The organism is Micromonospora sp. NPDC007271 (genome assembly GCF_040634005.1).
Lineage (GTDB): Bacteria > Actinomycetota > Actinomycetes > Mycobacteriales > Micromonosporaceae > Micromonospora.
This window is the reverse complement of sequence record NZ_JBEYER010000048.1, coordinates 1-56786: the sequence shown is the minus strand read 5'-3', so window position 1 is coordinate 56786 and position 56786 is coordinate 1. Positions and strand designations below refer to the sequence as shown.

46 protein-coding genes and 2 rRNA genes are annotated in these 56786 nt (G+C 72.4%); 34 read left to right on the top strand and 14 right to left on the bottom strand.

Features of this window, described 5'->3' with window-relative positions; genetic code table 11:
• Together ABZ570_RS18665 and rrf are read left to right on the top strand one after the other, a co-directional pair.
• A 23S ribosomal RNA gene (locus ABZ570_RS18665) occupies positions 1–3084 on the top strand; the annotation flags it as partial.
• A gap of 85 nt (positions 3085–3169) precedes the next feature.
• Positions 3170–3286, top strand: a 5S ribosomal RNA gene (gene rrf, locus ABZ570_RS18660).
• 99 nt (positions 3287–3385) lie between these two features.
• On the opposite strand, the gene ABZ570_RS18655 is transcribed toward rrf, so the two are convergent.
• On the bottom strand, positions 3386–4063 hold the full coding sequence (locus tag ABZ570_RS18655; RefSeq protein ID WP_358064653.1) for a hypothetical protein: 678 nt from the start codon (positions 4061–4063) through the stop codon (positions 3386–3388).
• Between the two features lie 71 nt (positions 4064–4134).
• On the opposite strand from ABZ570_RS18655, the gene ABZ570_RS18650 reads away from it, so the two are divergent.
• The 3 genes from ABZ570_RS18650 to ABZ570_RS18640 are packed head-to-tail and all read left to right on the top strand — an operon-like array spanning position 4135 to position 8473.
• A complete protein-coding gene (locus ABZ570_RS18650; protein WP_358064651.1) occupies positions 4135–6753 on the top strand; it encodes a valine--tRNA ligase in 2619 nt (872 codons plus the stop codon).
• The gene (locus ABZ570_RS18645; RefSeq protein ID WP_358064648.1) at positions 6750–8084 is read left to right on the top strand and encodes a folylpolyglutamate synthase/dihydrofolate synthase family protein; all 1335 of its coding nucleotides are present in this window, start codon (positions 6750–6752) and stop codon (positions 8082–8084) included. The genes ABZ570_RS18650 and ABZ570_RS18645 overlap by 4 nt, the downstream gene beginning before the upstream one ends.
• Positions 8081–8473: a DUF4233 domain-containing protein gene (locus ABZ570_RS18640; RefSeq protein ID WP_358064645.1), complete on the top strand. Its 393-nt coding sequence runs from the start codon at positions 8081–8083 to the stop codon at positions 8471–8473. Before ABZ570_RS18645 ends, ABZ570_RS18640 begins: the two co-directional genes overlap by 4 nt.
• An 86-nt stretch (positions 8474–8559) precedes the next feature.
• On the opposite strand, the gene ABZ570_RS18635 is transcribed toward ABZ570_RS18640, so the two are convergent.
• Positions 8560–9801, bottom strand: coding sequence for a VOC family protein (locus tag ABZ570_RS18635; RefSeq protein WP_358064642.1), 1242 nt, complete (start codon positions 9799–9801; stop codon positions 8560–8562).
• Positions 9802–9944: 143 nt separating this feature from the next.
• Between ABZ570_RS18635 and ndk the strand changes: the two genes are divergently transcribed.
• Positions 9945–10370 carry a nucleoside-diphosphate kinase gene (gene ndk / locus ABZ570_RS18630; protein WP_358064639.1) on the top strand — a complete coding sequence of 142 codons (426 nt, stop codon included), beginning with the start codon at positions 9945–9947 and terminating at the stop codon, positions 10368–10370.
• 54 nt (positions 10371–10424) lie between these two features.
• On the opposite strand, the gene sigJ is transcribed toward ndk, so the two are convergent.
• A complete protein-coding gene (gene sigJ, locus ABZ570_RS18625; RefSeq protein WP_358064636.1) occupies positions 10425–11312 on the bottom strand; it encodes an RNA polymerase sigma factor SigJ in 888 nt (295 codons plus the stop codon).
• Positions 11309–11749: a carboxymuconolactone decarboxylase family protein gene (locus ABZ570_RS18620; protein ID WP_358064633.1), complete on the bottom strand. Its 441-nt coding sequence runs from the start codon at positions 11747–11749 to the stop codon at positions 11309–11311. Before ABZ570_RS18620 ends, sigJ begins: the two co-directional genes overlap by 4 nt.
• A 224-nt stretch (positions 11750–11973) precedes the next feature.
• On the opposite strand from ABZ570_RS18620, the gene ABZ570_RS18615 reads away from it, so the two are divergent.
• The 3 genes from ABZ570_RS18615 to ABZ570_RS18605 all read left to right on the top strand — a co-directional run bounded on the left by ABZ570_RS18615 (position 11974) and on the right by ABZ570_RS18605 (position 17920).
• Positions 11974–13554: an alkaline phosphatase D family protein gene (locus ABZ570_RS18615; RefSeq protein WP_358064630.1), complete on the top strand. Its 1581-nt coding sequence runs from the start codon at positions 11974–11976 to the stop codon at positions 13552–13554.
• Positions 13555–13929: 375 nt separating this feature from the next.
• Positions 13930–17076 carry an isoleucine--tRNA ligase gene (gene ileS / locus ABZ570_RS18610; RefSeq protein ID WP_358064626.1) on the top strand — a complete coding sequence of 1049 codons (3147 nt, stop codon included), beginning with the start codon at positions 13930–13932 and terminating at the stop codon, positions 17074–17076.
• Positions 17077–17230: 154 nt separating this feature from the next.
• Positions 17231–17920 (top strand): lysophospholipid acyltransferase family protein, encoded by a 690-nt coding sequence (locus tag ABZ570_RS18605; protein ID WP_358064622.1) that lies wholly within the window; start codon positions 17231–17233, stop codon positions 17918–17920.
• A gap of 102 nt (positions 17921–18022) precedes the next feature.
• On the opposite strand, the gene ABZ570_RS18600 is transcribed toward ABZ570_RS18605, so the two are convergent.
• Entirely contained in the window at positions 18023–19786 is a 1764-nt protein-coding gene (locus ABZ570_RS18600) for a hypothetical protein (RefSeq protein ID WP_358064619.1), read from the bottom strand.
• 209 nt (positions 19787–19995) lie between these two features.
• Between ABZ570_RS18600 and ABZ570_RS18595 the strand changes: the two genes are divergently transcribed.
• The 8 genes from ABZ570_RS18595 to ABZ570_RS18560 all read left to right on the top strand — a co-directional run bounded on the left by ABZ570_RS18595 (position 19996) and on the right by ABZ570_RS18560 (position 30715).
• Complete coding sequence (locus tag ABZ570_RS18595) at positions 19996–21981, top strand: TIGR03960 family B12-binding radical SAM protein (protein ID WP_358064616.1); 1986 nt, start codon at positions 19996–19998, stop codon at positions 21979–21981.
• 174 nt (positions 21982–22155) lie between these two features.
• Positions 22156–23541, top strand: a complete 1386-nt coding sequence (gene mycP / locus ABZ570_RS18590; protein ID WP_358064613.1) for a type VII secretion-associated serine protease mycosin — start codon at positions 22156–22158, stop codon at positions 23539–23541.
• Between the two features lie 279 nt (positions 23542–23820).
• Positions 23821–24540, top strand: a complete 720-nt coding sequence (locus tag ABZ570_RS18585; RefSeq protein WP_358064656.1) for a TIGR03936 family radical SAM-associated protein — start codon at positions 23821–23823, stop codon at positions 24538–24540.
• A 131-nt stretch (positions 24541–24671) separates the two neighbouring features.
• The gene (locus ABZ570_RS18580) at positions 24672–27695 is read left to right on the top strand and encodes an Rne/Rng family ribonuclease (protein ID WP_358064610.1); all 3024 of its coding nucleotides are present in this window, start codon (positions 24672–24674) and stop codon (positions 27693–27695) included.
• Between the two features lie 357 nt (positions 27696–28052).
• Entirely contained in the window at positions 28053–28367 is a 315-nt protein-coding gene (gene rplU / locus ABZ570_RS18575; RefSeq protein ID WP_089005670.1) for a 50S ribosomal protein L21, read from the top strand.
• Between the two features lie 11 nt (positions 28368–28378).
• Complete coding sequence (gene rpmA / locus ABZ570_RS18570) at positions 28379–28633, top strand: 50S ribosomal protein L27 (protein ID WP_073838295.1); 255 nt, start codon at positions 28379–28381, stop codon at positions 28631–28633.
• Between the two features lie 89 nt (positions 28634–28722).
• Positions 28723–30195: a GTPase ObgE gene (gene obgE / locus ABZ570_RS18565; protein WP_358064605.1), complete on the top strand. Its 1473-nt coding sequence runs from the start codon at positions 28723–28725 to the stop codon at positions 30193–30195.
• A 70-nt stretch (positions 30196–30265) separates the two neighbouring features.
• Complete coding sequence (locus tag ABZ570_RS18560) at positions 30266–30715, top strand: GNAT family N-acetyltransferase (protein WP_358064602.1); 450 nt, start codon at positions 30266–30268, stop codon at positions 30713–30715.
• Positions 30716–30805: 90 nt separating this feature from the next.
• Here the strand turns inward: ABZ570_RS18560 and ABZ570_RS18555 are convergent, their stop codons facing one another.
• Positions 30806–31465, bottom strand: a complete 660-nt coding sequence (locus ABZ570_RS18555; RefSeq protein WP_358064599.1) for a DUF6766 family protein — start codon at positions 31463–31465, stop codon at positions 30806–30808.
• A gap of 128 nt (positions 31466–31593) precedes the next feature.
• Positions 31594–32064 carry a DUF4383 domain-containing protein gene (locus tag ABZ570_RS18550; protein WP_358064596.1) on the bottom strand — a complete coding sequence of 157 codons (471 nt, stop codon included), beginning with the start codon at positions 32062–32064 and terminating at the stop codon, positions 31594–31596.
• Positions 32065–32419: 355 nt separating this feature from the next.
• On the opposite strand from ABZ570_RS18550, the gene ABZ570_RS18545 reads away from it, so the two are divergent.
• Positions 32420–33058 carry a cyclase gene (locus tag ABZ570_RS18545; protein WP_358064593.1) on the top strand — a complete coding sequence of 213 codons (639 nt, stop codon included), beginning with the start codon at positions 32420–32422 and terminating at the stop codon, positions 33056–33058.
• A complete protein-coding gene (locus ABZ570_RS18540; protein ID WP_358064591.1) occupies positions 33055–34233 on the top strand; it encodes a zinc-dependent alcohol dehydrogenase in 1179 nt (392 codons plus the stop codon). Before ABZ570_RS18545 ends, ABZ570_RS18540 begins: the two co-directional genes overlap by 4 nt.
• 208 nt (positions 34234–34441) lie before the next feature.
• Here ABZ570_RS18540 and ABZ570_RS18535 read toward each other — a convergent pair whose 3' ends face one another.
• The gene (locus ABZ570_RS18535; protein ID WP_358064588.1) at positions 34442–35689 is read right to left on the bottom strand and encodes a cytochrome P450; all 1248 of its coding nucleotides are present in this window, start codon (positions 35687–35689) and stop codon (positions 34442–34444) included.
• A gap of 302 nt (positions 35690–35991) precedes the next feature.
• Between ABZ570_RS18535 and ABZ570_RS18530 the strand changes: the two genes are divergently transcribed.
• Positions 35992–36378 (top strand): hypothetical protein, encoded by a 387-nt coding sequence (locus ABZ570_RS18530; protein ID WP_358064585.1) that lies wholly within the window; start codon positions 35992–35994, stop codon positions 36376–36378.
• A gap of 10 nt (positions 36379–36388) precedes the next feature.
• Here ABZ570_RS18530 and ABZ570_RS18525 read toward each other — a convergent pair whose 3' ends face one another.
• The gene (locus ABZ570_RS18525) at positions 36389–36607 is read right to left on the bottom strand and encodes a DUF397 domain-containing protein (protein WP_358064583.1); all 219 of its coding nucleotides are present in this window, start codon (positions 36605–36607) and stop codon (positions 36389–36391) included.
• A 67-nt stretch (positions 36608–36674) separates the two neighbouring features.
• Between ABZ570_RS18525 and pepN the strand changes: the two genes are divergently transcribed.
• The gene (gene pepN / locus ABZ570_RS18520) at positions 36675–39191 is read left to right on the top strand and encodes an aminopeptidase N (RefSeq protein ID WP_358064580.1); all 2517 of its coding nucleotides are present in this window, start codon (positions 36675–36677) and stop codon (positions 39189–39191) included.
• A gap of 56 nt (positions 39192–39247) precedes the next feature.
• Here pepN and ABZ570_RS18515 read toward each other — a convergent pair whose 3' ends face one another.
• Together ABZ570_RS18515 and ABZ570_RS18510 are read right to left on the bottom strand one after the other, a co-directional pair.
• Positions 39248–40435 (bottom strand): NAD(P)/FAD-dependent oxidoreductase, encoded by a 1188-nt coding sequence (locus tag ABZ570_RS18515; RefSeq protein WP_358064577.1) that lies wholly within the window; start codon positions 40433–40435, stop codon positions 39248–39250.
• Positions 40436–40600: 165 nt separating this feature from the next.
• Complete coding sequence (locus tag ABZ570_RS18510) at positions 40601–41245, bottom strand: PadR family transcriptional regulator (protein WP_358064574.1); 645 nt, start codon at positions 41243–41245, stop codon at positions 40601–40603.
• 153 nt (positions 41246–41398) lie between these two features.
• Here ABZ570_RS18510 and nadD point away from each other — a divergent pair, with 153 nt between their 5' ends.
• The 4 genes from nadD (at position 41399) to ABZ570_RS18490 (ending at position 44075) form a co-directional block, all read left to right on the top strand.
• Positions 41399–41995 (top strand): nicotinate-nucleotide adenylyltransferase, encoded by a 597-nt coding sequence (nadD, locus tag ABZ570_RS18505; protein ID WP_358064571.1) that lies wholly within the window; start codon positions 41399–41401, stop codon positions 41993–41995.
• Positions 41996–42105: 110 nt separating this feature from the next.
• Positions 42106–42510, top strand: coding sequence for a ribosome silencing factor (rsfS, locus tag ABZ570_RS18500; protein WP_358064568.1), 405 nt, complete (start codon positions 42106–42108; stop codon positions 42508–42510).
• Positions 42507–43136: a histidine phosphatase family protein gene (locus ABZ570_RS18495; RefSeq protein ID WP_358064566.1), complete on the top strand. Its 630-nt coding sequence runs from the start codon at positions 42507–42509 to the stop codon at positions 43134–43136. Before rsfS ends, ABZ570_RS18495 begins: the two co-directional genes overlap by 4 nt.
• Before the next feature lie 48 nt (positions 43137–43184).
• Positions 43185–44075, top strand: a complete 891-nt coding sequence (locus ABZ570_RS18490; RefSeq protein WP_358064563.1) for a DegV family protein — start codon at positions 43185–43187, stop codon at positions 44073–44075.
• A gap of 57 nt (positions 44076–44132) precedes the next feature.
• Here the strand turns inward: ABZ570_RS18490 and ABZ570_RS18485 are convergent, their stop codons facing one another.
• Complete coding sequence (locus ABZ570_RS18485) at positions 44133–45266, bottom strand: citrate synthase (protein WP_358064560.1); 1134 nt, start codon at positions 45264–45266, stop codon at positions 44133–44135.
• 67 nt (positions 45267–45333) lie between these two features.
• Between ABZ570_RS18485 and ABZ570_RS18480 the strand changes: the two genes are divergently transcribed.
• The 5 genes from ABZ570_RS18480 to ABZ570_RS18460 all read left to right on the top strand — a co-directional run bounded on the left by ABZ570_RS18480 (position 45334) and on the right by ABZ570_RS18460 (position 51564).
• On the top strand, positions 45334–46533 hold the full coding sequence (locus tag ABZ570_RS18480; RefSeq protein ID WP_358064558.1) for a citrate synthase: 1200 nt from the start codon (positions 45334–45336) through the stop codon (positions 46531–46533).
• A gap of 168 nt (positions 46534–46701) precedes the next feature.
• Positions 46702–47670, top strand: a complete 969-nt coding sequence (locus ABZ570_RS18475; RefSeq protein WP_358064555.1) for a helix-hairpin-helix domain-containing protein — start codon at positions 46702–46704, stop codon at positions 47668–47670.
• Positions 47667–50051, top strand: coding sequence for a ComEC/Rec2 family competence protein (locus ABZ570_RS18470; RefSeq protein WP_358064552.1), 2385 nt, complete (start codon positions 47667–47669; stop codon positions 50049–50051). The genes ABZ570_RS18475 and ABZ570_RS18470 overlap by 4 nt, the downstream gene beginning before the upstream one ends.
• Before the next feature lie 149 nt (positions 50052–50200).
• Positions 50201–51181: a DNA polymerase III subunit delta gene (gene holA / locus ABZ570_RS18465; RefSeq protein WP_358064549.1), complete on the top strand. Its 981-nt coding sequence runs from the start codon at positions 50201–50203 to the stop codon at positions 51179–51181.
• Positions 51178–51564, top strand: a complete 387-nt coding sequence (locus ABZ570_RS18460) for a hypothetical protein (protein WP_358064546.1) — start codon at positions 51178–51180, stop codon at positions 51562–51564. Before holA ends, ABZ570_RS18460 begins: the two co-directional genes overlap by 4 nt.
• Before the next feature lie 66 nt (positions 51565–51630).
• On the opposite strand, the gene rpsT is transcribed toward ABZ570_RS18460, so the two are convergent.
• Both rpsT and ABZ570_RS18450 read right to left on the bottom strand, forming a co-directional pair.
• Positions 51631–51897, bottom strand: a complete 267-nt coding sequence (rpsT, locus tag ABZ570_RS18455; protein ID WP_358064543.1) for a 30S ribosomal protein S20 — start codon at positions 51895–51897, stop codon at positions 51631–51633.
• Between the two features lie 138 nt (positions 51898–52035).
• Positions 52036–53058, bottom strand: a complete 1023-nt coding sequence (locus tag ABZ570_RS18450; RefSeq protein WP_358064540.1) for an aminoglycoside phosphotransferase family protein — start codon at positions 53056–53058, stop codon at positions 52036–52038.
• Here ABZ570_RS18450 and ABZ570_RS18445 point away from each other — a divergent pair.
• From ABZ570_RS18445 to ABZ570_RS18430, 4 genes are all read left to right on the top strand, one after another.
• Positions 53036–53686, top strand: a complete 651-nt coding sequence (locus ABZ570_RS18445) for a DUF4240 domain-containing protein (protein WP_358064537.1) — start codon at positions 53036–53038, stop codon at positions 53684–53686. The genes ABZ570_RS18450 and ABZ570_RS18445 overlap by 23 nt on opposite strands.
• Positions 53683–54219: a DUF4240 domain-containing protein gene (locus ABZ570_RS18440; protein WP_358064534.1), complete on the top strand. Its 537-nt coding sequence runs from the start codon at positions 53683–53685 to the stop codon at positions 54217–54219. The genes ABZ570_RS18445 and ABZ570_RS18440 overlap by 4 nt, the downstream gene beginning before the upstream one ends.
• A gap of 93 nt (positions 54220–54312) precedes the next feature.
• On the top strand, positions 54313–56190 hold the full coding sequence (gene lepA, locus ABZ570_RS18435) for a translation elongation factor 4 (RefSeq protein ID WP_358064531.1): 1878 nt from the start codon (positions 54313–54315) through the stop codon (positions 56188–56190).
• A gap of 245 nt (positions 56191–56435) precedes the next feature.
• A complete protein-coding gene (locus tag ABZ570_RS18430) occupies positions 56436–56714 on the top strand; it encodes a GlsB/YeaQ/YmgE family stress response membrane protein (RefSeq protein WP_358064528.1) in 279 nt (92 codons plus the stop codon).
• The last annotated feature ends 72 nt before the right edge of the window (positions 56715–56786 follow it).

The following is a 56786-nucleotide window of genomic DNA, read 5'->3' as shown; positions in this document are numbered from 1 at the left end:
ATGCCTTGGCACCAGGAGCCGATGAAGGACGTGGGAGGCCGCGATAGGCCTGGGGGAGCTGTCAACCGAGCTGTGATCCCAGGGTGTCCGAATGGGGGAACCTGGCTGGAGTCATGTCCAGTCACCCACACCTGAACACATAGGGTGTGTGGGGGGAACGCGGGGAAGTGAAACATCTCAGTACCCGTAGGAAGAGAAAACAAATAGTGATTCCGTGAGTAGTGGCGAGCGAAAGCGGATTGAGGCTAAACCGGCTGCGTGTGATACCTGTCAGGGGTTGCGTGGTCGGGGTTGTGGGACCCTGCTGAGTGTGCTGACACGCGCTCGAGGAGTTACAAAGCCAGTTGCTAGCCGAACAGTCTGGAATGGCTGACCGTAGGCGGTGATAGTCCGGTAGGTGAAAGTGGCTGGTCTTCTGTGGGTGTTCCCGAGTAGCGGCGGACTCCTGTAATCTGCCGTGAATCTGCCAGGACCACCTGGTAAGCCTGAATACTTCCTGGTGACCGATAGCGGACGAGTACCGTGAGGGAATGGTGAAAAGTACCCCGGGAGGGGAGTGAAATAGTACCTGAAACCGTTCGCCTACAATCCGTCGGAGCCTTGCGGGGTGACGGCGTGCCTTTTGAAGAATGAGCCTGCGAGTTAGTGGCATGTGGCGAGGTTAACCCGTGTGGGGGAGCCGTAGCGAAAGCGAGTCTGAATAGGGCGTTTGAGTCGCATGCTCTAGACCCGAAGCGGAGTGATCTAGCCATGGGCAGGCTGAAGCGCGGGTAAGACCGCGTGGAGGGCCGAACCCACCAACGTTGAAAAGTTGGGGGATGACCTGTGGTTAGGGGTGAAAGGCCAATCAAACTCCGTGATAGCTGGTTCTCCCCGAAATGCATTTAGGTGCAGCGTCGCGTGTTTCTTGCCGGAGGTAGAGCACTGGATGGTCTAGGGGGCCTACAAGCTTACCGAAATCAGCCAAACTCCGAATGCCGGTAAGTGAGAGCGCGGCAGTGAGACTGCGGGGGATAAGCTTCGTAGTCGAGAGGGAAACAGCCCAGATCACCAGCTAAGGCCCCTAAGCGTGTGCTAAGTGGAAAAGGATGTGGGGTCGCATAGACAACCAGGAGGTTGGCTTAGAAGCAGCCACCCTTTAAAGAGTGCGTAATAGCTCACTGGTCAAGTGGTTCCGCGCCGACAATGTAGCGGGGCTCAAGCACACCGCCGAAGCTGTGGCACTCACACAATAACTTTGCGGAGACTTGATTTTCCGTGCAGGTGTGTGGGTGGGTAGGGGAGCGTCGTGCCGGGGGTGAAGCAGCGGGGTGACCTAGCTGTGGACGCGGCACGAGTGAGAATGCAGGCATGAGTAGCGAAAGAAGGGTGAGAAACCCTTCCGCCGGATGACCAAGGGTTCCAGGGCCAGGCTATTCCGCCCTGGGTGAGTCGGGACCTAAGGCGAGGCCGAGAGGCGTAGTCGATGGACAACGGGTTGATATTCCCGTACCCGCGAAGGAGCGACCCTGACGAACCTCGTTGTGCTAACCACCCAAACCATCCAAGACCTTCGGGTTGAGGGTGGGGAGCGTGGGAACCTGGCGGGTAGTAGTCAAGCGATGGGGTGACGCAGGAAGGTAGCTGAGCCCGGCCGGTGGTTGTGCCGGGGTAAGCGTGTAGGCCGTGCTGTAGGCAAATCCGCAGCACATGTAGGCTGAGACGTGATGCCGAGCCGATTCAGGTGAAGTCAGTGATCCTATGCTGCCGAGAAAAGCCTCTAGCGAGTTCCGAGCGGCCCGTACCCCAAACCGACACAGGTGGTCAGGTAGAGAATACCGAGGCGATCGGGCGAACTGTGGTTAAGGAACTCGGCAAATTGCCCCCGTAACTTAGGGAGAAGGGGGGCCGGAGACGTGAAGCCCCGCGCGGGTGGAGCGTTGTATGGCCGCAGAGAGCAGGGGGAAGCGACTGTTTACTAAAAACACAGGTCCATGCGAAGAAGTAATTCGATGTATATGGACTGACGCCTGCCCGGTGCTGGAACGTTAAGGGGACCTGTTAGCTCTTCGGGGCGAAGCGGAGAACTTAAGCGCCAGTAAACGGCGGTGGTAACTATAACCATCCTAAGGTAGCGAAATTCCTTGTCGGGTAAGTTCCGACCTGCACGAATGGCGTAACGACTTCCCCACTGTCTCAACCACAGGCCCGGCGAAATTGCATTACGAGTAAAGATGCTCGTTACGCGCGGCAGGACGGAAAGACCCCGGGACCTTTACTATAGCTTGACATTGGTATCCGAATTAGCTTGTGTAGGATAGGTGGGAGCCGGTGAAACTCGCACGCCAGTGCGGGTGGAGGCAATCTTGAAATACCACTCTGGTTGGTTTGGGTATCTAACTTCGGACCGTTATCCGGTTCAGGGACAGTGTCTGGTGGGTAGTTTAACTGGGGCGGTTGCCTCCTAAAGGGTAACGGAGGCGCCCAAAGGTTCCCTCAGCCTGGTTGGCAATCAGGTGTTGAGTGCAAGTGCACAAGGGAGCTTGACTGTGAGACTGACGGGTCGAGCAGGGACGAAAGTCGGGACTAGTGATCCGGCACTGGCATGTGGAAGCGGTGTCGCTCAACGGATAAAAGGTACCCCGGGGATAACAGGCTGATCTTCCCCAAGAGTCCATATCGACGGGATGGTTTGGCACCTCGATGTCGGCTCGTCGCATCCTGGGGCTGTAGCAGGTCCCAAGGGTTGGGCTGTTCGCCCATTAAAGCGGTACGCGAGCTGGGTTTAGAACGTCGTGAGACAGTTCGGTCCCTATCCGCCGTGCGCGTAGGATACTTGAGAAGGGCTGTCCCTAGTACGAGAGGACCGGGACGGACGAACCTCTGGTGTGCCAGTTGTCCCGCCAGGGGCACGGCTGGTTAGCTACGTTCGGAAGGGATAACCGCTGAAAGCATCTAAGCGGGAAGCTCGCTTCAAGATGAGGTATCCCACCACTCTTCGGGGTGGGTAAGGCCCCCAGCTAGACGACTGGGTTGATAGGCCGGAAATGTAAGCCCGGTAACGGGTTCAGTTGACCGGTACTAATAGGCCGAGGACTTGACTACTAAGCTGCTACGCGTCCACTGTGCAACTCCCGACAAACGAACAACACACACTGTGGTGTGGTGTTGTTTGACATGTCGATAGAGTTACGGCGGTCATGGCGGAGGGGAAACGCCCGGTAACATTCCGAACCCGGAAGCTAAGCCCTCCAGCGCCGATGGTACTGCACTCGGGAGGGTGTGGGAGAGTAGGACACCGCCGGACAATCTTCCAGTCAGGGTCACCCTTCGGGGTGACCCTGACTGCGTTTATACGAGCAATCTTCCGCGGGTGCCGCCGAGTGGCGGCGCCCCGTGGAGTGGCTCAGCGGCTCTGTATGGCCTCGCGCAGCTGGCGGAACAACGCGGCGGCGTCGTCGACCGAGCGACCCGGGAACATCGCCATCACCACGCTCCCGTGGTCGGCCCAGCCGCAGACCGCGAAGTCGCCACCGTCGCCGCTGGTCGTACCGCATTTCATGACGCCACCCAGGCGGCCGGCGCTCACGTCGCGCAGGCCGGTCACCTTCCCGGTCTCGTCGGCCATCAGCCCGAAGAGAGTGTCCAAATCCCGTTCCGGTCGCCACAGCAGGGTGGTGCCGCCGAAGACGAGGACCGCCCGCTTCGCGTCCGCCGAGTCGCTGTAGACGGTGCCGAAGCTCCGGTCCAGCTCGATGTCGGCCGCGAAGCCGTCGCGGAGATAGTCCGCGGTGGTGCGAGCCCGGTCGCTGTTGTCCCGGGTGAGCCCGGCGACCTTCGCCGGCGGGTCCAGCCGGGTGTCCTTCTGCTCCAGCACCCGCCAGGAGACCACCCCGAGCGACCCCAGGCCGGCCAGCCCCACCACCAGACCTGCGGCCAGCGCGATCCGTCGCCGGCGTGTGGGCCGGGGCCGCTCGGGTTGAAGAGCAGGGTCGCGGCGGCTCAGCTGGATCGGCTCGTCGGTCAGGTCGACCGGCTCGGGAGCGTCGCCGGCCGGACGCTCGGTGAGGTGCGCGTCGGACATGTCCGCCACCGTACGCGAACTTGGCGGTGGCGCATGTCGAGTCTCCGGAAGCGCTCCGTAGACTTTCTCGGGTGACCGAGAGACTGGATGCCCGACGCCCCGACGCCCCGACCCTTGCCGGCCAGTACCAGCCCGGCGAGGTAGAGCAGCGACGGTACGAGCAGTGGGTAGCCGCCGGCCACTTCCGGGCGTCGGCGGAGAGCGACAAGCCGCCGTTCACGATCGTCATCCCGCCGCCGAACGTCACCGGCTCGCTGCACATGGGGCACGCCTTCGAGCACACCCTGATGGACGCGCTGAACCGGCGTAAGCGGATGCAGGGCTACGAGGCGCTCTGGCTTCCCGGCATGGACCACGCCGGCATCGCCACCCAGAACCTGGTCGAGCGGCAACTCGCCGGTGAGGGGCTGTCCCGCCACGACCTGGGCCGAGAGAAGTTCGTCGAGCGGGTCTGGCAGTGGAAGGCCGAGTCCGGTGGCGCGATCCTGGGCCAGATGCGGCACCTCGGCGACGCCGTCGACTGGGACCGCGAGCGCTTCACCATGGACGAGGGCCTGTCCCGGGCCGTGCAGACCATGTTCAAGAAGCTCTTCGACGACGGGCTGATCTACCGGGCGAACCGGATCATCAACTGGTGCCCGCGCTGCCTCACCGCGCTCTCCGACATCGAGGTGGAGCACACCGACGACGAGGGTGAGCTGGTCTCGATCCGCTACAGCGACGACGTCGTGGTGGCCACCACGCGGGCCGAGACGATGCTCGGCGACACCGCGGTCGCGGTGCACCCGGACGACGAGCGGTACCGGCACCTGATCGGCACCGAGGTGGCCGTGCCGCTCACCAACCGGCGCATCCCGATCGTCGCCGACGAGCACGTCGACCCGAGCTTCGGCACCGGCATGGTCAAGGTGACCCCGGCGCACGACCCGAACGACTTCGAGATCGGGCAGCGGCACGACCTGCCGTCGCTGACGATCATGGACGAGCGGGGCGTCATCACCGCGCCCGGCCCGTTCGAGGGTCTGGACCGGTACGAAGCCCGCCCGGCCATCGTCGCCGCACTGCGCGAGCAGGGCCTGATCGTCGCCGAGAAGCGGCCGTACGTGCACGCGGTGGGGCACTGCTCGCGGTGCAAGACCACGGTCGAGCCGCGGCTGTCGCTGCAGTGGTTCGTCAACACCGCCCCGCTGGCCAAGGCCGCCGGTGACGCGGTCCGTGACGGCCGGGTGAAGATCGAGCCGGCCGAGCTGGCCAAGCGTTACTTCGCCTGGGTCGACAACATGCACGACTGGTGCATCTCCCGGCAGCTCTGGTGGGGCCACCGGATTCCCGTCTGGTACGGCCCGAACGGCGAGATCGTCTGCGTCGGCCCCGACGAGGAGCCGCCGACCGGCGAGGGTTGGCGCCAGGACGAGGACGTCCTCGACACCTGGTTCTCCAGCGGCCTGTGGCCGTTCTCCACGCTCGGCTGGCCGGAGCAGACCCCCGACCTGGCGAAGTTCTACCCGACCAGCGTGCTGGTCTGCGGCTACGACATCCTCTTCTTCTGGGTTGCCCGGATGATGATGTTCGGCCTGTACGCGATGGACGGCCGGCAGCCGTTCGACGTGGTGGCCCTGCACGGCCTGGTCCGTGACCAGCACGGCAAGAAGATGTCCAAGTCGTTCGGGAACGTGATCGACCCGCTGGACTGGATCTCCCGGTTCGGTGCCGACGCCACCCGGTTCACCCTGGCCCGGGGCGCCAACCCGGGCCAGGACGTGCCGGTCAGTGAGGAGTGGTGCCAGGGCTCCCGCAACTTCTGCAACAAGCTCTGGAACGCCACCCGGTTCGCGCTGCTGAACGGCGCGCACACGGAGGGTCCGCTGCCCGCTGCCGACCAGCTCTCCACGGTCGACCGGTGGATCCTGTCCCGGCTGGCGCACGTCACCGCCGAGGTGGACGAGCAGTTCGAGGCGTACGAGTTCGCCAAGGTCTGCGACCTGCTGTACCACTTCGCGTGGGACGACGTCTGCGACTGGTACGTGGAGCTGAGCAAGCCGGTGCTCGCCGAGGGCGGGGCGGCGGCGGAGGCGACCCGCCGGGTGCTCGGGCACGTGCTCGACCAGCTGCTGCGGCTGCTGCACCCGGTGATCCCGTTCGTGACCGACGAGCTGTGGACCGCGCTGACCGGCGGGGAGAGCGTGATGATCGCGGCCTGGCCGGTGGCCGACCGTACCGGAATCGACGACGCCGCGGAGGGCGAGGTCGGCACCCTCCAGCGGGTGGTGACCGAGATCCGGCGGTTCCGGTCGGACCAGGGACTGCGGCCGACGCAGCGGGTGGCGGCGCGGCTCGACGGCCTCGGGCCGGCGGGGATCGGGGCGCACGAGCCGCTGATCCGGTCGCTGGCCCGCCTCGACGCACCCGGGGACGACTTCCAGGCCAGCGCCACCCTCGCCATGCCCGGTGAGGTGAGCGTCGCGCTGGACACCCGGGGTTCGATCGACGTGGCCGCCGAGCGGGCCCGGCTCACCAAGGACCGGACGGCCGCCGAGAAGGAGGCCGCGCAGGCGCGGGCGAAGCTGGACAATCCGGCGTTCATCGGCAAGGCACCGGAGCACGTGGTCGCCAAGATCCGTGAGCGGCTCGCGGTGGCCGAGGCGGACCTGGTCCGGATCGACGCCGCGCTGGAGGCGCTGCCCTCGTGACCGACCGCACCGAATTCGCCGCGGTGGAGGCCGCGCTCGCCGAGCGCGGCTTCACCCGCATGCACTTCGAGCTGGAGAAGATCGAGTCCCTGCTCGACCTGCTCGGCAGCCCGCAGCGGGCGTATCCGTCGATCCACCTGACCGGCACGAACGGCAAGACCTCGACGGCCCGGATGATCGACTCGCTGCTGCGGGCCTTCGGGCTGCACACCGGCCGCTACACCAGCCCCCACCTGGAGACCGTCCGGGAACGGATCAGCCTGGACGGGGAACCGGTCAGCGAGGAGCGCTTCGTCGCCACGTACCGCGAGGTGGCGCCGCTGGCCGAGTTGGTCGACCAGCGGTCCGCCGAGCCGCTGACGTACTTCGACATGACCACCGCGCTGGCGTTCGCCACGTTCGCCGACGCCCCGGTCGACGTCGCGGTGGTCGAGGTGGGGCTCGGCGGCGCCGAGGACGCGACCAACGTGATCCAGGCCGGGGTGGCGGTGCTGACCCCGATCGGGCTGGACCACACCGAGTGGCTCGGCGACACCATCGAGGACATCGCGCTGCACAAGGCGGGCATCATCCACAAGGGTGCCACGGTGATCGCGGCGGCGCAGGAGGAGGAGGCCGCCCGGCCGATCCTGGAACGCTGCGCCGAGGTCGGCGCGACCATCGCCCGGGAGGGTTCCGAGTTCGGCGTGCTGCGCCGGGCGGTCGCCGTCGGCGGCCAGGTGCTCACCATCCAGGGCCTCGGCGGGGTGTACGAGGAGATCTTCATTCCGCTGCACGGCGCCCACCAGGCGCAGAACGCGGCCGTGGCGCTCGCCGCGGTCGAGGCGTTCCTCGGTGCTGGAGCCAAGCGGCAGCTCGACGTCGAGGCCGTCCGGGAGGGCTTCGCCTCGGCCACCTCGCCCGGGCGGCTGGAGAAGGTACGGACGGCCCCGACGATCCTGCTCGACGGCGCGCACAACCCGCACGGGATGACCGCCACGGTGACCGCGCTCCAGGAGGAGTTCGCGTTCAGCAAGTTGGTGGGGGTGCTGGCGGTGCTCGGTGACAAGGACGTGGCCAGCCTGCTGGAGCTGCTGGAGCCGGTACTCGACTCGATCGTGGTCACCCGGAACAGCTCCCCGCGGGCGATGCCGGCAGACGAGCTGGCCGCACTGGCCCGGGAGGTCTTCGGGCCGGAGCGGGTCCAGGTTGCCGAGGAGATGCCGGATGCCATCGAGGCGGCCGTCGCCGAGGCCGAGTCCGACGTGCCGGGAGAGCTGGCCGGGGTCGGCGTGCTGATAACGGGATCGGTGGTGACCGTGGCCGACGCCCGACGGCTGCTGAAGCGATGAGCGGCCCGGTCGACGAGCGGCGGGCCGGCGAGCCGGTCGGTCCCGGAGGGCGGCGATCGGGGCTGCGGAACCCGGAGAAGGCCGTTCGCGGCCTCGGTGCGGGGACGCTGGCGCTGGAGGCGCTGGTGCTGCTGCTGGCCATCCAGCCGATCCGGGTCGTCGGCGGGCACCTCAGCACCGCCGCCATCGGGGCGATCGTGGCCCTGGCGGTGGTCTGCGTCGTGCTGGCCGGGCAGATGAAACGCTCGTGGGCCTGGCACGCCGGGACGGCGGTGCAGGGCCTGCTGATGCTCTCCGGGCTGCTGCACTGGTCACTGCTCGTGCTGGGGATCATCTTCGCCCTGGTGTGGGCGTACGCCCTGCACGTGCGGCGGGTCATCCTCGGCTGAGCGGTCGCCGTCGGCGGCGCGCCGGTCAGGATGGAAGGGGCCCCTCGTCAGCGCCCAGGCGTCAACAAGGGGCCCTTCCTTGCACCTCAGGCGTCGGCGAGGGTGCGCCACTGGGTGAGGGCGACGCCGTGGCCGTCCGGATCCTTGAACGCGGCGGCCCACACCTCCAGTTTGGTGCCCCGGTTGACCACGCGCGGCGCGTACGTGAAGCGCACGCCGGAGCCGCGCAGCCGTTCGTACGCCGCCTGGATGTCGTCGACCTCGAGGTTGACGTGGACCAGCCGGCGGCTGATCGGGGCGGCCCCGGTCACCTGGCGCAGCACCAGCCGGGTCGCCCCGGAGGTGAGGACGGCGTTGCCGGTGCCCCGGTCGAACTCGGTGAAGCCGAGCTCCCGGTAGAAGTCGAGGGACCGGTCCAGGTCGGTGACGAGCAGGGTGATTCCGACCCCGCTGATCGGGCTGGACACCTCGGCGGGCTCATCCCCGGCCGGTCCGAAGATCGCCTCGTCCAGCTCCTCCGGGGTCGGCGGTGCCTCGTCGGCCGGCTCGTCCAGCGGGACGTCGATCGGGTCGACCCGGTCGAACCGCTCTTCGGCCGGGGTGCGCTGGGCCGGGGTGGCCCGGCGGGGCAGCGGGCCGACGGCTGCCGGCTCGACGAGCTGGCCCTCCAGCACCACCGGGCCGCCGGGACGTTGGTGGACCACCACCGGCTCGCGGTCGTCGGGCAGCCCGGCGTCGTCGTCGAGGAGCGGGTCCGGCGCGGGCGGGAAGTCGTCGCGGAAGTCGTCCTCCGGGGCACGGTCCGCCCACGGCGGTGCCTCCTGCGCGATGAGCACCTCCTCGACCGGTTCCCTGTCGGTGTACTCCGGCGGCAGGTCGGCGACCGTGGCGCCGGTCTCCCCGTGGGTGGGCACCTCGTCCCAGAGGACCCGGACGTGCCGCTGGTCGTCGAGGGCGACCCGGACGGGCAGCGCCTGGCCGAGCGACGGCCACTTGGCGACCGGGACCCGCGGCTCGATGATCTTCTTGGACCGGGGTGGCAGCCCGGGTGCGTCGATCACGAGCTGGAGTTCGCAGCGGCCGAAGGCGTACTGGGTGGGCGGCTCGGAGGCGCTGTGCACGTGGCCCAGGCCGACCACCCAGGTACGCCCGCCGCCGCGTACGGTGGCCAGGGCGATCGCCAGCACCAGCAGCGCGACGCCGAGCGCCACGATCGCCCAGCTCGTCATGCCCAGCCCGAACAGCACGATGAAGGTCGCCACGGTGCCCAGCACCGCGCCGATCAGCTTGCGTACCGGCGCGATGGGTCGGTTCCCGCCGTTCGCCACAGTGGACCTCCCAGGGGTCTAGGGCCAGGCTAGGCCGGACCGGCGAGCGAGGGAAGGAACAGCCGCCGCGTCGGCGCCGGGACCGGGTCGATACGCTGACCGTACCCAGCCCGACCCGCTTCCGCGTACAGGAGGAACCCAGCGTGTCCAGCAGCAGCCCGGATGAGCGCACGCTCGTACTGATCAAGCCCGACGCGGTGCGCCGCGGCCTGGTGGGCGAGATCCTCGGCCGTTTCGAGCGCAAGGGCCTGCGGATCGAGGCGCTGGTGTCCCGGACCATGGACGGCGACTTCGCCGACCAGCACTACGCCGAGCACGTGGACAAGGCGTTCTACCCGCCGCTGAAGGCATTCATGACCGGCGGCCCGCTGGTGGCCCTGGTGCTCTCCGGCGACCAGGTGATCGAGGTGGTGCGCGGGATGATCGGCAGCACGGACGGCCGCAAGGCCGCCGCCGGCACCATCCGCGGCGACTTCTCCCTCTCCAACCGGGAGAACCTGGTGCACGCCTCCGACTCGGTCGACAGCGCCAAGCGGGAGATCGCCCTCTGGTTCCCCGAGCTGGGCTGACGTCCTCGCCGACGGCCCCCGTCCCGGCACCGGGACCGGGGCCGTCGCGCGTGTTCAGCCGGGCACGCGGGCCAGCTTGTCGGGGTTACCGACCAGGTAGACGCCGGTGATCCGGCCGTCGGCGGCGGCCACCGCGAGGGTGTAGCGGGCCCCGGTCGGCCAGCGCAGCAGCAGCGCCGGCGCCCCGTTCAGCTCGACCGGCACGGCCGTGACACCGGGACGGCGCCGGCCGTAGACGCCGGCGAAGAAGCGGGCGATCCGCTCCGTACCGCGGACCGGGTTGCGGGCCGCGCGTACCCGGCCGCCGCCGTCGGACCAGGCGGTGGCGTCGGCCGCGACCAGGTCGGTCAGCCGGGCCAGGTCGCCGTCGCGGGCCGCGGCCAGGAAGGCGTCGAGCAGCCGCCGCTGCTCGGCCGGGCCCGCGGTGAAGCGCCGCCGGTCGGCGGCGAGCCGGGCCGCCGCGCGGTGGTGCAGCTGCCGGCAGTCCGCCGCCGACCGGTCCAGCAGGTCGCCGATCTCGGCGTACGGCAGGGCGAACGCCGTGTGCAGTACGTACACCGCGCGCTCGGGTGGGGTGAGCCGTTCCAGCAGGTGCAGCAGCGCGGTGGAGAGCGTCTCCCGCAGTTCGACGGTGTCCAGCGGCCCGAACGGTGTGTCCGCCGCGGTGGGCACCGGCTCGGGCAGCCACGGCCCGACGTACGTCTCCCGGGCGGCCTGCCGGGCACGCAGCCGGTCCATCGCCAGCCGGGTCACCACCCGGGCGAGGTACCGGCGTGGCTCGGCGATCGACTCCCGGTCGACGTCCACCCACCGCAGGTACGCCTCCTGCAGCACGTCCTCGGCGTCGTGCAGGCTGCCGAGCAGCCGGTAGGCCAGCCCGAGCAGCATCGGCCGGTGCGCGGTGAGCGCACCGGCCGCCTGCGCCGCTCCGGTGGTGGTCACACCTCGAGCGGCGGCTCGTTCCGGGTGCTCACCGAGATCCGGTTCCACACGTTGATTGTGGCGATCGCGACGAGCAGGTCGGCCAGTTCCTTCTCCGACCAGACCTTCGCGGCGGCGTCCCACACGTCGTCTGGCACGCCGTGCTCGCCGAGCCGGGTGACCGCGTCGGTCAGCGCCAGGGCGGTCCGCTCCCGCTCGTCGAAGAACGGCGCGTCCCGCCAGGCGGCGACGGCGAAGAGCCGCCGGCTGGACTCGCCGGCCGCGAGCGCGTCCCGGCTGTGCATGTCGACGCAGAACGCGCAGCCGTTGAGCATCGACGCCCGCAGCTTCACCAGCTCCAGCACGGTGTGGTCCAGGTTCTGCCGGACGTACTTCTCCAGCCCGAGCACCGCCTGGTACGCCTCCGGCGCCACCGCCGCCATGTTGATCCGACTCATCTCGGCCTCCCTCGTGTCGTCGGTACGCGGACACGACGGATCGGCCTGCCCCGGGCGTGACAGGTACGGGCTGTGACGGTGGTCATGCCCACGACGACGGTGGTCATGCCCACGACGTCAACGAGTGGTCAGCCGGGGTTCCCACGCCGGCCATCCGCGTGCGCCGGTCCGCCTCACCTCGGGCCGGTAGACCACCAGGAACCGATTCCCGACGGAGGGGACAGATGACTTCTCTCGATCGACGTACCGTGTTGCGCGCCGGACTGCTGACCGGGGCCGGACTGGCCGGCGGCGGCCTGTTCGGCGGAGGCCCGGCCGTGGCGGCCCCGGCCTGGCAGCCGTCCGGCCGCCCGGTGCTCACCCACGGCGTGCAGAGCGGCGATGTGACCGCCGAATCGGCCCTGGTCTGGACCCGCGCGGACCGACCGGGCCGGATGTTCGTGGAGGTGAGCCGCCGCCCGGACCTGCGTGGCGCCCGGCTGGTGCGCGGCCCGCTGGTGGACCCGTCGACAGACGGCACCGGCCGGGTGCGGCTGCGCGGCCTGCCATCGGGTGAGCGGCTGTACTACCGGGTGAGCGTGGCGAGCCTGGACCGGCCCGGACTGCGCAGCGAGCCGCTGGTCGGCTCGTTCGCCACCGCCCCCGGCCCGCGGGACCGGCGGGACGTGCGGTTCGTCTGGACGGGGGACATCGCCGGCCAGGGTTGGGGGATCAGCCCCGACTTCGACGGCATGGCGATCTTCCGGTCCATGCGGGCGGTCCGCCCCGACTTCTTCCTGTGCAGCGGCGACACGGTCTATGCCGACGGCCCGCTCAGCGAGAGCGTGACGCTTCCGGACGGCCGGGTCTGGCGCAACCTGGTCACCCCGGAGAAGAGCAAGGTGGCCGAGACGCTGGCCGAGTACCGCGGGCAGTTCGCGTACAACCTGCTCGACGAGCACCTGCGCGCGTTCGCCGCCGAGGTGCCACAGCTGAACCAGTGGGACGACCACGAGGTGGTGAACAACTGGTACCCGGGGGAGATCCTCACCGACGACCGGTACACCGAGAAGCGCGTGGACGTGCTCGCCGCCCGGGCCCGGCAGGCGTTCCAGGAGTGGCTGCCGGTCGCCGGGGACGGCCCGCTGTACCGCCGGCTGTCGTACGGTCCGCTGCTGGACGTCTTCGTCCTGGACATGCGGACGTACAAGGACCCGAACGACGGCAACACGTACGCCGACCCGGAGCGCGGCCTGCTCGGCCGGGAGCAGCGGGAGTGGCTGATCCGGGAGCTGACCCGGTCGCGGGCGACCTGGAAGGTGATCGCCAACGACCTGCCGCTCGGCCTGGTGGTGCCGGACGGCCCGGGCGCGCAGGAGGGCGTGGCGCAGGGCGACCCGGGTGCCCCGGCGGGGCGTGAGCTGGAGTTCGCCGAGGTGCTGGGCGGCGCCCACCGGGCCGGCGTCACCGGCATCGTGTTCCTCACCGCCGACGTGCACTACACCGCGGCCCACCACTACGACCCGGCGCGGGCGGCGTTCCGGGACTTCACCCCGTTCTGGGAGTTCGTCTCCGGCCCGGCGCACGCCGGCGCGTTCGGCCCGAACGCCCTGGACGGCACCTTCGGCCCGCGGGCCGCGTTCGTCCACGCCCCACCGCGGGCGAACACCTCCCCGGCGGAGGGCTTCCAGCACTTCGGCGAGGTCGCCATCGACGGCGAGTCGGGCGCCCTCACGGTCCACCTCCGCGACCGCGACGGCACCTCCCTCTGGACCACCACCCTCTCCGCCCCCACCCCCCGCCCTGCGCGCCTCCGCCCGCGTTGATCATGAGGTTGACGGCGATGTGGATCTCCAAAGGTGCCGCCAACCTCATGATCAACCGGGGAAGGGTGGGGTGGGGTGGGGGGCCGGGGAGATAGTCGGAGGCGGAGCGGTGGCGGGGTCGAGTACGCTTGACGGCACACAGGCGACGACCCGGCCATCACCGGCGAGCCTCCGGAAGAACAGCCGGGTGACCGGCCCAGTAGAACCGGACGGGACCGGCCCGTCACAGCCGGCCAACGAGCGGGCGGTCGCACCTTGACCGCCAAGCGGGGTGGTACCGCGGGCCTGGCCCGGGGCGCCGGTGACGGCGTACCGGAACGGGCTCGTCCTCGCAGACCCACACGAGTGAGCTGCTGCTGAGGAGAGCGACCCCCGATGGCCTATCCGTTGCACGACCCGACCGCCGCCGGCGTCCCGGCGAGCCCGGACCTGCCCGCGGTGGAGCGCCGGGTCCTGGAGCACTGGACGGCCGACAAGACCTTCGAGGCCTCCGTCGAGGCTCGCGAGGCCGGCCGGAACGGGGGGAACGAGTACGTCTTCTACGACGGCCCGCCGTTCGCCAACGGCCTGCCGCACTACGGCCACCTCTTCACCGGGTACGTCAAGGACGTGGTGCCGCGCTACCAGACCATGCGCGGCCGGCGCGTCGAGCGGCGCTTCGGCTGGGACTGCCACGGCCTGCCGGCCGAGGTGGTGGCCGAGAAGCAGCTCGGCATCACCACCAAGGCGGAGATCCTCGACCTGGGCGTGGCCCGGTTCAACGCGGCGTGCCGCACGTCGGTGCTGGAGTTCACCCAGGACTGGGAGCGGTACGTCACCCGGCAGGCCCGCTGGGTGGACTTCGCCAACGACTACAAGACGCTCGACCTGGACTACATGGAGAGCGTCATGTGGGCCTTCAAGACCCTGCACGACAAGGGTCTGGTCTACGAGGGCTTCCGGGTGCTGGCGTACTGCTGGCGGTGCGAGACGCCGCTGTCGAACACCGAGACCCGGATGGACGACGTCTACAAGGACCGGCACGACCCGACCCTGACGGTCTGGTTCGAGCTGACCCCCGACGAGTCCGCGCCCGAGTTGGTGCGTGGGCCGGTCCGGCTGGGCGTCTGGACCACCACGCCGTGGACCCTGCCGTCGAACCTGGCGCTCGCCGTCGGCCCCGACATCGAGTACGCGGTGCTGGAGCGCGACGGCACGCGGTACGTCGTCGGCGCGGCCCGGCTCGGCGCGTACGCCAAGGAGTTGGAGGGGTACGAGCAGGTCGGCACCGTGCGCGGCGCGGACCTGGTCGGGCGCCGCTACACCCCGCTCTACGACTTCCTCGTCGAGCAGGCGGGGGAGAACGCGTACCAGGTGCTCGGCGCGGAGTTCGTCACCACCGAGGACGGCACCGGGATCGTCCACCTGGCCCCGGCCTTCGGCGAGGACGACCAGAACGTCTGCAACGCGGCCGGCATCCCGACCGTCGTCACCGTGGACGACCACACCCGGTTCACCGCGCTGGTCCCGCCGTACCAGGGCGAGCAGGTCTTCGACGTCAACAAGTCGGTGATCCGGGAGCTGAAGGAGCGGGGGGTGGTGCTCCGGCAGGACACCTACACCCACTCGTACCCGCACTGCTGGCGCTGCGACACCCCGCTGGTCTACAAGGCGGTGTCGTCCTGGTTCGTGGCGGTGACCAGGTTCAAGGACCGGATGGTCGAGCTGAACCAGCAGATCAACTGGACGCCGGGGCACATCAAGGACGGCTCGTTCGGCAAGTGGCTGGCCAACGCCCGGGACTGGTCGATCAGCCGGAACCGGTTCTGGGGCTCGCCGATCCCGGTGTGGAAGTCCGACGACCCGAACTACCCCCGGGTCGACGTGTACGGGTCGCTGGCCGACCTCGAGCGGGACTTCGGCGTACGCCTGACCGACCTGCACCGGCCGGCGGTGGACGACCTGGTCCGCCCCAACCCGGACGACCCGACCGGCAAGTCGATGATGCGCCGGGTGCCGGAGGTGCTGGACTGCTGGTTCGAGTCCGGCTCGATGCCGTTCGCCCAGGTGCACTACCCGTTCGAGAACCGCGAGTGGTTCGAGCACCACTACCCGGGCGACTTCATCGTCGAGTACATCGGGCAGACGCGCGGCTGGTTCTACACCATGCACGTGCTGGCCACCGCGCTCTTCGACCGGCCGGCGTTCCGCAACTGCCTGAGCCACGGCATCCTGCTCGGCTCGGACGGGCGGAAGATGTCCAAGAGCCTGCGCAACTACCCGGACGTCTACCACGTCTTCGACTCGTACGGGTCGGACGCGATGCGCTGGATGCTGATGTCCTCGCCGGTGCTGCGCGGCGGGGACATGCCGGTGACCGAGGCGGGCATCCGGGACGCGGTGCGCCAGGTGCTGCTGCCGCTGTGGAACGTCTGGTACTTCTTCTCGCTCTACGCCAACGCGGACGGCTACTCGGCTCGCCGTCGCACCGACTCGACGCACCTGCTCGACCGGTACGTGCTGGCGAAGACGAACGAGCTGGTCTCGACGGTCCAGGCGCAGCTGGACGCGTACGACATCTCCGGCGCCTGCGCCACCGTCCGGTCCTACCTGGACGCGCTGACCAACTGGTACGTGCGTCGCTCGCGGGACCGGTTCTGGTCCGGAGACGCCGACGCGTTCGACACCCTGTGGACGGTGCTGGAGACGCTCTGCCGGGTGGTGGCGCCGCTGGCGCCGCTGACCGCCGAGGAGATCTGGCGCGGCCTCACCGGCGAGCGGTCGGTGCACCTGACCGACTGGCCGGCGGCGGACGGGTTCCCGGCCGACCACGACCTGGTCGCCGCGATGGACGCCACCCGGGACGTCTGCTCGGCGGCGCTGTCGCTGCGCAAGGCCAAGGGGCTGCGGGTCCGGCTGCCGCTGGCGAAGCTGACCGTGGCCTCGCCCGTCGCCGCCCAGTTGCAGCCCTTCGCCGACCTGGTGGCCGACGAGGTCAACGTGAAGTCGGTGGAGTTCACCGAGGAGGTGTCCGCGTACTGCCAGCAGGTGCTGACGGTGGTGCCGCGGGCGCTCGGCCCCCGGGTCGGCAAGGCGGTGCAGCAGGTCATCAAGGCGGTCAAGGCGGGGGAGTGGGAGCTGGTCGACGGCGCCCCGGTCGCCGCCGGCGTCACCCTGGCCGAGGGCGAGTACGAGTTGCGCCTGGTCGCCGCCGACGCCGAGCAGTCCGCGCCGCTGCCCGGCGGCGAGGGTGTGGTCGTGCTGGACACCGAGGTCACCCCGGAGTTGGCCGCCGAGGGGCTGGCCCGGGACGTGGTCCGGGTGGTGCAGCAGGCCCGCCGGGACGCCGACCTGGACGTCTCGGACCGGATCGTGGTGTCGGTCTCGGCCTCCGAGGAGGTACGTGCGGCGGTGGCCGCGCACCTCGACTTCGTGGCCCGGGAGGTGCTCGCCGAGAGCATCGACTTCGCCGAGGGCGTCGAGGGCTTCCCCGGCGAGGTCGGCGACGGCGAGCGGGTGACGGTCGCCGTCCGCCGGGTATGAGGTGAACGGAGGGGCCCCTTCGCGTCAGGCATGGCAGGGGCCCCTTCCTAACCCGTTCAGGTTCATCGCGCGGGCGCGTGACCACCCGCTCGGGCCGGCGCGACGTCGTCGGCTAACGTGACACCGCCCGCATCAGACGATCGCCGGAGGACCCGTGCCCCTGCTCTACACCATCGGCAAGCTCACCGTGGCGCCCTCGCTCCGGTTGGCCTTCCGTCCGACCGTGGAGGGGTTGGAGCACATCCCGGCGACCGGCGGGGCGATCTTCGCGGGCAACCACCTCTCCGTCGCCGACGAGCTCTTCCTCGGCACCGTGGTGCCCCGGCACCTGGCCTTCTGGGCCAAGTCGGAGTACTTCAAGGGCAGCGGTGTGAAGGGGCGGTTCTCCAAGTTCGTGCTCACCGGGCTGGGCGCCATCCCGGTCGAACGGGCCGGTGGACGCGCGGCGCTGTCCGCCTTCGACGCGGCCATCCCCGTGCTCAAGGCCGGTGACCTGGTCGCCGTCTACCCGGAGGGCACCCGCTCACCGGACGGGCGGCTCTACCGCGGGCGCACCGGCGCGGCCCGGCTCGCGGTGGCCGCCGGCGTACCGATCATTCCGGTCGGCATGATCGGTACCGACAAGGCCCAGCCGATCGGGACCCGGGTGCCCCGGCCGGGCAAGGCCGAGATCATCGTGCGTTTCGGCAAGCCGCTGGACTTCACCGGCCGGCCGGACGACCGGACCTCGCTGCGCGAGATGACCGACGAGGTGATGGCCGAGATCCAGAAGCTCACCGGCCAGGAGTACGTCCCGCGCTACGCCCCCAAGCGCAGCGAACCGACCACCGAACCCTCCGCCTGAATCGTCTCGGCGGGCCCGCACCGTCCCCGACGGCTGCCGGCCCGGTCGGCGACGTCCGCCGCGCGAACGCGCCGGCCCCGGGGGCCGGCGCGGCGTGACCGGTCAGGCGCCGTCCGCGGTCACCACCTGCTGGCGCAGGGTGTCCAGCAGACGAGCACTGTCGTTCAGGTCGAGCCGGGTGAAGACCCCGGTGGCCAGGCTGCCATGGTCCACTGAGGTGCACACCACCACCCCGTCGCCGTCCGCACGGCCGACGGCGCAGCGCGCGTACCGGCCGCGGACGCGGGTCTGCACCGCTTCGGCGGGGCCCAGCGCGTACCGGTCGGTGAGGCGGGCGATCTCGGCATCGGCGTCCGCCTCGGGAGTCAGCCGGAGGCCGGTGCTGCCGAAGAGGGTCACCCGCTTGCCGTCCCGCGTGGTGTAGATCCCGGCGAAGGCGTCGTCGGCGAACAGGTGCTGCTGGCGCACCTCGCCCTTCAGCTTCTCGGCAGCGTCCCGGCTGCCCTCGTCCTGGCGCAGCCGCAGCCCGGCGACCTGGTCGGGCAGGGCCGCGCTGGCCGGGTACTGGGCGCGGAGCGGCTGCGCCCACCAGAGCGGTACGCCGCAGCAGCAGGCCACGGTGAGCAGCAGCACCCAGGGCCAGCGGCGCCGGCGGCGGACCGGCACGGCCACGTACCCCTTGGGCGGCTGGAATCCGGGCGGTGCGCCGGCCGGCGGCGTGGCTCGGCCGCGGCGCTGCTTCGGCGGCTTTGCCGGGGCGGGCAGGGCCGGGCGGGGCTGCGCCACCGGCGCGGCCGGAGCCGGGCTGGGTGGCGACACCGGCGCGGGCGGCGGCGACACCGGGCGGGCCGCGACCGGGGGCGCGGGGATCGGCGCCGGGGCGGCCGGCGGGTGACGGACCGGTACGCCGGCGACCGGCGGCGGCGGGCTGGCCGGCGGGGCCGGGTAGGGCAGCGTGTGCGGGGACGCCGGGTAGGGCAGCGTCGGCGGCAGCGCCGGGAACTCGACGGAGCGCAGATCCCAGCCGGTGGTGTCCACGCCCTCCCACGGGTCGACCGGGACCATGTGCTCCGGTGAGCTCACCGGCGGCACGGGTGTGGGTTCGGCGGACTCACCCCACGAGCGCTTGCGCGGCGGCGGGGGCGGGACCGGTGCGGATCCGCTCCAGCGGGGCGCGGGTAGCGGGGGTTCGATCTCCAACCGGGTCGGCTCCGGGCCGCCCGGCGCGGGCACCGGCGCCGAGCCGGACGGGCGGCCGGGTACGGCGGCAGAGCCGCTCGGCCGGGACGGTGGAGCGGCCGGGTCCGCCGGGCACGGCGGGGTGGCCGCCGGGCCGGGCGAGTGCGGGGGTACGGGCGCCGAGCCGCGCGCCGGAGTGCCCGACACCTCGACGGGCGCGCCGGCTCCGGCCACCGCCTCGGTGATGCTGGTATCGGCGCCCGTGGCGGTGCCCCCCGGGGCGCTTTCCGCGTGCTGGCCGCTGCCCCCGGCGGCGGGGCCGCTCTCGGCCTCGGGGCCGGCGACTTCGGCGCGGGAGGTGGGCGCGGCGGGCGGCTCACCATCCTGTGGGCGGTCGTCGTCGGCCGGCGGAACGGCCGGGGGCGGCCCGTCGGACGGCTCGCCGACGTCCGCGACCGGCTCGGCCGGTGCGTCCGGGCTGCTGCTCGACGTGGCGGACGGATCCGGGCTGCCGGCTGGCTCGGCCGCCGGGTGCGGGCTGGTGAGCGACTCCGCTGCCGCATCCGCGCCGTCGGTCGTCGGTGCTGCTGGCGGTACGGGGGTGAGGGTCGGCCCGTCGGTGCCCGGCTCCCGGTCTGTGACCGGGGTGCTCCCGTCGGCCGGCCGATCGGTGCCCGGCTCCGGCATCGCGGCATTCTCCTCTCACGCCCGTTGCGAGGTTAGTAGGGGAGTGCCACCGCGGACGAATCCGCTCGTCCGGCGGTGACATGGCAGATCTTGGAGAGTGGCGGTGCCCGGGGTGCGGACGGGAGGTCTCCAAGATCCGGGTGGGTGGGGTGGCGCTCTGCCGCGGTGCGGCGTGGTGGGCGGGGGAGCACCGCGTACCCTTGGGCATCATGAGTGCCCCGTCGACGACGCCGCGCCCCGTCGTGGCCAATTCCATCTGGCCTCGGCTGGAGCCGCTGCTGCCCCAGGTGACCAAGCCCATCCAGTACGTCGGTGGCGAGCTGGGTGCGGTGGTCAAGGACTGGGACACGGCGGCCGTCCGGTGGGCGCTGATGTATCCCGACGCGTACGAGGTGGGCCTCCCCAACCAGGGCGTGCAGATCCTCTACGAGGTGCTCAACGAGCTGCCCGACGTGCTCGCCGAGCGGACCTACGCGGTCTGGCCGGACCTGGAGAAGCTGATGCGCGCCCACGGCGTGCCGCAGTTCACCGTCGACGCGCACCGCGCGGTGCGCGACTTCGACGTGTTCGGCGTCTCCTTCTCCACCGAGCTGGGCTACACCAACCTGCTCACCGCGATCGACCTGGCCGGCATCCCGCTGCTTGCCGCCGACCGCACCGACGCCGACCCGGTGATCGTGGCCGGCGGGCACGCCGCGTTCAACCCGGAGCCGATCGCCGACTTCGTCGACGCCGCGGTGCTCGGCGACGGCGAGGAGGCGGTGCTGGAGATCACCACGATCGTCCGGGAGTGGAAGGCCGAGGGGTCGCCCGGCGGGCGGGACGAGCTGCTGCTGCGGCTGGCCCGCACCGAGAGCGTCTACGTGCCGCGCTTCTACGACGTGGACTACCTGCCCGACGGCCGGATCCAGCGGGTCGTGCCGAACCGCCCCGACGTGCCGTTCCGGGTGCACAAGCGCACGACGATGGACCTGGACGCCTGGCCGTACCCGAAGAAGCCCCTGGTCCCGCTGGCCGAGACGGTCCACGAGCGGTACGCGGTGGAGATCTTCCGGGGCTGCACCCGGGGCTGCCGGTTCTGCCAGGCCGGCATGATCACCCGCCCGGTGCGGGAGCGCTCGATCACCACGGTCGGCCAGATGGTGCAGCAGGGGCTGGAGTTCTCCGGCTTCCACGAGGTGGGCCTGCTGTCGCTGTCGTCGGCCGACCACTCGGAGATCGGCGACATGTGCTCCGGCCTGGCCCAGCAGTACGAGGGCACGAACGTCTCGCTCTCACTGCCGTCGACCCGGGTCGACGCGTTCAACATCGACCTGGCGCAGGAGCTCTCCCGCAACGGCCGGCGTACCGGTCTGACCTTCGCCCCCGAGGGCGGGTCGGAGCGGATCCGCAAGGTGATCAACAAGATGGTGTCGGAGGAGGACCTCATCCGCACCGTGGTCACCGCGTACACCAACGGCTGGCGACAGGTGAAGCTCTACTTCATGTGCGGCCTGCCCACCGAGACCGACGAGGACGTGCTCCAGATCGCCCGGATGGCCCACGAGGTGATCAAGGCCGGCCGGGCCGCCACCGGCTCCAAGGACATCCGCTGCACGGTCTCCATCGGCGGCTTCGTGCCCAAGCCGCACACCCCGTTCCAGTGGGCGGCGATGGAGCGGCCGGAGGTCATCGACTCTCGGCTCAAGCTGCTCAAGCAGGCGATCAACGCGGACCGTTCGCTGGGCCGGGCGATCGGTTTCCGCTACCACGACGGCGAGCCGTCGCTGATCGAGGGCCTGCTGTCCCGGGGCGACCGCCGGGTCGGCGCGGTGATCCGCAAGGTCTGGGAGAACGGCGGCCGGTTCGACGGCTGGAGCGAGCACTTCTCGTACCAGCGCTGGGTGGACGCCGCCGCGGAGGCGCTGCCGGCCTTCGGGGTGGATCTCGACTGGTACACCACCCGGGAGCGCGACGAGCTGGAGGTCCTGCCCTGGGATCACCTGGACTCCGGCCTGGACAAGGACTGGCTCTGGCAGGACTGGCAGGACGCCCTGTCCGAGTACGAGCAGGACGACTGCCGGTGGACCCCGTGCTTCGACTGTGGCGTCTGCCCGTCGATGGACACCGAGATCCAGATCGGCCCCACCGGCAGGAAGCTGCTGCCGCTGACCCCGGTCAACGGCCTCAAGCTGCCCACCGGGGCCCAGCACTAGCCGCATCGGCGCATCGGGGGCGCGGGGACCGGCCGGTTCCCGCGCTCCGTCGTTCCGCGACCGGGTGTCCCGCCGGCCCGGCGGTGACCCGGTGGCACCTCGACGGGTGGCGAGGCCGATACGCTGCGTCCCAAATGGACCGACCGGCGGGTCGGTAACGGGGAGGACAGCAACGTGGGTGACATCAGGGGACGATTACTCGCGGCCGGGCTGCTGGCCGGGCTCATGGTGCTGGGGGTCGCCCAACCGGCGGCCGCCGCGCCGCGCCGGGCCGAGCAGTGGTACCTGGACGAACTCCGGATCGACCAGGCGCACAAGCTCTCCACCGGACGGGGTGTGATCGTCGCGGTGGTGGACAGCGGCGTCGACGCCACCCACCCGGACATCCGGGGCCGGGTGCTGCCCGGTGGTCGTAGCTACGGCGCCGCTGGCGACGGACGGGCCGACGAGGAGGGCCACGGCACTCACATGGCCGGCATCATCGCGGCCACCAACGCCAGCCGCGACGGCGTGGACGGCGTCGCCCCGGGCGCGAAGATCCTGCCCATCAAGGTCATGAAGGGCAAGGGCTCATACCGCGACGGGGCGTGCGCCCTCGGCATCCGGATGGCCGTGGACGGGGGCGCCAAGGTGATCAACCTGTCGTTCGGTGGGCCGGGCTCGGCCAGCGCCGAGATGGAGAGCGCCATCAAGTACGCGCTGGACCGGGACGTGGTGGTGGTGGCTGCGGCCGGCAACACCGCCAAGGGCAGCGTCGACGTCGACAGCCCCGCCAACGTCCCCGGCGTGCTCGCGGTGACCGGTACGACCCGGGGCCGCGCGTTCTGGGGCGGCTCGGTCCAGGGTCCGGAGGCGGTGATCGCCGCGCCCGGCGACGGGATCTACAACATCGGTCCCGACCACGGCTACGGCTGGGGCGACGGGACCTCGGACGCCACCGCGGTCGTCTCCGGCGTCGCGGCGTTGATCCGGTCGAGGTACCCGGACCTCGACGCGGCCAGCGTGACCAACCGGATCATCCGCACCGCTTGGGACGCCGGCGCACCCGGCCGTGACCCGCAGTACGGCTTCGGCCTGATCGACCCGGTCGCCGCGCTGACCCGGGACGTGCCGAGGGTCTCCGCGAACCCGCTGCTCGCCCCGGACGCCGCGAGCAGCGCCCCGGCCGAGGCGGCCACCGACGGCGAGTTCGACGTGACCAGGTACGGCGACCGGGGCGGCCCGACCGACCAGCAGGTCATGGTGATCGGCATCGGCATCACCGTGGTGGTGGTGGTCCTGCTGGCCCTGGTGGTCCTCCTGATCTGGAACCGGCGCCGGTACCGGCGGGAGGCGGCTCTCCCGGCCGATGTGCCGGACGAGCTGCTCGACCGGGTCGCCGCCGCCCCCGGCTACCACGGCCCGCCGGGCGCCCCGCCGTTTCCGGGCGGCTACGGCCCGCCGGGTTCGGTACCCGCTCCGGGCGGCCCTCCCCCGACCCCCGGATACGCCCGCCAACCCGGCGCGTTCCCGGCGGCTCCGGGGACGTACCCGCCGCCCGACGGCGGCAACCGGTCCTGACCTGGCCGACGTCTCCCGCGGGCAAACCGGGCCCGATCGGCGTGGCCGGCCGGTGACCTGCACGTCACCGGCCGGCCACCGGCGTCTCCGATGTGGGTGGAAAACGCCCGGCTGAGCGGTTGCTACCGACTTTCGGGGCTCTTCCGGCCGCCCCGGCTGCGTACCGTCACGGGCGCTGCGCCAGGATGGGACGGACACGCAGGTACACCCGAGGAGCTCACGATCGCCAGAAAGCCTCAACCCGAGGGCGGCCAGGCGCCGGTCGTCCAGCGGGTCCGGATCCGGTACGCCAAGCGCGGCCCGCTGCGGTTCACCTCGCACCGGGACTTCGCCCGGGCCTTCGAGCGCGCGCTGCGCCGGGCCGGCGTACCGATCGCCTTCTCTCAGGGCTTCACCCCGCACCCGAAGATCTCGTACGCCTCCGCCGCCCCGACCGGCGTCGCGAGCGAGGCGGAGTACCTGGAGATCGGCCTGCGCGAGCCGGTCGATCCGGAGCAGTTGCGGCTCGCCCTGGACGCGGCCCTGTCGCCCGGGCTCGACGTGCTCGACGCGGTGGAGGCCGCCGGCGGTAGTCTGGCCGACCGGATCGAGGCGTCGCGCTGGCGGATCGAGCTGCCGGAGGTCGACCCGGCGCTGCTGGAGCGGGCGGTGACCGCCTTCACCGCCGCGGAGGAGATCCAGGTCGAGCGGATGACCAAGCAGGGCCGGCGCACCTTCGACGCGCGGGCCGCCGTCATCGGCATCGATGTGCTGCCCTCGTCGGAGACGCCTTCCGGGGCGATGGCCGTACCGTGTGCGATACTCGAAGTGGTCGTGCGGCAGGTCACCCCGTCCGTACGGCCCGATGACGTCCTTTCCGGCCTCCGCGTGGTGGCCGACCTGGCGCCGCCGGTCGCTCCGAAGGTGATCCGGCTGGAGCAGGGCACGTTGACCGCGCAGGGCGAGATCGTCGATCCGTTGGATGCGGATCGCGACGGGGCAGCCATCGGAGAGCGCTGACCGACGGTCAACGCTCTGGCAGGCAGACTTCGGCGGTCGCGCACCTGCGCGCCCGGCGGAAACACCTTTTGCGGCGACCCTGCGTGGCAGCGCTCACCCGCGCCCGGGGCAGCCAGAACTGGAGAACGTCCATGCTCGAGAACGAGCCCGAGGGCGGCGAACGGACCGGTTCAGAGCCGGCCGAGGCACCCGCCAACAACACCGACAGCACGTCCGAGACCAAGCCGCCGGCCCGCAAGCGGACCAGTCGCCGCAAGGCCGCCCCGCTCAACCAGCCGGAGCAGACCGACGCGCCGGCCGAGGCGTCCACCGACGCCGGCACCACCAGCGGCGAGGCGCCGCAGGCCGAGGTGTTCGCGCCGGTCGCCGGCGAGCTGGAGTCCGCGCCGAAGACCACCCGGCGGCGGCGTAAGGCGACCACTGCGAAGGCGGTCGAGGAGCCGGTGGTCGCCACCGGCGCGGAAGCCGCCTCCGACGAGGTCGTCCCGCCGGTCAAGGTGACCCGTACCCGTCGCCGGAAGGCCGCCGCACCGCCGGCTGAGGCGCCCATCGAGGAGTCCGCGACCGAGGCGCCGGCCGAGGCCGCCGCCAGAGCGGAGGCTGAGTCGCCGGAGGAGGCTGAGCCGTCGGGCGACACCGGCGGGGAGCCCGCCGAGGGCACCGAGCCGTCGGCGAGCGCCGCGCCGGCCGAGGAGGAGCCCGAGGTCGAGCAGACCGGAGCCCGGCCGACGCCGATCGCCGAGGGCGGGGCCGAGGCGCCGCCGGCCACCGAGGCCACCCTGGCGCGCGCCGGCGGGTCGGCGGACCGGACCGGCGAGATCTCGCCGGGCGGCGCCGTCCCGGGCACCGCCGAGCAGCCGGCAGCGGAGCCGCAGCCGGTCACCCGCCGCCGGCGGGCCGCGATCTCCGCGCCGACCGTCCTGTTCATGGCGCCGCAGCCCGAGGAGATGCCGATCGTCCGGGTCACCGGACCGGCCGTCGAGGAGCCGGCCGAGGAGCCGGTGGAGACCGGTCGGCGCCGCCGGCGTGGCCGGCGCGAGGCGGAGCCGGTCGAGGCCGAGGTTGAGGCCGAGGTGGAGCCGACCGCCGAGGTCGAGGAGGGCCTCGATGCGGAGGAGGACGAGGACGAGGAGGAGACGGTCTCCGGGCGCCGCCGCCGCCGGCGGGGTCGCCGCGGGCGGGGCCGGGGCAAGGGCGGCGTCGAGGACGTCGAGGAGGACGAGGCCGAGGAGGCGATCCAGGCCGAGAGCGCCGAGGCCGAGGAGGCCGAGGAGGAGGAGACCGAGGGCGACGGGATGACCCGCCGCCGCCGTCGCCGCCGCCGTCGGGGTGCCGGTGACGTCGAGGGCCCGTCCGAGGACGGCGTGCCCACGGTCGTCAAGATCCGCGAGCCGCGCCGGCCCGTCGACGAGGTGCAGGGCGTCTCCGGCTCGACCCGGCTGGAGGCCAAGCGGCAGCGCCGCCGGGACGGCCGCGAGCAGCGGCGTACCCGGCCGCCGATCCTGAGCGAGTCGGAGTTCCTGGCCCGCCGGGAGGCGGTCGACCGGGTGATGGCCGTCCGCCAGCGCGGCGACCGGACCCAGATCGCGGTCCTCGAGGACGGCGTGCTGGTCGAGCACTACGTCACCCGCAACTCGTCCGGCACCATGGCCGGCAACGTCTACCTCGGCAAGGTGCAGAACGTCCTGCCCAGCATGGAGGCGGCCTTCGTCGACGTCGGGCGTGGCCGCAACGCCGTGCTCTACGCCGGCGAGGTCAACTGGGACACCACGGGACTGGAGGGCCGGGCCCGCTCGATCGAGCACGCGCTCAAGTCCGGCGACTCGGTGCTCGTGCAGGTCACCAAGGACCCGATCGGGCACAAGGGCGCGCGGCTGACCAGCCACATCGCGCTCTCCGGCCGGCACCTGGTCTACGTGCCGAACGGCAACGCCTCCGGCATCAGCCGCAAGCTGCCCGACACCGAGCGGAAGCGGCTGCGGGACATCCTCAAGAAGCTGGTGCCGGACGGTGCCGGGGTGATCGTCCGGACCGCCGCCGAGGGCGCCAGCGAGGACGAGCTGGCCCGGGACGTCAAGCGGCTGCAGGCGCAGTGGGAGGACATCCAGGCCAAGGCGGCCGAGGGTGGCGCCCCGGTCCTGCTCTACGAGGAGCCGGATCTGGTCATCCGGGTGGTCCGGGACCTGTTCAACGAGGACTTCCGCGACCTGGTCATCGAGGGCGAGCAGGCGTACGACCTGGTCGAGTCGTACCTGTCGCACGTCTCGCCGGACCTGGTCGCCCGGCTGCGCCGGCACGTCGGCACCACCGACGTCTTCGCCGAGTACCGGATCGACGAGCAGATCCTCAAGGGGCTGGACCGCAAGGTCTTCCTGCCTTCCGGTGGCTCGCTGGTGATCGACCGGACCGAGGCGATGACCGTCATCGACGTCAACACCGGCAAGTACACCGGCTCCGGGGGCAACCTCGAGGAGACGGTCACCCGCAACAACCTGGAGGCGGCCGAGGAGATCGTGCGCCAGCTGCGGCTGCGCGACCTCGGCGGCATCGTGGTGATCGACTTCATCGACATGGTGCTGGAGTCGAACCGGGAGCTGGTGCTGCGCCGGCTCACCGAGTGCCTGGGCCGGGACCGCACCAAGCATCAGGTCACCGAGATCACATCGCTGGGTCTGGTGCAGATGACCCGCAAGCGGATCGGCGCGGGCCTGCTGGAGGCGTTCAGCGAGACCTGCGAGTGCTGCAAGGGCCGGGGCGTGATCATTCACACCGAGCCGGTGCCGGAGAAGCCGCGCTCCGGCGGCGCGGGGGAGAAGGTCAAGGCGGTGGCCTCGGCCGTCACCACGCCGGCCGCCGAGGAGCGGGGCGGCTCCCGCCGCCGCGGTCGCAAGGCCGCGCCGGAGAAGACCGTCGCCGAGGTGACCGACGCCCAGGCGGAAGCCGACTACCACGACACGATGGGCTACGACCTGTCCCGGTACGAGACCGAGACGCCCGCCGCCCCGGCGGTCGCGGACAGCCAGGAGGGCGACTCGGCGCGGCTGGCCGCGGCGGACGACCCGGACGCGATCGGCGACGGCGAGGCCGAGGAGGAGGGCGGCCTCGGCCGGCGGCGCTCCCGGCGCGGCGGCGCGCGGCGGCGTACCCGGCCGTGAGCCGCTGACCAGCAGGCGTTCGAGCGGGCCCCTTCCGCGGCACCAGTTGCCGCGGGAGGGGCCGCTGCCGTTCCGCCGACCCCGACCGGAACCGGTTCCGGCCCGCTGGTCCGGCGTGGGGCGGCTCCCCGAGCACCGGGGCGCCCCCGAACGCCGGGACGGCGGCGCCACGACGAACCCGGTCCGGGCCGAGCGGCGGCCCGGTTTGGGGGGCGGGACTGCTATGGCGTACGCTTGCATGCGGCGCACTTTGGTGTGCCGAGTTCCCGCGTGCCCGCGCCGCCGGTGTCACGGCTACCCGGCGAGTCGCCGTGGGAACGACCGCCAGCAGCCTCAACGACAGGGAGTCCGCCTCCGATGTACGCGATCGTCAAGACCGGCGGCAAGCAGTACAAGGTCGCCGAGGGCGACGTGATCGAGGTCGAGAAGCTCGCCGGTGCCCCCGGCGACGCGGTGAAGCTCACCGCGGTGCTCCTCGTCGACGGTGACGACCTGGTGACCGACGCGGCGAAGCTTGCTCAGGTCTCCGTGTCCGGCGAGATCGCCGCGCACACCAAGGGCCCGAAGATCCGGATCCACAAGTTCAAGAACAAGACCGGCTACCACAAGCGCCAGGGTCACCGCCAGCCGTTGACCCAGGTCAAGGTGACCGGCATCTCCAGCGGGAAGTAGGTCGTCCTCCAATGGCTCACAAAAAGGGTGCGTCCAGCTCGCGTAACGGTCGCGACTCCGCGGCTCAGCGGCTCGGCGTGAAGCGCTTCGGTGGTCAGGTCGTCAACGCGGGCGAGATCATCATCCGCCAGCGTGGCACCAAGTTCCACCCCGGTGACCTGGTCGGCCGCGGCGGCGACGACACGCTCTTCGCGCTGGCCGCCGGTGCGGTCCAGTTCGGCACCAAGCGCGGTCGCAAGACCGTCAGCATCGTGCCGCAGCAGTAGTTTTCTCGCGTTGCGGGCCGCGGACCTGGTGTCCCGGCCCGCTTCGCTTTTTCACGTGCGGGGCGTGCCCCGCTGGAAGGATTGTCCGCGTGACGACGTTCGTTGACCGGGTCGTCCTGCATCTGCAGGCCGGCGACGGCGGGCACGGCTGTGTCTCGATCCACCGGGAGAAGTTCAAGCCCTTCGGTGGCCCGGACGGCGGCAACGGCGGGCACGGCGGCAGCGTCTCGCTGGTGGTCGACCCGCAGGTGACCACGCTGCTCGACTTCCACTTCCGCCCGCACATGAAGGCCGAGAACGGCAAGGGCGGCGCGGGCTCGAACCGGGACGGCGCCAACGGCCGGGACCTGGTGATCAAGGTGCCGAACGGCACGGTGGTGCAGACCATCGACGGTGAGGTGCTGGCCGACCTGGTCGGCGCGGGCACCACCTTCGAGGCGGCCCGGGGCGGCCGGGGTGGGCGGGGCAACGCCTCGCTGGCCAACGCCCGGCGCAAGGCGCCCGGCTTCGCCGAGCTGGGCGAGCCCGGCGACCGGCTGGACGTGGTGCTGGAGCTGAAGAGCGTCGCCGACGTCGGCCTGGTCGGCTTCCCGTCGGCCGGCAAGTCGTCCCTGATCTCGGTCATCTCCGCCGCCAAGCCGAAGATCGCCGACTACCCGTTCACCACCCTGGTGCCGAACCTGGGCGTGGTCCGGGTGGACAACCACACCTTCACCGTGGCCGACGTGCCCGGGCTGATCCCGGGCGCGGCCACCGGCAGGGGGCTCGGCCTGGAGTTCCTCCGCCACGTCGAGCGCTGCGCCGTGCTGGTGCACGTCATCGACACCGCCACGCTCGAGCCGGGCCGGGACCCGCTCGCGGACATCGACACCATCGAGGCCGAGCTGTCCGAGTACGGCGGCCTGGCCGACCGGCCCCGCCTGGTCGCGCTCAACAAGATCGACGTACCGGACGGCCGGGACCTCGCCGAGATCGTCCGGCCCGACCTGGAGGCGCGCGGCCTGCGGGTCTTCGAGATCTCCACGGCCACCCGCGAGGGGCTCAAGGAGCTGACGTACGCGATGGCGGAGTTGGTCGAGGGGGCCCGCAGCGCGGCGCCGCCGGCCGAGCCGACCCGGATCGTGCTCCGCCCGAAGGCGGTCGACGACGCCGGCTTCACCATCGAGGCGGAGGAGGACGGCTCGTTCACCGTCCGGGGTGTCCGCCCGGAGCGCTGGGTCCGGCAGACCAACTTCGACAACGACGAGGCGGTGGGCTACCTGGCCGACCGGCTGGCCCGGCTGGGCGTCGAGGAGAAGCTGGCCAAGGCCGGTGCCCAGGCCGGCGACCTGGTCCGCATCGGCGGGCGGGAGTTCGACTGGCAGCCGACCCTCTACGCCGGCGTCGACTTCATCCCGGGCAACCGGGGCACCGACGTACGGCTGGAGGAGAAGGCGAACCGGGCCACGGCCGCCGAGCGGCTGGCCGCCCGCAAGGCGCGCCGGCAGCGCCCCGCCGACGAGGTCGAGGCCGCGGCGCAGGACGCCGACGACGAGGACGAGGACGAGGACGACTGGGAGTAGTTCCTCGCCGTCCGCGATCGGGTCGTTGGCCGGAAACCTCCGCGAAATCCGGCCGGCCTAGCGTGACGGAATGCTGATCGAATCCCGGCCCGCCACCGACCCCGAGGTGGCCACCCTGGTGGCGGCTCAGCAGCGCGAGCTGCGCGACGCCGACGGAGGGCTGCCCGGCCAGGCGAGCACCACCCATGACGACATCCGCTATCTGGTCGCGGTGGCGGCTGGACGAGCCGTCGGCTGCGGCGGCATCCAGGCGCTGGACGCCGACACCGGCGAGTTGAAGCGGATGTACGTCCGGCCGGCGTACCGGGGGCGGGGCATCGCCCGGCAGTTGCTGGCCGCCCTGGAGGAGCTGGCCTACCAGCAGGGGCACACCACGGTGTGCCTGGAAACGGGCACCTACCTGCCGGCCGCCATCGCCCTCTACCGGTCCTGCGGCTACCAGCCCGTTCCGGTCTACGGCGAGTACGTGGGCAACCCGTACAGCGTGTGCTTCGCCAAGCGTCTGCTCGTCGCCGCCTGACGGCGGTCGCGCCCGTCCCGGGCCCGGCGGCGGTCGGTCCTCGCGGGACGAGCGGCGGCAACCTCGCCACCAGCGCCGGCCGCGGCCGGGTCAGGCGCTGGTCTCGGCGTGCGGGGCGGTGACCGGCTTCGACTCGGGGCTGGCGTGCTGGCGCAGGACGATGCTCAGCAGGATCAGCACGCCGACGGCGAGGAACTCGCTCTGCCAGTTCTGCATCGACTGGAACCAGAAGTCGCTGGTGGCGAGGAACTGCCCGGCGCTGATCGGGGCGGCCCCGCTCTGCAACGCCTGCTCCTGGTTGTACTGGGCCACGCCGCCGAACAGGTGGCCGAGGAACGAACCGGCGAAGATCAGCAGCAGGGCCAGGGAGAGGCTGTTGCGGTAGATCGCCAGCGGCAGGCCACCGACCCGGACCGGCCAGGGGGAGTCCGGGGTGGCGTGGCTCGCGTCGTCGTCGGGGCGGTCCCCCTGGTCCTCCGGCTTCGACTCGGCCGAGCCCTTCTGCACGAGGTACGCGGTGAGCAGCACGTACCCGCCCATCTGCAGGAACTCCGACTCCCAGTTCTCGAAGACGGCCTCGGCGAAGTGCCCGCTGCCCAGGTACGCCCACCAGCCGATCGGGGCCGCGCCGTACTGGGTCAGCTCCTCGTTGTGGACCTGCCAGCCGAACACGCTCTGCAGCAGCAGGAAGATCAAAAACGCGCCGAGCATGGCGACCGTGAGCAGGTTCTGGCGCAACCACCGTGGCATCGTGCGGACCTCCTCTTCCATGGGCAAGCCCCGCGGTGGTCCCTCGTTGCCCCCGGCGACGAGGGCGCAAACCCGGGTCTGGCGTGCCGGAAGCGATAGCTTCGACCGGGTGACGCCGCAGGCCAGGGTCACTCGAGCGGACTGTCCAGCCGCCCGCCGGTGCCAACCTTGGGGAACAGCAGCAGCCCCAGGGCGAGCATGCCGAAGCCGAGGAAGAGGTGCAGCCAGTTGTCGGCGTCGTTGAACGGCACCACGTTCGCCGCGCCCTCCGGGCCGGCGGCGAAGCCCCACAGCCAGATCGCGAGGTAGACGGCGCCGCCGCCCGCGAGGAACAGTCGGGCCCCGCCGACCCGGCTGGCCAGCCCCAGCCCGATCAGGCCGAAGACCAGGTGAAGCAGGTTGTGCAGGATCGAAACCTGGAACAGGGTGAACAGCTTCGCCTTGGAGTGGTGGCCGGCGAACGCCAGCTCGCCGGAGTGCGTGGTGACGCCGGGGAGGAAGCCGAGCACGCCGATCAGCACGAAGACGGCGGCCACCGCGAGGGCGACCATCTGGATCGCCGGCCGGGCCGGGACGCGTCCGCGCACGTCACGTGCCATCGCTGTCACCTCCGTTGATCACCCGCCGCCCGGGCCGGGCAGACCCTCCATTCTGTGATCGGAGCGGGGCACAGCCGCAGAGAAATGACGAATCAGGGCAGGGACCCGACGACGGGTGCCCGCCACCGCCGAGGACGCCGTGCAGGCGGTGACCGGGGACGCCCGGTCCGCGGCGCAGAGCGCGAAGGAGCTCGCGGTCCTCCCGGGGGAGTGACCGGGAGCCGTCGCGTACGTCGCCGCGGTTCCTGCCCGTATTCTGCCGATCAGGCCGGTTTGTCGTTTCGATGGGTTCGTGCCGGGTAGCGCTGCGGGATGCGGGCGGTCCAACCCCGGACCCCCGGGTGGAGGAGACGTGATGAGCAGCAACGGAACGAGGTGGATGCTGGCCGGGGCCGCCACGGCGACCGCCCTCGGCGTCGGCCGGGTGGTGGCGCGGCGGCGGCGCCGGCACCAACCCGAACGGGAGGGCGGCTGGTACGTCGTCCACCGGGGGATCACCGTGGCCCGGCCGATGGACGCGGTGATCGGCTTCTGGACCGACCGGGAACGGCTGGACCGGGCGCTCGGCGAGTGGGCGACCCTGGAACAGCTCGACGACAACCGGTGGCGCTGCGTGGCCAGCGACCCGGCCGGCGGCGGCACCGAGTGGCGCGCGGAACTCACCGTCGACGGCCCGGGCCGGCTCACCTGGCGGGTCACCGACGGCCCGGTGGCGCAGCGGGGCCGGGTCGAGCTGGTCCCCGCCCCACAGGACCGGGGCACCGAGATCCGCGCCGAGCTGCGCTGGCGGTCCGGGCTGGTGCGCCGGGTGCTCGGGCTGACCGGCGGGCACGATCCGGACCTGGCGCTGCGCAGCACGCTGCGCCGGATCAAGTCCCTGATCGAGACCGGTCAGATGCTGGAGACCCGCCACGACCCGTCGGGGCGCAGCCCGAAGCAGGAACAGGCGACGGACAAGGTCCGGGAGCGGCTGACGGTGGGAGGCCGGCCATGAGGGCGTTGTGCTGGGAGGGCATCGGCAGGCTGGCGGTACGCGACGTGCCGGAGCCGACGATCCGCTCCGCCGGCGACATCATCGTCAAGGTTCGGGCCAGCAGCGTCTGCGGCTCGGACCTGCACCTGATCAACGGATACCTGCCGGCGATGCGCGAGGGGGACATCCTCGGCCACGAGTTCATGGGCGAGGTGGTCGAGACCGGTCCCGACGTACGCCGGATCAAGGTCGGCGACCGGGTGGTCGTCGGCTCGGTGGTGGCCTGCGGCGCCTGCTGGTACTGCCGCACCGAGCAGTACTCGCTCTGCGACAACTCCAACCCGCAGCCGGTGTTCACGGAGAAGCTGTGGGGGCACTCGCCGGCCGGCATCCTCGGCTACTCGCACGCGGCCGGCGGTTACGCCGGCAGCCACGCCGAGTACATCCGGGTGCCGTTCGGCGACGTCGGGGCGTTCACCGTCCCCGACGGGGTGCCCGACGACTCGGTGGTCTTCGCCTCCGACGCCCTGCCCACCGGCTGGATGGCGGCCGACTTCTGCGGGCTCAAGGGCGGCGAGGTGGTCGCCGTCTGGGGCGCCGGTGGGGTGGGGCAGATGGCCGCCCGGGCCGCTCAGATCCTCGGCGCCGAGCGGGTCATCGTCATCGACCGGTTGCCGGAGCGGCTCGGCGCCGCCGCCAAACGGCTCGGCGTCGAGACGATCAACTACGCGGAGACCGACGTGCTGGAGGAGCTGCGCGAGCTGACCGCCGGGCGGGGGCCGGACGCCTGCATCGAGGCGGTCGGCATGGAGTCGCACGGCGTCGGGCCGACCTACGCGTACGACAAGGCGAAGCAGACGGTCCGGCTCACCACCGACCGGCCGACCTCGGTGCGGCAGGCGATCATGGCGTGCCGTAAGGGCGGCACGGTGAGCATCATCGGCGTGTACGCGGGCCTGGTCGACAAGTTCCCGCTCGGCGCCGCCATGAACAAGGCGCTGGTGCTGCGGATGGGGCAGATGCACGCCCAGCGCTACATCCCGATGCTGCTGGACCGGATCGCCGTCGGCGAGATCGACCCGGGTTACCTGGCGACCCACCCGATGCCGCTGGAGGAGGGAGCCCGCGGCTACGAGATCTTTCAGACGAAGGAGGACGGCTGCCTGCGTACCGTCCTGCACCCGCAGCCGGCCTGAGCGGGGTCCGCGGCCCCCGGGCCGCCGTGCCGGCCTTCGCTGCCGCCGGTTCGCTCGCGGTGACCTCGGCGGCGCTGGTGCTGCGGCGTTCGTACCTCCGCCGGCCGGCGCGACCACCCTGATCGTGCGCCTCGTGCTGCTGCGGCGCCCGCTGTGGTCCGCGCCGACGGAGGGCTGAGCGATGGTGGACCTCGTGGTGGCGGAGTGATCACCCGATCCGGCGTACCCCGTCGACGACGAATCCGCTGGGCGGCAGGGTGGGCATCCGGCCGAGGTCGAGCGCCAGGTCCTGGGGCGGGACCCGGTAGCGCATCGTTCCGGTCAGGTTGCCGACCGCCCGCTTCATCAGCTCGACGGTGAGCCACTCGCCGGCGCAGCGGTGCCCGGCGAAGTGCTCCCCGCCGCCCTGCGGGACCAGACTGAACGGGTCGCCCGGCCAGCCGGTGAACCGCTCCGGCCGGAACCGCTCGGGTTCGGGCCAGAGCCGCGGGTGGTGGTTGGTGGCGTACAACCCGAGCAGCACCCGCCGGCCCTGCGGGAAGTCGTGCCCCTGCCACCCGAAGGAGCGCCGGACCCGGGCCGCCGCGACAGGAAAGAACGGGTAGTGACGGCGTACCTCGTGCACGAAGCTCGTGGTGGCCGGCTCGTCGCCGGGCACCCGTTCCCGCCACCGCGGATGGTCGTGCAGGGCCAGCGCGGCGAAGACCACGTACCGGTCGAGCGCGACCGTCGGGCGGAGGACGTTCAACAGCTCCACCGCCGCGATCCGTCGGGGCAGCAGCCGCTCCTGGTCGTCCCGATGCTCGGCGATCACCCGTAGTGCGCTGCCCTCCGGGGCGGGCAGCGCGCCGCGGCGGACCCGCTCCACCAGGTCGCCGAGCCAGGGCTCGGCCCGGCGGCGGGCGAGCAGCCCGCGCCAGTGCCGGGGGCCGACCGCGGCCGGCGCCTCGATCATCGCGTGCAGGTCGGCGGCGCGGGACGCCACGTCCGCGCCGGCCAGCGGCACGCCCGCCCAGGCGCAGACCGCCCGGGCCAGCATCCGGCCGACCTCGTCGTACATGACCACCGGACCCGACCTCACCCAGACCGGGACGCGGGCCCGCCACTCGTCGTCGAAGAGCTCTCCGAGGCGGTCGATCGCGGCGGGTGTCATGATCGACATCAGCATCGCCTTGCGCGCCCGGTGCGCCGCGTCGTCGAGCCCCTGGACGCCGCCGACCCCGGTGAGGGTGCGCTGCCCCCGCATCGGCATGGCGCCGTGCCGGACGAACTTGTCGTCGTCGTAGAACAGCTCCGCGGCCGGGCGACCGCGCAGGCAGATGGTCGGTTCCAGCATCAGCCGGGTCTGGAAGATGTCACTGCCGTGCCGGTCGCACCGGTCGCCGACGAACCGGTACCCCTCGCGGAGGAACGCCAGGGTGCTGTCCGGGCTGGGGTCGCTCGGCATGCTGCTCATCGGCTGCTCCTCGGGCGGCTCGGCGACCGGCGTCGACGGTCCGCTACTACCCGGGTCGGGCGGCGCGAATCCGGTCCGGTGCAGGTCGGCCCCGCCCTGGCCGGCCCGATCCGGTCGCGTGCCGGACGCCGACCCGGCCCGGTAACGCGCCAGGAGGGGCCAGCGGCGAACGCCGGGGAGGGGCCAGCGGCGAACGCCGGAGCTGGCCCCTCCCAGGGCGCGGAAAACCTGGTTGGCTCGGCGGCGAGCCGGTCGGGGATCCGCCGGCGCGGTGCCGCGGCCACGGCGACGGGGAGGACGGGATGGGCAACGACAGGACGGCGCACCGGCGGGTGGTGACCGGGCTCGACCCGCGCCGCGGGGGCCGCGAGGAGACGCTGATCGGGCCAGCGCGGCGGGCCGCGGCCCGGCCGCCCCGGTTCTTCACCGTGCACCTCGGCTTCGAGGCGGCCGACCCGTCCGCCGCCCGTGAGCTGGCCGTCGCGTACGCCGAGGCACTGAGCCTGCTCCGCCCGGAGCTGGCGCTCGGCGCGGCGGCCCTCTCCCCGGCGGACGCCTGGCATCGGGCGGAGCGGCTGTTCTGCGGGGCGGTCGGGCCCGACGGCGAGCGCTGCGCCGACGTGACCGGCCACCCCGGCTTCCACCACGCGCCCGGCCCCGGCGGTCTCGGTTGGGGCGACGGTGACTGAGCCGGTGCGCTCAGTCCAGGTCGAACTCGCCGTCCTGGGCGCCCGCGACGAACGCGTCCCACTCGGCCTGGGTGAAGACCAGCACCGGCCCGTCCGGCTCGGCCGAGTTGCGCATCCCGATCAGCTCGTCGACGAAGGCCACCTCGACCGCACCCGCGGAGGTGTCGCCCTCGGCCCGTTGCCAGACCGCCCGGGAGAGGTCGAAGTCGCCCTTGGGATGCTGACCCATCGTTGTTCCTCCATCGCCAGACGTCACCGGGGATCCCGGCCGGATCCCCATCGGGCAGGATAAGCGGATGCCGAGCCTGACCCGTGTAGAGGCGACCGCGCGTGGCGCGTTGATTACCGTCGAGTCCTACCAGGTGGACCTCGACCTGACCGGTGGCGGCGAGCGGTTCCGCTCCACCGTCACGATCCGGTTTCGGGCCACCCCGGGCGCCGAGACCTTCGCCGAGGTCAAACCCGCGCGACTGCTCGGGGTACGCCTCAACGACCGGGACCTCGACCCGGCCGTCCTCGACGACAACCGGCTGCCGCTGACCGGGCTGGCCGCGACGAACACGCTGACCGTCAGCGCCGAGATGGCGTACTCCAACACCGGCGAGGGGCTGCACCGCTTCGTCGACCCGGCCGACGGCGAGACGTACCTCTACGCGATGTCCTTCCTCGACGAGGTGCAGCGGATCTTCGCCGCGTTCGACCAGCCCGACCTCAAGGCCCCGGTGACCCTCTCGGTCACCGCGCCGCCGGAGTGGACGGTCGCGGCCAACGGGCCGGTGGCCGACCGGCCCGCGCCCGGGCGCTGGGAGTTCGCCCCCACCGCGCCGCTGGCCACGTACTTCTTCACGCTGATCGCCGGCCCCTGGCACGTACGGCACGACGCACACGACGGCATCCCGCTCGGCGTCTACTGCCGGCGGTCCCTGGCCGAGCACCTGGACGCCGACGCCGAGGAGATCTTCACCGTCACCCGGCAGTGCCTCGACCGGTTCCACCAGCTCTTCGCCGAGCGCTACCCCTTCGGCAAGTACGACCAGGCGTTCGTGCCCGAGTTCAACGCGGGCGCGATGGAGAATCCGGGCCTGGTCACCCTGCGCGACGACTACGTCTTCCGTTCCGCCGTCACCGATTCCGAGCGGGAGCTGCGGGCCACCACCATCGCGCACGAGATGGCGCACATGTGGTTCGGCGACCTGGTGACCATGCGCTGGTGGGACGACCTCTGGCTCAACGAGTCCTTCGCCGAGTACCTGGGCACCCGGGTCACCGCCGAGGCCACCCGCTTCGGCCAGGCGTGGACCACCTTCGCGATGCGCCGCAAGGCCTGGGGGTACGCGGCCGACCAGCGCCCCTCCACGCATCCCGTGGCGCCGGAGGAGGTGGCCGACGCGGCCCGGGCGCTGCTCAACTTCGACGGCATCTCGTACGCCAAGGGCGCCAGCGTGCTGCGCCAGCTGGTCGCCTGGGTGGGCGACGACGCCTTCCTGGCCGGGCTGAACGCGCACTTCGCCAAGCACCGGTTCGGCAACGCCACCCTCACCGACCTGCTCGACAGCCTGGCCGCCGCGAGCGGGCGGGACCTGGCCGACTGGGCCGAACGCTGGCTGCGCCGCAGCCAGGTCAACACGCTGCGGATGGAGACCGCGGTGGACGCCGACGGCCGGTGGACCGAGGTGGCGGTGGTGCAGACCGCGCCGGAGGCGTACCCGGTGCTGCGCCCGCACCGCATCAGGGTGGCCCGGTACGCCGCCGACGCCCCGGTGCAGCGCTTCGAGGTCGACCTCGACCCGGACGCCGAGCAGGGCCGCACCGAGCTGACCGAGCTGGTCGGGCAGGCGGCCACCGGGCTGCTGCTGCCCAACGCGGGCGACCTGACCTTTGCCAAGATCCGGCTCGACCCCGCCTCGGCGGACGCGGTGCCGATGCTGCTCGCCGGGCTGGACGATCCGCTGGCCCGCGCGCTGCTCTGGGGCGAGGCGCTGGATTCCGCCACCGACGGCGAGCGTCCGGTGGCCGGGTTGGTCGCGCTCATCGAGGCGGCCCTGCCGGCGGAGACCGAGGTCATCATCGCTGAGGATGTGCTCGCGCTCAGTCGCGACCTGGTCGACCGGTACCTGGATCCGGCGGCCCGGGACGCGGCCCTACGCCGGATCGCGCGGGCGTGCGCCGCGCTGCTGGCCGGCGCCCCGGCCGGCGGCTCGCTGCAACTCGCCGCGGCTCGGAGCCTGATCGGCGCCACCACCGACACCGGGCTGCTGGCCGGCTGGCTGGCCGGCCAGGACGTCCCGGCGGGGCTCGCGGTCGACGCCGACCTGCGGTGGGCCCTGCTGCGCCGGCTGGTGGTGCTCGGGGCGGCCGGCGAGCCGGAGATCGCCGCCGAGGCGGCCGCCGACCGCAGCGCCATCGGCGCCGAGCGGGCCGCGGCCTGCCGGGCCGAGCTGCCCGACGCCGACGCCAAGCGGGCCGCGTGGGAGATCATCACCAGCAACGTCGAACTCTCCAACCGCCTCGTCGAGGCGACCGCGGAGGGCTTCTGGCAGCCGGAGCAGGCCGAGCTGACCGCCGGCTACGTCGAGCGCTACTTCGCCGACATGCCGGCGGCGGCGCGGCTGCGTACCCCCTGGACGGCCAACCGGGTCGCCCGGCTGGCCTTCCCCCGCTACGCGGTGGCTCAGCGAACCCGGGATCTGGCCGCCGCGCTGCTGGCCCGTGACGACCTCGCGCCGGGCCTCCGACGAGAGGTGACCGACCGCGACGACGACCTGCGGCGCGCCCTCGTCGCCCGGACGGCGGTGGCTGCCGCCAGCGCCTGACCGCAGGTCGGCCGCCGGGGGTGGCGCACGTCAGGTGCGCCACCCCCGGCGCGGGCTCAGCGACCGGCCGTCACGACGGCGTCCCAGTCGATGACGTACCGCTGCTCGGGGCCGAGCGTCTTCTCCGGGTTCATCGCGATTCGGAGCAGCAGCGGCATCAGCACCGGCATCAACGCCCGCGCCACCGGACCCGGGGCCTTCGTGTGGTTGATCTTCGCCGCCCGTGCGGCGATCCCCTCCACCCGACCGCGCCGGAGCTGCTCGTAGGCGGCGAACGCGGACGGGAGGTCGGGCAGGTCACGCAGGCAGCGAGCGAGCTGCACGGCGCTCTCGATGGCCAGCGAGGCACCCTGGCCGGAACTGTTCGACGGCGCGTGCGCCGCGTCGCCGACCAGCACCATCCGCCCGCGGTGCCAGTGCCGGACCGGCGGCATGATGTGCAGGGAGCCCACCGTCAGCAGTTCGTCCTCGCGGCTGGTGCGCAGGAGCTCGCCGCCCGGGTCGTCGTCGCCGTACGCGGCCCGCAGCGTCCGCATCCAGTCGGCCGGCGGCACCGCGCGGGCCTCGGTGAGGCTCATCGGCCGTTCCTGCGGCAGGTTGGCGCCCCACCGGGTGCCGCCACCCGGCTCCGGCCAGTAGAGGTAGTAGGCGTTCCGGCCGTAGGCGAAGGTCATGGTGCCCGGCTCCGCCTCCACCTCGTGTCGCGCCACCGCCTCGAAGCCGAGCAGTCCGGTGAACCTCGGACCGGCCGCGTCCGAGTCGATCAGGGTGCGGACGGTTGACCGGATGCCGTCTGCGCCGATCAGGACGTCCGCCGTGGCCGTGCTGCCGTCGGCGAACCGGGCGGTGATCCCGCCGGCCGTCTCCCGTACGTCGACCAGGCGCTTGCCGTGCTCGATCACCACCCCCTCGGCGCGGGCGCGGTCGTGCAACGCGCGGTGCAGTTCGTTGCGGTGCACCACCTGCAACGGCGGCACGCCCGGCAGGCCCGGCAGCTCGATGCGCTTGCGGCCCACCGCCATCACCGTCCGGACGATCGGGGTGGCGATCGCGGTCACCGCCTGGTCCGCGTCGACGGCACGCAGCGCCGCGACGCCGTTGGGCGCGAGTGCGAGGGTGCCGCCGGCGCCGTCGCTGATGCTCGGGTACGCCTCGTGCACGGTGGCGGTGATGCCGGCGCGGTGCAGCGCCAACGCGGTCACCGGACCGGCGACGCCGCCGCCGATCACGATCGCTGTTCTCACTCTGGTCACGGTTCCCTCCCAGGGATCGTCGGTTGTCGGGCGTACGAACCGACCTGGAGGGAGCCCCGCTATCCTCGTGGTTGCCGCTTCGGGCTGGGCACTTCCGGTGTCGGTTCGAGGTAAGGGCCCCGGCCTGGTGTTGGCGCACCGTGCCGGGGCCGTCCATCACGGTGTGGCGTCGCTCCCCTCCCCGGCGCCCGGCTCCGCCGGGGACGTACCGGTCTCGTGGAAGGCTCGCCACTCGTCCAGGCCCGGGTAGCTGCCTGAGCTGAACTCGGCCAGCAGGCCGCGGATCCAGGCCGCCTCCGCCTCCTGGATGGCCAGGTCGTACTCCGACTCGACCAGGAACAGGCGCGGGACGGTGCGCAGGTGCTCGGCGAACGCGGCCCGATCGGCGGTGATCTGCTCCTCCAGCAGCGTCAGCCGCCGGCGCAGCAGGGTCGCCGCCTCGTCGGGGTGCAGCACGGCGAGCACCGACAGGCCGGCGCGGAAGCTCGACTGCTCCGCGACCGGGGTCGACACCAGCTCGCGGGTCCAGTCGACCAGCTCGGTCCGGCCGGAGTCGGTGATGCGGTAGACGGTGCGCTCGGGACGGCGGCCCTCGCGGACGCTCTCCACGGCCGCGATCAGGCCGTGCCGGTCCATGTTGCGGACGACCGTGTAGAAGGACCCCCACTTGATGCCCATGTCCTGGTCCTTGCCCCAGCCGCGGAGCGTCGTGGCGATCTCGTACGGGTGCATGGGCCGCTGGGCGAGGGCCGACAGCACGGCCAGGGCCAGCAGGTTGCCGACCTTCCGTTGCTGCGGCATGCCGTCCTCCGTCATTGCTCGTCTCCGATTACTTGTCGACGAGTATAAGCCTGGCCGGCGCGTCAGGGGAAGCCTCGACTTGAGCCGTCCGGCGGTGCGGACGTCGATCAGGGCCGAGACCGCCGGTACCGGGCCCCGGCCTACGATCGCGGGGTGGAGGAAGACATCCGGCGGATCGGGATCATGGGCGGCACCTTCGACCCGATCCACCACGGGCACCTGGTGGCGGCCAGCGAGGTGGCGGACCGGTTCGGCCTGGACGAGGTGGTCTTCGTCCCCACCGGGCAGCCCTGGCAGAAGGCGGACGAGCCGGTCAGCCCGGCCGAGGACCGCTACCTGATGACGGTGATCGCCACCGCCTCCAACCCGCGCTTCCAGGTGAGCCGGGTCGACATCGACCGGGGTCGCCCGACCTACACCGTCGACACGCTGCGCGACCTGCGCGCCGAGTACGGCCCGAAGGTGCAGCTCTTCTTCATCACCGGAGCGGACGCCCTGGAGCGCATCCTGTCCTGGAAGGAGGTGGACCGGATATTCGAGCTGGCGCACTTCATCGGGGTGACCCGCCCCGGCTTCGAGCTGTCCGACAAGCACCTCCCCGCGGACACGGTCAGCCTGGTGCAGGTCCCGGCGATGGCGATCTCCTCGACCGACTGCCGGGCGCGGGTCGCCCGGGGTGAGCCGGTCTGGTACCTGGTGCCGGACGGTGTGGTGCAGTACATCGCCAAACGGCGTCTCTACCAGCGGTGAATTCGGCGGGAATGTGAGCCTTTGCCCGGGTAATCGGCCAGAACTGACAAGTCGTTGCGCCGCCGGGTGTGAGACGCTTGGAGGGTCGCACGGTTGATCGAAGGAGAACGGTGACAGTTTCCGAACGCGCGCACGAGCTGGCGACGGCCGCCGCCCAGGCCGCGGCCGACAAGAAGGCACAGGACATCGTCATCATCGACGTGAGCGACCAGCTCGCCATCACCGACGCGTTCCTGCTGGCCGCCGCTCCGAACGAGCGACAGGTGCTCGCCATCGTCGACGCCATCGAGGAGCGGCTGCTGGAGCTGCCGGAGAAGGCCAAGCCGGTCCGGCGCGAGGGCGAGCGGGCCGGCCGGTGGGTGCTGCTCGACTACGTCGACATCGTGGTGCACGTGCAGCACACCGAGGAGCGCGAGTTCTACGCCCTCGACCGGCTCTGGAAGGACTGCCCGCAGGTCCCGTTCGAGGACCGCGACCTGGCCGACTCGGCCGCCGGCACCGCCAGCGCGGAATGACCCGTCTGATCATCTGGCGGCACGGCAACACCGACTGGAACGCCACCGGCCGGGTCCAGGGCCAGACCGACGTACCGCTAAACGACCTCGGCCGGGAGCAGGCCCGGGCCGCCGCGCCCGTGCTGGCCGCGCTGCGCCCGGACGCGATCGTCGCCAGCGACCTGCGCCGGGCCGCCGACACCGCCGCCGCCCTCGCCGCGCTGACCGGGCTGCCGGTCCGCACCGACGCCCGGTTGCGCGAGCGCCACTTCGGCCAGTGGCAGGGCCTCGCGCTCACCGAGGTCGCCGAGCGCTTCCCCGACGAGTACGCGCGCTGGCGCGCCGGCGACCCCGACCCGGGCGCCGGCATCGAGAGCCTCGACGACCTGGGCAAGCGGCTCGGCGCCGCCTTCCAGGACGCGGCCGACCTGGCCGTCGGCGGCACCGTCGTGGTGACCACGCACGGCGGCGGCGCCCGGCAGGGCGTCGGTCACCTGCTCGGCTGGGGTCACACCGTGCTGCGGACGGTCGGTTCGCTGGCCAACTGCCACTGGACCGAGCTGCGCCACGACGACGTCCGCGGTTGGCACCTGCGGGCGCACAACGTCGGGCTGATCACGCTGCCGGCGTTGACCGAGGCGGTCTGAGTCCTCCGGCCCGGGCGCGCCGTCCCGGCATCGGCTAGCGTGCCGGGCATGCCCGTCGCGGTCGTCACCGACTCCACCGCCTACCTTCCGCCCGAGCTGGTGCGCGCGTACCGGCTCACCGTCGTCCCGCTCACCGTGGTGCTGAACGGCGTGGAGGGGCTCGAAGGGGTCGAGGTGTCTCCCGACGACGCCAGCCGGGCACTGGGCGGCCGGCGGGTCGCCGCCAGCACGTCCCGGCCGGCGCCGGAACAGTTCGGGCAGGCCTACCGCGCGCTGCTGGCGGAGGGCGCCGAGGCGGTGGTCTCGGTGCACCTGTCGGCCGAACTCTCCGGCACGGTGGAAGCGGCCCGGCTGGCCGCCGCCGAGGTCGGCGACCGCGTCGCCGTGGTGGACAGCCGATCGACGGGGATGGGCCTGGGCTTTCCGGTGCTCGCCGCGGCGGCGGCCGCCGCCGGGGGCGCGGACCTCTCCGGGGTACGCCAGGCGGCGGTCGACGCGATCGCCCGGACCACCATCTTCTTCTACGTGGACACCCTGGAGTTCCTCCGCCGGGGCGGCCGGATCAACGCGGCCGAGGCGCTGCTCGGCACCGCCCTGTCGGTGAAGCCGATCCTGCACATGCCGGACGGCGCGATCGTGGTGCGGGACAAGGTGCGGACCGCCGGCCGGGGCCTGGCCCGCCTGGTCGACCTGGCGGTCGAGGCGGCCGGCGATGCCGAGGTGGACCTTGCGGTGCACCATCTCGCCGCCCCGCAGCGGGCCGAGCAGTTGGTGACGGCGTTGACCGGGCGGCTCGGCGACCGCCTGCACGACACGTACGTCACCGAGGCCGGCGCGGTGGTGGCGGCGCACGCCGGGCCAGGGCTGGCCTGCGTGGTGATCCACCGCCGCCCGGGCATCTCGAGATCTTGGACAGTCACCGCCAGCAGCGAACGGTGACTGTCCAAGATCCGAATACGCGGCGTGGGTGGCGCAATGGGAGCGGGCCACCCGCGCTCACGGCAGCGGCTGGGGCGGGTGGGGGCCGACGTATCGCGAGTCCGGCCGGATGATCTTCGGGTCGTCGGCCTGTTCCAGCACGTTCGCACACCATCCGATGACCCGGCTGGTGGCAAAGGTCGGCGTGAACATCTCCCGCGGCAACCCGCACAGGTGCATGACGACGCCGGCGTAGTACTCCACGTTGGTGTGCAGTTCCCGGCCGGGCTTCAGCTCCGCCAGCAAGGACAGGACCCGCTCCTCGACGGCCACGGCGAAGTCCACCAGATCCCCGCCGAGGTCCTGGGCGATCCCCTTGAGCATGCGTGATCGCGGGTCCTCCGTGCGGTAGATCGGGTGCCCGAACCCCATGATCCGCTCGCCGTTCAGGATGCGCGAGCGCAACCACGAATCGGCCCGGTCGACGGAGCCGATGGCATCGAGGGTGTCGAGGGCCCGGCTGGGAGCCCCGCCGTGCAGGGGGCCGGAGAGCGCGCCGAGGGCCCCGCCGACGCAGGCGTAGATGTCGGCACCGGTGGAGGCGATGACGCGGGCGGTGAAGGTTGACGCGTTGAAGCCGTGATCCACGGTCGCGATGAGGTAGCGCTCGATCGCCCGGGCGTGGCGTTCGGACGGCTCCTTGCCGGTGACCATGTAGAGGTAGTTCGCCGCGTGCGACAGATCGTCGCGCGACTCGATCGGCTCCAGACCCGCCCACAGCCGGTACAACGCCGCCAGCAGACTGGGCGTGAGGGCACAGAGCGCCATGGCCTGCGCCCGCCGGTCGGCCGGCGACGTGTCGTACAACGGGCGGGCTCCGGCGGCAAGGCCGGCGACGGCCAGCGCGGCGCGTAGCCCGCTCATCGGGTCCTGCGACCGGGAGGCCGCGGCGATGCCGGGCAGCGCGGCGGCGACGGCGGGCGGGATGTGGCGCAGCGGGGCGACTTCCTGTTGGAGCGCACTGTCCCCGTCGGGCAGGGCACCGTCGATCAGCAGCGCCCAGACGTCCTCCAACGTGCGGCGCTCGGCCAGTTCGATCGCGGAGTACTGCCGGTAGTGGTAGAAGCCCTCGCGGCCGCGCACGCGGCCGATCGTGGTGTCGGTGACGACGACGCCGGCGAGGCCCCGGGGAGCGGTGATGGTGTCAGTCATGCCGGCAGCCTCACGTTGCCGGACGGGGCGGTCAACATTGATCCAGTCAATGTGAGAGCATGGCCACATGTCGGAGGACCAATTGCTGACGACGGCCGAGGTGGCCCACCGCCTGCGTATCAAGCCGGAGACGATCTACGCCTACGTCAGCCGAGGGTTGCTTGACAGGGTCAAGGTTCCCGGCGAGCGGATCAGCCGCTTCCGGCTGGTCGACGTCGAGCGGCTGGCGGCCCGCACCCAGGCGACCCGGCCGGAACGCGATGCCGCGCCCGCCATGCGGACCGGCACGACGCTGATCGCGTACGGGCGGCTCCACTACCGGGGGTTGGACGCGGCCAGGCTCGCGCCGGTGACCCCGTTCGAGGAGATCGCGCGGTGGCTCTGGACGGGCGAACGGCCGGCGAAGCCTTTTGTGGCGTCCGCAGAGACCGTCGAGCGGGCGAGGCAGGCGAGCAGTCACCTGCCGGCCCAGGCCCGACTCTTCGATCGGCTGCCGGTGATCGTCGCCGTCGCGGCCGCGATGGATCCGCTCCGCTTCGACCTGGCGCCCGCCACCGTGACGGGTCTCGCGCCCGCGCTGCTGTCCACCATGGTCGACGCCCTGCCGCTCGCGGGCGAAGCAGCCCCGGACGACGGCCTGGCGGCCCGTTTGTGGCTGCGGTTGACCGACCGGCCGGCCTCCGTAGCGGGCCTCCGCGCGCTCAACGCCGCCCTCGTCCTACTCGCCGATCATGACCTGGCCGCCTCGACCATCGCGGTACGGGTTGCGGCCTCGACCCGGGCAAATCCCTACGCGGCCGTGCTGGCGGGCCTCGGCGCGCTGGACGGGCCGATGCACGGGGCGGTGGGCAGCAGCGTCTACCGGATGATCGGCGCGGCGCTGCGGGAAGGGGCGCCGGCCGCGGTCGCCGAGTGGCTCCGGAGCGGCGGCCTGCCCGGGTTCGGGCACTTGCTGTACCCGGCGGGTGATCCGCGGGGAGCGGCCCTCCTCGAACTCGTCGCGGCACTGCCGCTCGAGGGCGAGCTGCGGCGGGCCGTCGACGACCTGATCGCCACGGCGGCGCGGCGGGGCGTCCTGCCCAATGTCGACTTCGCCGTCGCCGCGTTGGCGCATGCGACCGGCATGGGCCCGGGTGCCGGGGAGGTGATCTTCGCGATCGCCCGGACGGCGGGCTGGGTCGCCCACGTCATCGAGGAGTACACCCAGCCGGCCAACCGGTTCCGCTGGAGCAGCGGCTACACCGGGCCACCGCCCGAATCGGCGTGAACTCCCTTTCCGGGCTGACTGCCCCGTGCGGTGCTGCCGGCGGGCCCTCCGCCTCGCGTGATAGCACAGCATGGGCTTGATCAGGCGTTTGTCCACAGGGAGGCGCTCCGTCCACAGGACGACCACCGGGACCTGAACGCCACCCCTGGTCCGGCCTAGCCTCGCGCCGTGTCCGACGACGAGGAAAGCGCGGTGCGACGACGGCTGGCCCGGCTGTTCGAGCCGAGTTCGCGCCACGAGCCGGCCTGGCCGATCGTCGACCTGGTCCCGGCGACGCCCCGGCGCGAGGCGGGAGCGCGGTCGCTGCCGGGCCAGCCCGACGCGATCGTGCCGCCCGCGGCCGGGCCCGCCTCGCGCTTCGGGCCCGCGTCGCGCTCCGCGCTGGTGGACTCAGACGCGCCGGCGCCGCGTGCGGCCGGCCTCGCCGAGGCCACCCTCGCCGACGAGGCCGAGCAGGAGTCGCCGCGCACCGGTCGGCTCTCCCGGCTGCCGGGGCCGGGCGCCTTCGACCCCGGCCGGCGCGGGGTCCGGGCGCTGGCGGTCGTCGCCGCCGTCGTGGTGCTGGTCGCCGGGGTCTGGGCCTGGCGGTCCCGGCCGCGCGCCGAGCCGGTCCGACCGGCGGCGACGGTCGCCGCGCCCGACGAGGCGCAGCCGTCCCCGGCCGCGCCGTCCGGAGCGGGCGGCGAGGTGGTGGTCGCCGTCGCCGGCAAGGTACGCCGTCCCGGGCTGGTCCGGCTGCCGGCCGGCGCCCGGGTCGGCGATGCCGTCGAGGCGGCCGGCGGCGCGCTGCCCGGGGTGGATGTGGCCCTGCTCAACCCGGCCCGCAAGGTCACCGACGGCGAGCTGATCCTGGTCGGCGTGGCCGCCCCGCCCGGCCAACCGGGTCAGCCCGCGCAGCCCGGTCAGCCGGCGGGCGGCCCGGCGGCCGGCGGCGGTACGCCGGGCGGCCTGGTCAACCTGAACACCGCCACGCTTGCCGAGCTCGACGCGTTGCCCGGCGTCGGCCCGGTGCTCGCCCAGCGGATCCTCGACCACCGTGAACGCCACGGCGGGTTCCGGTCGGTCTCCGGCCTCCGCCAGGTCGAGGGCATAGGCGACGCCCGGTACGAGCAGCTCAAGGACCTGGTGACGGTGTGAGCGCCGCGCGGGACTCCGACCCCCGTGAGGTTCCCGACCTGCGACTGGCCGGCCTGGCCGTGGCGGCCTGGCTCGCCGCCCTGGCCGGGCTGCACCAGAGCGCGGCGACCATGGCCACGCTCGCCGCCGGTGCCGCTGGCCTTGCCGTCCTCCTCGGCCTGTACCTGTGCGGCCTGCTGGGCCGGCCGGCCGCTCCCGTCCGCCGGTACGGCTGGATCGCGGTCGCCGTGCTGCTCGGGGTGGTCTGCGGCGCGGCGGCCACCGCCGCCCGGGTCGCCGTCCGCGACGCCGCGCCGGTGCGGGCGCTCGTCGACGAGCGGGCCCTGGTCACCGTCGAGCTGGTGGTCCGGGACGACCCGCGCCCGATCCGGGGTGCCGCCGGCCGGCCGTCCACCGTGCTCCTTCGCGCCGACCTGGTACGCCTCACCGACTCCGCCGGACGCCAGGTCGCCGGGTCGGTGCGCGGCCTGGTGCTGGCGTCCGATCCCGCCTGGCGTGCGCTGCTGCCGGGACAGCGGGCAACCGCCCGGGGACGGTTGTCGGCCCCGCGCGGCGGGGACCTGACCGCGGCGGTGCTCTCGGCGAACGGGCCACCCACCCGGCACGGCGTGCCGCCCTGGCCGCAGCGGGCCGCCGGCGCCCTTCGCGCCGGGTTGCAACGCGCCTGCGAGCCGCTTCCCGACGAGCAGGGTGGCCTGTTGCCCGGCCTGGTCGTGGGAGACACCAGCCGGCTGCCGCCGACAGTGGAGGAGGATTTCCGAACCACCGGGATGACCCATTTGAACGCGGTGTCCGGTTCCAACGTGGCCATCGTCGTCGGTGCGGTGCTGCTGCTCGCCCGCTGGGCCCGAGCCGGCCCGTGGACGGCCGCCGTCCTCTGCGTGGCCGCCCTCGTCGGGTTCGTCATCCTGGTCCGGCCGTCCCCGAGCGTGGTCCGGGCCGCCGCGATGGGGGCGATCGGCCTGGCCGCGCTCGCCGCCGGGCGACCCCGGGCCGCGCTGCCGGCGCTCGCCGCCGCGGTGACCGTGCTGGTGCTGATCGACCCCGACCTGGCCGGGGACCCGGGGTTCACGCTCTCCGTCTGCGCCACGGCCGGGCTGCTGCTGCTCGCCCCCGGGTGGCGGGACGCGCTGCGTCGCCGGGGAGTGCCGGTGGGGTTGGCCGAGGCGCTGGCGGTGCCGGCCGCCGCCCAACTCGCCTGCGGGCCGGTGATCGCCGGTCTCTCGGGGACGGTGAGCCTGGTGGCGGTGCCGGCGAACCTGCTCGTGGTGCCGGCGGTCGCGCCCGCCACCGTGCTGGGCGTGATCGCCGCCGTGGCATCGCCGATCTGGCCGGCAGGCGCGGAGTTCGCCGCCTGGCTGGCGAGCTGGCCGGCCTGGTGGCTGGTGGTCGTCGCCCGGCAGGGGGCGCGACTGCCGGGCGGGACGCTGCCCTGGCCGGGCGGGGTGACCGGCGCGCTGCTGCTGACCGCCGTCAGCGTGGCGCTGCTGCTCGTCGCCCGGCGCCGGGCGCTCCGGCGGCTCGTCGCGGTCTGCGCGGCGGCGGTGGTGCTCGGTACGCTCCCGGTCCGGCTGCTGGCCGCCGGTTGGCCGCCACCCGGCTGGGTGATCGTGGCCTGCGCGGTGGGGCAGGGTGACGCGGTGGTGCTGCCGGTCGCCGCCGGGCGGGCGGTGGTGGTGGACGCCGGCCCGGAGCCGGCCGGGGTCGACGCCTGCCTGCGCCGGCTCCGCGTACGCGAGGTTCCGCTGCTGGTGGTCAGCCACTTCCACGCCGATCACGTGGGCGGGATCGCCGGGGTGTTCCGCGGGCGCCGGGTGGCGGACGTGGTGACCCCGGAGTGGTCGGAGCCGCCCTTCGGCGTGTCCGAGGTACGCGCCGCCGCGCGGACCGGTGGCGCCGGGTTGCGTGCCGTGCCGGCGGGCTGGCGCTGGCGGGCCGGGGGAGTGGAGCTGACCGTCATCGGGCCGCCGTACCCGCTGCGGGGCAGCCGGTCGGATCCGAACAACAACTCGCTGGTGCTGGCGGCCAGGGTGGCCGGGGTGCGGATCCTGCTGCCCGGCGACGCCGAGACGGAGGAGCAGCGGGCGCTGCTGGAGGCCGCACCGCCCGGCGCGGTCCGGGCCGACGTGCTGAAGGTCGCCCACCACGGCTCGGCGTACCAGGATCCGGAGTTCCTGGCGGCGGTCCGGCCGGCCGTCGCGCTGGTCTCGGTGGGCGTCGGCAACGACTACGGGCACCCCAACCCGGGCCTGCTCGACCGGCTGGGCCGGGCCGGCGCCCGGGTGCTGCGGACCGACACGGACGGCGACATCGCCGCGGTACGCGACGGTCCCGGCCTGGCGGTGGTGACCGGCGGCGTCCCGCTGGGCCGGCACCGGTGAGCGCGCTCGGCGGCGCCCGCCGGAGCGGCCGAGGCGACTTGTTGGCATAGAAGGTGGATCGACTCAAATGTCTGGATTCGCGCTGAGTGCGGGCTCCAGCGTCACGGCCGCCGATGAGCAGGCACGATCCGGCCGGAGGCCGTGCGAGTATGGGCGACGTGACCCCCGCCAGCCTGCCTCCTATTCTGCTCGTTCTCGGCGACGAGGAACTGCTCGCCACGCGCGCGGTCACCGAAGCCGTCGCCCGGGCCCGCAGTGTCGATCCGGACGTGGACGTCCGCGACTACCAGGCCGGTTCCCTGACGGTGGGTGAGATCGACGAGATGCTGAGCCCGTCGCTGTTCGGCGGGCGACGGGTGCTCGTGCTCCGGTCCGGCCAGGACGCCCGCAAGGACCTGGTCACCGCGCTGCTGGCGTACGCGAAGCACCCGGATCCCGACGTGCAGCTGGTGGTGCTGCACCTCGGCGGCGCGAAGGGGAAGGCGTTCGCCGACGGGCTGCGCGCGGCGGGCGCGACGGTGGTGCCGGCGGCGAAGCTCAAGGGGCACCGGGAGCGGGTCGCCTTCGTGCGGGACGAGATCCGCCGCAACGGGGGAAAGTGCACCGAGGACGCCGCCGAGGCGCTGATCGCCGCAGTCGGCACCGACCTGCGGGAGCTGGCTGCCGCCTGCTCGCAGCTCGTCGCCGACACCGACGGGCGGATCGGGGCGGACACGGTGGCCCGCTACTACCGGGGCCGGGTGGAGGTGAGCGGCTTCACCGTCGCCGACGCGACGATGGTCGGTGACGTTCCCGCCGCCCTGGAGGCGCTGCGCTGGGCGCTGCACGTCGGTGTCGACCCGGTGCCGATCGCCGACGCGCTCGCCGACGGCGTGCGTACGGTGGCGCGGGTCGCGTCCGCCGGGCGGGGCAGCCCGTACCAGCTGGCAAGCAGCCTGGGCATGCCGGCGTGGAAGATCGAGCGGGCCCAGCGGCAGGGCCGGGGCTGGACCCCGGAGGGCCTGGTCGAGGCGATGCGGGTGGCCGCCGAGTGCAACGCGGCCGTCAAGGGGGGCGCCGACGACCGGGCGTACGCGCTGGAGCGGGCGGTGTTCTCCGTCGCCGCGGCCCGGCAGGGCGGGGCCCGGTGACCCGACCGGCTCGGTCCTGGGCGACGGTGCCGAGCGACGAGGAGCGGTACCGCCCGCTCTACGCGCGGGTGCTCGGGCTGCGCTTCGTCAACCCGGGCGGGGTGCTCTGCTTCCTCTTCTTCGAGGGGACGGTGGCGCTCGCTGTGCTGCTGGCCCTCGCCGAGCTGGTCAGCTGGTGGGCGGTGCTGGTGCTGCCGGCCGTGGTCGCGGCGATGGTGAAGCTCAACGACCTGGTCGCCGAGGTGGTGATCCGCACCGCGGCCCAGGTGCCGGAGCAGGAGCGGGACCGCTTCCGCCGGCAGATCGAGCCGGTGGTCGGGCGGGCCCGCGTGCCCACCGCGGCTCGGGCGCTGCCCGGCGGGCGGCGGAGGCAGCGGCCCTGAAACGCCGACAGCCGGAAGCCCCGGGTTGTCCCCCCGGGGCTTCCGGTCAGCGTTGAGAAGCGCTCGTCAGGCCGAGAACGAGGCGACGCGCTTGGCGATCGCCGACTTCCGGTTGGCCGCCTGGTTGGCGTGGATGACGCCCTTGCTGGCAGCCTTGTCCAGCTTGCGGGTTGCGTCCCGCATCAGGGTGGTGGCCAGCTCGGCGTCGCCAGCCTCGGCAGCCTCGTGGAACTTCCGGATGGCGGTCTTCAGCGACGACTTGACCGACTTGTTACGCAGCCGGCGCTTCTCGTTCTGCCGGTTGCGCTTGATCTGGGACTTGATGTTCGCCACGCGACAGCCTCGTCTTGATAGCTCGGGTTGGTCTGCTTTCGCGCACGACGAGCATGCGTCATCGCCGCGCGAAAAGCCAGGTTACCAGGTCGGCCGGGACGAGCCAAAACGGCTCACGCCGGGACGAGCCAAAACGGTTCACGCCCAGCCCCGCCGGGCGGCCAGCCAGCCGAGCGCCTGCTCGCCGCTCCACCGCTGGTGGGTGCGGATGTGCGGGGAGGCCGTCGACGGCCCGGCGGCGGCGCTGGTCAGGAGGTATCCGGACAGCGCCGCGAGGGTGACGTCCAGCGCGTCGGCCGGGGCGCCGGCCGACGCCGGGTGGGTGGCGAAGGCCAGGTCCGCGTCCAGGCCGCTGGCGTACGCCGTGACCAGCAGGCCGGCCAGGTCGAACCAGCCCGGCCCGTGGCAGAGCCAGTTCCAGTCGCAGATCCACGCCCGCCCCGCCGGGTCGATCAGGACGTTGTCCACCCGCAGGTCGCAGTGGGCCAGCCCGCCGTGCTCGGCGTAGCCGGGAAGCCGGGACTCCAACGCGACCAGCTCGCCCAGCGGGGCCCAGGCGGGCAGGTCCGGGGTCGGCTCACGGCCGGCAGCCACCTCGCCCCACCAGAGGATGTCGTCGCGGGCCAGGTCGGTGAGGCGGGGCAGCCCGAGCGCGACCAGGTCCGGGGGCGGCTCGGCGAGCGCGGCGGCCACCTCGGCGTACGCGGCGAGGGCGGCGTGCAGCTCGGCCGGGTCCCAGGGCAGCCGGGGCGTCCGCCCGTCGATCGCGTCCAGGGCGAGCGCGTACCAGCCGGCCTCGGTGAGCGCCCAGCGCGGCCGGGGGACCGGCAGGCCGGCGGGGAGCCGGGCCAGGATCGCCGCCTCGTGGGCGTACCAGTCGACCAGGTGGCGCTGCTCGGCCAGCGCCGCCGCCTTCACGAAGACCCCGCCGCCGTCGGGACCGGTCAGCACCGCGGCGAAGCCCCGGGTGAAGCCGGCACCGGCCGGCCGGACCGCCACCGGGGGCCCGCCGAGCCGGGCCGTCAGCGCCTCCCGCAGTCCCGCCGGCAGCTCCGCCCACGCGGGGCGGACGGCCGTCGCGTCGTACGGCACCGGGGGCAGGGCGATCGGTGGCACGTCACCATGCTGCCCCACCGGAGTGTCGTACGCCGCTGGCAGCATCCAGGGCGTGGAGATGGACGAGTTCTGGGCGCTGATCGAGGCCTCCGACGACGGCAGCCGGACGCCCGACGAGCGGCTGGCCTGGCTCACCGACCGGCTGGCCGAGCGGCCCGCCGGGGACGCGGTGGAATTCGCGCTCCGGCTGGACGAGGCGCGGGCCCGGGCGGACACCTGGCGGCTGTGGGGTGCCGCCTCGCTGATCTGCGCCGGGCTCTGCTCCGACGACGGCTTCCACTACTTCCAGGCCTGGCTGGTCGGGCTCGGGCGGGAGACGTTCGAGCGGGTCGTCGCCGATCCGGACATGCTCGCCGACGTGCCGCAGGTGCGGCGGCTCGCCGGCCGGCGGGTCGACGGGTGGGACGACGACGAGTGGCCGGACTGGGAGGGCCTGGACTACGTCGCCGACGAGGCGTACGAGCGGATCACCGGCGCGGCCGACGCGGTCGACGACGAGGCCGAGGCGCGCGGGCGGGAGCTGGGCTGTTCGCCCGATCCACGCGACGAGGAGTGGGACCTGCACGACCCGACCGAGCTGGGCCGCCGCTACCCGCGGCTGGCCACGATGTTCCCGCTGCCGTCGGCGCGGCGGGTTGCCGGCCGGAGTGTCTGGGAGACTGCCAGGCCATGAGGACCGACGACTTCTGGCAGCTGATCGACCAGGCCCGGGCCGGGGCCGGGGGCGAGGCCCACGCGGTCGCCGCCCGCGCGGTCGCCCTGCTCGCGGAGCGCGAGCCGGAGGAGATCGTCGGGTACGCCCACCACCAGCAGCGGGTGCTCGCCGCCTCCTACCGGGTCGACCTGTGGGGCGCGGCGTACCTGATCAACGGGGGCGCCTCGGACGACGGCTTCGAGTACTTCCGGGGCTGGCTGATGGCGCAGGGCCGGCCGGTCTTCGCCCGGGCCGTCGCCGACCCGGATTCGCTCGCCGAGCTGCCCCAGGTCCGGGCCGCCGCGCTCAGCGGCGAGGAGTTCGAGTGCGAGGAGATGCTGGCGGTGCCGTGGGAGGCGTACCGGAAGGCGACCGCGGCGGAGCTGCCGGCGGACCGCGCGCCGGTCCCGGTGCCCGACCTGAACGACTTCTGGGACTTCGACGACGAGGGGGAGGTCACCCGGCGGCTGCCCCGCCTCGCCGCACTCTTCGCCGCACCGCCGCAGGAGTGACCGGGGCGGGCCGGCGTCCCGGGCGACGTGGGAGCATAGAGGGGGCCGGCGTCGCGCCGGCCCGCTCACGTCAGCCGACCAGAACGGACCGCTGTGCCACCGACGCTCGATCCCGGCGCGAACGCTCCTGGTGCCACCGACCCGGCGCGCATCAGGAACTTCTGCATCATCGCCCACATCGACCATGGGAAGTCGACCCTGGCCGACCGGATGCTGCAGCTCACCGGCGTGGTCGATCCCCGGCAGATGCGCGCCCAGTATCTCGACCGGATGGACATCGAGCGCGAGCGCGGCATCACCATCAAGAGCCAGGCCGTCCGCATGCCGTGGACCATCCGGGAGGGCGACCGGGCCGGCGAGACCGCCGTGCTCAACATGATCGACACCCCGGGTCACGTCGACTTCACCTACGAGGTGTCCCGGTCGCTCGCCGCCTGCGAGGGCGCGATCCTGCTGGTCGACGCCGCCCAGGGCATCGAGGCGCAGACCCTGGCCAACCTCTACCTGGCCCTCGAGAACGACCTGCACATCATCCCGGTGCTCAACAAGATCGACCTGCCGGCCGCCCAGCCCGAGAAGTACGCCGAGGAGCTGGCCCACCTGATCGGCGGAGACCCGGCGGACTGCATCAAGGTCTCCGGCAAGACCGGCGAGGGCGTGCCGCACCTGCTGGACGAGATCGTCCGGCAGTTCGTGCCGCCGGTCGGCGAGGCCGAGGCCCCGGCCCGCGCGATGATCTTCGACTCGGTGTACGACGTCTACCGGGGCGTGGTCACCTACGTCCGGGTGATCGACGGCCGGATCGAGGCCCGCGACCGGATCAAGATGATGTCCACCGGCGCCGTGCACGAGTTGCTGGAGATCGGCGTCATCTCGCCGGAGATGCAGAAGGCCAACGCGCTCGGCGTCGGCGAGGTGGGCTACCTGATCACCGGCGTGAAGGACGTGCGCCAGTCCCGGGTGGGTGACACGGTCACCATCAACACCCGGCCGGCGACCGAGGCGCTGGGTGGCTACAAGGACCCGAAGCCGATGGTCTACTCGGGCCTCTACCCGATCGACGGCTCGGACTACCCCAACCTGCGTGACGCGCTCGACAAGCTCAAGCTCAACGACGCCGCGCTGACGTACGAGCCGGAGACCTCCGGCGCGCTCGGCTTCGGCTTCCGTTGCGGCTTCCTCGGCCTGCTGCACCTGGAGATCATCCGGGAGCGGTTGGAGCGGGAGTTCAACCTCGACCTGATCTCGACCGCGCCGAACGTGGTCTACCGGGCCATCCAGGAGGACGGCGAGGAGGTCGTGGTCACCAACCCGAGCGAGTACCCGACCGGGAAGATCGCCGAGGTGTACGAGCCGACGGTCCGGGCCACCGTGCTGACCCCGAACGACTACGTCGGCGCGGTGATGGAGCTGTGCCAGGGCCGCCGGGGCAGCCTGCTCGGCATGGACTACCTCTCCGCCGACCGGGTGGAGCTGCGCTACACCCTGCCGCTGGCCGAGATCATCTTCGACTTCTTCGACCAGCTCAAGAGCCGTACCAAGGGCTACGCCTCGCTGGACTACGAGCCCTCCGGCGAGCAGGCCTCCGACCTGGTCAAGGTGGACATCCTGCTGCACGGCGAGCCGGTGGACGCGTTCAGCGCCATCGTGCACAAGGAGAAGGCGTACAACTACGGCACGACGATCGCGGCGAAGCTGCGCGCGCTGATCCCGCGCCAGCAGTTCGAGGTGCCCATCCAGGCCGCCATCGGCAGCCGGGTGATCGCCCGGGAGACGATCCGCGCCATCCGCAAGGACGTGCTCGCCAAGTGCTACGGCGGTGACATCAGCCGTAAGCGCAAGCTGCTGGAGAAGCAGAAGGAGGGCAAGAAGCGGATGAAGATGGTGGGCCGGGTGGAGGTTCCCCAGGAGGCCTTCATCGCCGCGCTCTCCTCCGACTCCGGGGACGGCAAGCCCGCCGGCAAGAAGTAGCCCCTCCGGTACGTCGACGAACGGCCGGCGCCCCGCCAGGTGACCTCTATCCGGGTTCCCGTGCGGGGCGCCGGCCGTTCTCGCGTCTGGCCGGAGGGCCGCGGCATCGGTCCCGGCGGGTCCCCGGCATCGATCGTCGACATCGGGCATGGGTCGAACCGGTTTGGCTTTTCGGCGGGTCGGGAACTTACCGCTCACGACAGGAACCACACAGAACGTGTGAAACTTCTTGGGAGGAGACGACCATGACCGTCACGGGTATCATCACCGCACTGATCGTCGGTCTGATCATCGGTGCGCTGGGCCGCCTGGTCGTGCCGGGCCGGCAGAACATGCCGATGTGGCTGCACATGCTGATCGGCGTCGGCGCCGCGCTGCTCGGCACCGTCATCGCGCGGGCCTCGGGTTTCGCCGATACCGCTGGTATCGACTGGCGTGAGCTGCTGCTGCAGGTCGTGCTGGCCGCCGTCGCCGTGGCCATCGTGGCCGGTGTGGGTGGTCGGCGCAGTGTCTCGCGCTACTGACCCACCTGTGAAACGCCGGGCCCGCTCCAGCAGCAGCTCCCCGGTGCGGTGGTCCGGGTAGGCCTCGGCCAA

What these genes read in the sequence shown, in the direction of transcription:
- ABZ570_RS18540 (WP_358064591.1), top strand. Translation starts at nt 33,055, where the DNA reads ATGAGGGCGTTGTGCTGGGAGGGCATCGGCAGGCTGGCGGTACGCGAC.
- holA (WP_358064549.1), top strand. Translation starts at nt 50,201, where the DNA reads ATGGGCGACGTGACCCCCGCCAGCCTGCCTCCTATTCTGCTCGTTCTC.
- ileS (WP_358064626.1), top strand. Translation starts at nt 13,930, where the DNA reads ATGGCCTATCCGTTGCACGACCCGACCGCCGCCGGCGTCCCGGCGAGC.
- ABZ570_RS18545 (WP_358064593.1), top strand. Translation starts at nt 32,420, where the DNA reads ATGAGCAGCAACGGAACGAGGTGGATGCTGGCCGGGGCCGCCACGGCG.
- rpmA (WP_073838295.1), top strand. Translation starts at nt 28,379, where the DNA reads ATGGCTCACAAAAAGGGTGCGTCCAGCTCGCGTAACGGTCGCGACTCC.
- ABZ570_RS18620 (WP_358064633.1), bottom strand. Translation starts at nt 11,749, where the DNA reads ATGAGTCGGATCAACATGGCGGCGGTGGCGCCGGAGGCGTACCAGGCG.
- ABZ570_RS18640 (WP_358064645.1), top strand. Translation starts at nt 8,081, where the DNA reads ATGAGCGGCCCGGTCGACGAGCGGCGGGCCGGCGAGCCGGTCGGTCCC.
- ABZ570_RS18485 (WP_358064560.1), bottom strand. Translation starts at nt 45,266, where the DNA reads ATGACTGACACCATCACCGCTCCCCGGGGCCTCGCCGGCGTCGTCGTC.
- ABZ570_RS18655 (WP_358064653.1), bottom strand. Translation starts at nt 4,063, where the DNA reads ATGTCCGACGCGCACCTCACCGAGCGTCCGGCCGGCGACGCTCCCGAG.
- ABZ570_RS18430 (WP_358064528.1), top strand. Translation starts at nt 56,436, where the DNA reads ATGACCGTCACGGGTATCATCACCGCACTGATCGTCGGTCTGATCATC.
- ABZ570_RS18490 (WP_358064563.1), top strand. Translation starts at nt 43,185, where the DNA reads ATGCCCGTCGCGGTCGTCACCGACTCCACCGCCTACCTTCCGCCCGAG.
- ABZ570_RS18525 (WP_358064583.1), bottom strand. Translation starts at nt 36,607, where the DNA reads ATGGGTCAGCATCCCAAGGGCGACTTCGACCTCTCCCGGGCGGTCTGG.
- ABZ570_RS18530 (WP_358064585.1), top strand. Translation starts at nt 35,992, where the DNA reads ATGGGCAACGACAGGACGGCGCACCGGCGGGTGGTGACCGGGCTCGAC.
- ABZ570_RS18600 (WP_358064619.1), bottom strand. Translation starts at nt 19,786, where the DNA reads ATGCCGGAGCCGGGCACCGATCGGCCGGCCGACGGGAGCACCCCGGTC.
- ABZ570_RS18580 (WP_358064610.1), top strand. Translation starts at nt 24,672, where the DNA reads ATGCTCGAGAACGAGCCCGAGGGCGGCGAACGGACCGGTTCAGAGCCG.
- pepN (WP_358064580.1), top strand. Translation starts at nt 36,675, where the DNA reads ATGCCGAGCCTGACCCGTGTAGAGGCGACCGCGCGTGGCGCGTTGATT.
- ABZ570_RS18480 (WP_358064558.1), top strand. Translation starts at nt 45,334, where the DNA reads ATGTCGGAGGACCAATTGCTGACGACGGCCGAGGTGGCCCACCGCCTG.
- rplU (WP_089005670.1), top strand. Translation starts at nt 28,053, where the DNA reads ATGTACGCGATCGTCAAGACCGGCGGCAAGCAGTACAAGGTCGCCGAG.
- ABZ570_RS18495 (WP_358064566.1), top strand. Translation starts at nt 42,507, where the DNA reads ATGACCCGTCTGATCATCTGGCGGCACGGCAACACCGACTGGAACGCC.
- ABZ570_RS18450 (WP_358064540.1), bottom strand. Translation starts at nt 53,058, where the DNA reads ATGCTGCCAGCGGCGTACGACACTCCGGTGGGGCAGCATGGTGACGTG.
- ABZ570_RS18615 (WP_358064630.1), top strand. Translation starts at nt 11,974, where the DNA reads ATGACTTCTCTCGATCGACGTACCGTGTTGCGCGCCGGACTGCTGACC.
- ABZ570_RS18555 (WP_358064599.1), bottom strand. Translation starts at nt 31,465, where the DNA reads ATGCCACGGTGGTTGCGCCAGAACCTGCTCACGGTCGCCATGCTCGGC.
- ABZ570_RS18535 (WP_358064588.1), bottom strand. Translation starts at nt 35,689, where the DNA reads ATGAGCAGCATGCCGAGCGACCCCAGCCCGGACAGCACCCTGGCGTTC.
- ABZ570_RS18550 (WP_358064596.1), bottom strand. Translation starts at nt 32,064, where the DNA reads ATGGCACGTGACGTGCGCGGACGCGTCCCGGCCCGGCCGGCGATCCAG.
- ABZ570_RS18440 (WP_358064534.1), top strand. Translation starts at nt 53,683, where the DNA reads ATGAGGACCGACGACTTCTGGCAGCTGATCGACCAGGCCCGGGCCGGG.
- ABZ570_RS18560 (WP_358064602.1), top strand. Translation starts at nt 30,266, where the DNA reads ATGCTGATCGAATCCCGGCCCGCCACCGACCCCGAGGTGGCCACCCTG.
- ABZ570_RS18595 (WP_358064616.1), top strand. Translation starts at nt 19,996, where the DNA reads ATGAGTGCCCCGTCGACGACGCCGCGCCCCGTCGTGGCCAATTCCATC.
- ABZ570_RS18510 (WP_358064574.1), bottom strand. Translation starts at nt 41,245, where the DNA reads ATGCCGCAGCAACGGAAGGTCGGCAACCTGCTGGCCCTGGCCGTGCTG.